47 protein-coding genes and 1 tRNA gene (1 of these 48 running past the window's edge) are annotated in these 57671 nt (G+C 67.2%); 28 read left to right on the top strand and 20 right to left on the bottom strand.

Features of this window, described 5'->3' with window-relative positions:
* From UU7_RS10185 to UU7_RS10175, 3 genes are all read left to right on the top strand, one after another.
* Positions 1–1246: the 3' portion of a DUF1631 domain-containing protein gene (locus UU7_RS10185; protein WP_040673255.1), read on the top strand. It extends 1052 nt beyond the left edge of the window; the window shows 1246 of its 2298 coding nt (coding positions 1053–2298); the start codon falls outside the window, past its left edge; the stop codon is at positions 1244–1246.
* Positions 1243–2100, top strand: a complete 858-nt coding sequence (gene nadC, locus UU7_RS10180) for a carboxylating nicotinate-nucleotide diphosphorylase (RefSeq protein WP_007807975.1) — start codon at positions 1243–1245, stop codon at positions 2098–2100. Before UU7_RS10185 ends, nadC begins: the two co-directional genes overlap by 4 nt.
* A 69-nt stretch (positions 2101–2169) precedes the next feature.
* Positions 2170–2556, top strand: a complete 387-nt coding sequence (locus UU7_RS10175) for a DUF3301 domain-containing protein (protein ID WP_007807973.1) — start codon at positions 2170–2172, stop codon at positions 2554–2556.
* A gap of 60 nt (positions 2557–2616) precedes the next feature.
* On the opposite strand, the gene UU7_RS10170 is transcribed toward UU7_RS10175, so the two are convergent.
* The 5 genes from UU7_RS10170 to petA form a co-directional block, all read right to left on the bottom strand.
* The gene (locus UU7_RS10170; protein WP_007807972.1) at positions 2617–3048 is read right to left on the bottom strand and encodes a ClpXP protease specificity-enhancing factor; all 432 of its coding nucleotides are present in this window, start codon (positions 3046–3048) and stop codon (positions 2617–2619) included.
* Between the two features lie 10 nt (positions 3049–3058).
* Positions 3059–3697: a glutathione S-transferase N-terminal domain-containing protein gene (locus UU7_RS10165; protein WP_007807971.1), complete on the bottom strand. Its 639-nt coding sequence runs from the start codon at positions 3695–3697 to the stop codon at positions 3059–3061.
* A 70-nt stretch (positions 3698–3767) separates the two neighbouring features.
* Positions 3768–4508, bottom strand: a complete 741-nt coding sequence (locus UU7_RS10160; RefSeq protein WP_007807970.1) for a cytochrome c1 — start codon at positions 4506–4508, stop codon at positions 3768–3770.
* A gap of 13 nt (positions 4509–4521) precedes the next feature.
* Positions 4522–5823: a cytochrome b gene (locus tag UU7_RS10155; protein WP_007807969.1), complete on the bottom strand. Its 1302-nt coding sequence runs from the start codon at positions 5821–5823 to the stop codon at positions 4522–4524.
* Positions 5823–6428 carry a ubiquinol-cytochrome c reductase iron-sulfur subunit gene (gene petA / locus UU7_RS10150; protein ID WP_007807968.1) on the bottom strand — a complete coding sequence of 202 codons (606 nt, stop codon included), beginning with the start codon at positions 6426–6428 and terminating at the stop codon, positions 5823–5825. The genes UU7_RS10155 and petA overlap by 1 nt, the downstream gene beginning before the upstream one ends.
* A 164-nt stretch (positions 6429–6592) precedes the next feature.
* On the opposite strand from petA, the gene UU7_RS10145 reads away from it, so the two are divergent.
* Positions 6593–7765 carry a S1C family serine protease gene (locus tag UU7_RS10145; RefSeq protein ID WP_007807967.1) on the top strand — a complete coding sequence of 391 codons (1173 nt, stop codon included), beginning with the start codon at positions 6593–6595 and terminating at the stop codon, positions 7763–7765.
* A 25-nt stretch (positions 7766–7790) separates the two neighbouring features.
* Here the strand turns inward: UU7_RS10145 and UU7_RS10140 are convergent, their stop codons facing one another.
* A complete protein-coding gene (locus tag UU7_RS10140; protein WP_007807966.1) occupies positions 7791–8948 on the bottom strand; it encodes a lytic transglycosylase domain-containing protein in 1158 nt (385 codons plus the stop codon).
* Positions 8949–9195: 247 nt separating this feature from the next.
* Here UU7_RS10140 and miaB point away from each other — a divergent pair, with 247 nt between their 5' ends.
* Positions 9196–10563, top strand: coding sequence for a tRNA (N6-isopentenyl adenosine(37)-C2)-methylthiotransferase MiaB (gene miaB / locus UU7_RS10135; RefSeq protein WP_007807965.1), 1368 nt, complete (start codon positions 9196–9198; stop codon positions 10561–10563).
* A complete protein-coding gene (locus tag UU7_RS10130; RefSeq protein ID WP_007807964.1) occupies positions 10560–11051 on the top strand; it encodes a GNAT family N-acetyltransferase in 492 nt (163 codons plus the stop codon). Before miaB ends, UU7_RS10130 begins: the two co-directional genes overlap by 4 nt.
* A gap of 19 nt (positions 11052–11070) precedes the next feature.
* Here the strand turns inward: UU7_RS10130 and UU7_RS10125 are convergent, their stop codons facing one another.
* From UU7_RS10125 to UU7_RS10110, 4 genes are read right to left on the bottom strand one after another with little or no spacing between them, the layout of a single operon-like run.
* Positions 11071–12180, bottom strand: a complete 1110-nt coding sequence (locus tag UU7_RS10125) for an ABC transporter permease (RefSeq protein ID WP_007807963.1) — start codon at positions 12178–12180, stop codon at positions 11071–11073.
* Positions 12177–13109, bottom strand: coding sequence for an ABC transporter ATP-binding protein (locus UU7_RS10120; RefSeq protein WP_040673264.1), 933 nt, complete (start codon positions 13107–13109; stop codon positions 12177–12179). The genes UU7_RS10125 and UU7_RS10120 overlap by 4 nt, the downstream gene beginning before the upstream one ends.
* A 23-nt stretch (positions 13110–13132) precedes the next feature.
* On the bottom strand, positions 13133–14101 hold the full coding sequence (locus UU7_RS10115) for an HlyD family secretion protein (protein ID WP_007807958.1): 969 nt from the start codon (positions 14099–14101) through the stop codon (positions 13133–13135).
* Positions 14098–14772: a TetR/AcrR family transcriptional regulator gene (locus UU7_RS10110; RefSeq protein WP_007807957.1), complete on the bottom strand. Its 675-nt coding sequence runs from the start codon at positions 14770–14772 to the stop codon at positions 14098–14100. The genes UU7_RS10115 and UU7_RS10110 overlap by 4 nt, the downstream gene beginning before the upstream one ends.
* Positions 14773–14872: 100 nt before the next feature.
* Between UU7_RS10110 and UU7_RS10105 the strand changes: the two genes are divergently transcribed.
* The 6 genes from UU7_RS10105 to UU7_RS10080 all read left to right on the top strand — a co-directional run bounded on the left by UU7_RS10105 (position 14873) and on the right by UU7_RS10080 (position 20379).
* On the top strand, positions 14873–15853 hold the full coding sequence (locus UU7_RS10105) for a PhoH family protein (RefSeq protein ID WP_007807956.1): 981 nt from the start codon (positions 14873–14875) through the stop codon (positions 15851–15853).
* Positions 15850–16311 carry an rRNA maturation RNase YbeY gene (gene ybeY, locus UU7_RS10100; RefSeq protein WP_007807955.1) on the top strand — a complete coding sequence of 154 codons (462 nt, stop codon included), beginning with the start codon at positions 15850–15852 and terminating at the stop codon, positions 16309–16311. The genes UU7_RS10105 and ybeY overlap by 4 nt, the downstream gene beginning before the upstream one ends.
* Before the next feature lie 224 nt (positions 16312–16535).
* On the top strand, positions 16536–17375 hold the full coding sequence (locus UU7_RS10095) for a CorC family transporter (protein ID WP_007807954.1): 840 nt from the start codon (positions 16536–16538) through the stop codon (positions 17373–17375).
* Positions 17376–17447: 72 nt separating this feature from the next.
* Complete coding sequence (locus tag UU7_RS10090; protein ID WP_007807953.1) at positions 17448–18650, top strand: lipoprotein N-acyltransferase Lnb domain-containing protein; 1203 nt, start codon at positions 17448–17450, stop codon at positions 18648–18650.
* A gap of 33 nt (positions 18651–18683) precedes the next feature.
* Entirely contained in the window at positions 18684–19712 is a 1029-nt protein-coding gene (locus tag UU7_RS10085; protein WP_083845972.1) for a magnesium and cobalt transport protein CorA, read from the top strand.
* A 52-nt stretch (positions 19713–19764) separates the two neighbouring features.
* On the top strand, positions 19765–20379 hold the full coding sequence (locus UU7_RS10080; protein WP_007807949.1) for an NUDIX hydrolase: 615 nt from the start codon (positions 19765–19767) through the stop codon (positions 20377–20379).
* A gap of 161 nt (positions 20380–20540) precedes the next feature.
* Here the strand turns inward: UU7_RS10080 and UU7_RS10075 are convergent, their stop codons facing one another.
* The 6 genes from UU7_RS10075 to rsmD all read right to left on the bottom strand — a co-directional run bounded on the left by UU7_RS10075 (position 20541) and on the right by rsmD (position 25471).
* On the bottom strand, positions 20541–21590 hold the full coding sequence (locus UU7_RS10075) for a TMEM43 family protein (RefSeq protein ID WP_007807947.1): 1050 nt from the start codon (positions 21588–21590) through the stop codon (positions 20541–20543).
* Positions 21591–21691: 101 nt separating this feature from the next.
* Positions 21692–23410, bottom strand: a complete 1719-nt coding sequence (ggt, locus tag UU7_RS10070) for a gamma-glutamyltransferase (RefSeq protein WP_007807944.1) — start codon at positions 23408–23410, stop codon at positions 21692–21694.
* The gene (locus UU7_RS10065) at positions 23407–23667 is read right to left on the bottom strand and encodes a YfhL family 4Fe-4S dicluster ferredoxin (RefSeq protein WP_007807941.1); all 261 of its coding nucleotides are present in this window, start codon (positions 23665–23667) and stop codon (positions 23407–23409) included. The genes ggt and UU7_RS10065 overlap by 4 nt, the downstream gene beginning before the upstream one ends.
* A gap of 145 nt (positions 23668–23812) precedes the next feature.
* Positions 23813–24316: a hypothetical protein gene (locus UU7_RS10060; RefSeq protein WP_007807939.1), complete on the bottom strand. Its 504-nt coding sequence runs from the start codon at positions 24314–24316 to the stop codon at positions 23813–23815.
* The gene (gene coaD / locus UU7_RS10055; protein ID WP_007807937.1) at positions 24309–24860 is read right to left on the bottom strand and encodes a pantetheine-phosphate adenylyltransferase; all 552 of its coding nucleotides are present in this window, start codon (positions 24858–24860) and stop codon (positions 24309–24311) included. The genes UU7_RS10060 and coaD overlap by 8 nt, the downstream gene beginning before the upstream one ends.
* A gap of 29 nt (positions 24861–24889) precedes the next feature.
* Positions 24890–25471 (bottom strand): 16S rRNA (guanine(966)-N(2))-methyltransferase RsmD, encoded by a 582-nt coding sequence (gene rsmD, locus UU7_RS10050; protein ID WP_007807935.1) that lies wholly within the window; start codon positions 25469–25471, stop codon positions 24890–24892.
* Positions 25472–25560: 89 nt separating this feature from the next.
* Between rsmD and ftsY the strand changes: the two genes are divergently transcribed.
* The 8 genes from ftsY (at position 25561) to UU7_RS10015 (ending at position 32140) form a co-directional block, all read left to right on the top strand.
* On the top strand, positions 25561–26700 hold the full coding sequence (gene ftsY / locus UU7_RS10045) for a signal recognition particle-docking protein FtsY (RefSeq protein ID WP_007807933.1): 1140 nt from the start codon (positions 25561–25563) through the stop codon (positions 26698–26700).
* A gap of 23 nt (positions 26701–26723) precedes the next feature.
* Positions 26724–27794 carry an AsmA family protein gene (locus tag UU7_RS10040; protein ID WP_007807931.1) on the top strand — a complete coding sequence of 357 codons (1071 nt, stop codon included), beginning with the start codon at positions 26724–26726 and terminating at the stop codon, positions 27792–27794.
* On the top strand, positions 27791–28882 hold the full coding sequence (gene mutY / locus UU7_RS10035) for an A/G-specific adenine glycosylase (RefSeq protein ID WP_007807929.1): 1092 nt from the start codon (positions 27791–27793) through the stop codon (positions 28880–28882). The genes UU7_RS10040 and mutY overlap by 4 nt, the downstream gene beginning before the upstream one ends.
* A gap of 37 nt (positions 28883–28919) precedes the next feature.
* Positions 28920–29198 (top strand): oxidative damage protection protein, encoded by a 279-nt coding sequence (locus UU7_RS10030; RefSeq protein WP_007807927.1) that lies wholly within the window; start codon positions 28920–28922, stop codon positions 29196–29198.
* An 82-nt stretch (positions 29199–29280) separates the two neighbouring features.
* A tRNA-Phe gene (locus tag UU7_RS10025) sits at positions 29281–29356 on the top strand.
* 344 nt (positions 29357–29700) lie between these two features.
* A complete protein-coding gene (locus tag UU7_RS18380) occupies positions 29701–29997 on the top strand; it encodes a hypothetical protein (RefSeq protein ID WP_157582139.1) in 297 nt (98 codons plus the stop codon).
* A gap of 118 nt (positions 29998–30115) precedes the next feature.
* Positions 30116–30409 carry a 2-hydroxyacyl-CoA dehydratase gene (locus tag UU7_RS10020; protein WP_007807925.1) on the top strand — a complete coding sequence of 98 codons (294 nt, stop codon included), beginning with the start codon at positions 30116–30118 and terminating at the stop codon, positions 30407–30409.
* Between the two features lie 78 nt (positions 30410–30487).
* Positions 30488–32140 (top strand): M28 family metallopeptidase, encoded by a 1653-nt coding sequence (locus UU7_RS10015; RefSeq protein WP_007807923.1) that lies wholly within the window; start codon positions 30488–30490, stop codon positions 32138–32140.
* A gap of 71 nt (positions 32141–32211) precedes the next feature.
* On the opposite strand, the gene UU7_RS10010 is transcribed toward UU7_RS10015, so the two are convergent.
* A complete protein-coding gene (locus UU7_RS10010; RefSeq protein ID WP_007807921.1) occupies positions 32212–33834 on the bottom strand; it encodes an alpha-glucosidase family protein in 1623 nt (540 codons plus the stop codon).
* Between the two features lie 427 nt (positions 33835–34261).
* Between UU7_RS10010 and UU7_RS10005 the strand changes: the two genes are divergently transcribed.
* The 4 genes from UU7_RS10005 (at position 34262) to UU7_RS09990 (ending at position 43034) form a co-directional block, all read left to right on the top strand.
* A complete protein-coding gene (locus tag UU7_RS10005) occupies positions 34262–37117 on the top strand; it encodes a TonB-dependent receptor (RefSeq protein ID WP_083845971.1) in 2856 nt (951 codons plus the stop codon).
* Between the two features lie 415 nt (positions 37118–37532).
* The gene (locus tag UU7_RS10000) at positions 37533–38951 is read left to right on the top strand and encodes an alpha-amylase family glycosyl hydrolase (RefSeq protein ID WP_007807919.1); all 1419 of its coding nucleotides are present in this window, start codon (positions 37533–37535) and stop codon (positions 38949–38951) included.
* A 41-nt stretch (positions 38952–38992) separates the two neighbouring features.
* Complete coding sequence (locus tag UU7_RS09995; protein WP_007807918.1) at positions 38993–41356, top strand: TIM-barrel domain-containing protein; 2364 nt, start codon at positions 38993–38995, stop codon at positions 41354–41356.
* 127 nt (positions 41357–41483) lie between these two features.
* Positions 41484–43034, top strand: a complete 1551-nt coding sequence (locus UU7_RS09990; RefSeq protein ID WP_007807917.1) for a GH39 family glycosyl hydrolase — start codon at positions 41484–41486, stop codon at positions 43032–43034.
* A 39-nt stretch (positions 43035–43073) separates the two neighbouring features.
* Here UU7_RS09990 and UU7_RS09985 read toward each other — a convergent pair whose 3' ends face one another.
* Positions 43074–44654 (bottom strand): tryptophan halogenase family protein, encoded by a 1581-nt coding sequence (locus UU7_RS09985; RefSeq protein WP_007807914.1) that lies wholly within the window; start codon positions 44652–44654, stop codon positions 43074–43076.
* 170 nt (positions 44655–44824) lie between these two features.
* Here UU7_RS09985 and UU7_RS09980 point away from each other — a divergent pair, with 170 nt between their 5' ends.
* Complete coding sequence (locus tag UU7_RS09980; RefSeq protein ID WP_040673248.1) at positions 44825–47233, top strand: TonB-dependent receptor; 2409 nt, start codon at positions 44825–44827, stop codon at positions 47231–47233.
* Positions 47234–47815: 582 nt separating this feature from the next.
* Here UU7_RS09980 and UU7_RS09975 read toward each other — a convergent pair.
* Both UU7_RS09975 and UU7_RS09970 read right to left on the bottom strand, forming a co-directional pair.
* Positions 47816–50299: a glycoside hydrolase family 3 protein gene (locus tag UU7_RS09975; RefSeq protein ID WP_193385065.1), complete on the bottom strand. Its 2484-nt coding sequence runs from the start codon at positions 50297–50299 to the stop codon at positions 47816–47818.
* A gap of 349 nt (positions 50300–50648) precedes the next feature.
* A complete protein-coding gene (locus tag UU7_RS09970; protein WP_007807909.1) occupies positions 50649–51659 on the bottom strand; it encodes a LacI family DNA-binding transcriptional regulator in 1011 nt (336 codons plus the stop codon).
* Positions 51660–51916: 257 nt separating this feature from the next.
* On the opposite strand from UU7_RS09970, the gene UU7_RS09965 reads away from it, so the two are divergent.
* From UU7_RS09965 to UU7_RS09955, 3 genes are read left to right on the top strand one after another with little or no spacing between them, the layout of a single operon-like run.
* Entirely contained in the window at positions 51917–54151 is a 2235-nt protein-coding gene (locus tag UU7_RS09965) for an alpha-L-rhamnosidase-related protein (protein WP_040673259.1), read from the top strand.
* A complete protein-coding gene (locus UU7_RS09960) occupies positions 54148–55626 on the top strand; it encodes an MFS transporter (protein ID WP_007807904.1) in 1479 nt (492 codons plus the stop codon). The genes UU7_RS09965 and UU7_RS09960 overlap by 4 nt, the downstream gene beginning before the upstream one ends.
* A 35-nt stretch (positions 55627–55661) precedes the next feature.
* Positions 55662–57344, top strand: coding sequence for an alpha-amylase family glycosyl hydrolase (locus UU7_RS09955; RefSeq protein ID WP_007807902.1), 1683 nt, complete (start codon positions 55662–55664; stop codon positions 57342–57344).
* The last annotated feature ends 327 nt before the right edge of the window (positions 57345–57671 follow it).

The following is a 57671-nucleotide window of genomic DNA, read 5'->3' as shown; positions in this document are numbered from 1 at the left end:
CGCCCTGCGTGGCGAGAAGCCCAGTCATGTCGCCACCATCGATGAGGACACCATCGACCTGGTCGGCATGCTGTTCGAATTCATCCTCGAAGACCGCAACCTGCCCGCCGCGATGCAGGTCATGCTGGCACGCCTGCAGATCCCCTATCTCAAGGCGGCGATCCTCGACCGCAAGCTGTTCGCCCATCGCCAGCACCCGGCGCGACGCCTGCTCGACTGCCTGGCCGAGCAGGCCAAGAGCTGGTCGCAGGAATCCGATCGCGACCAGCGCCTGCACGACAAGGTGAAATGGATCGTCGATCAGCTGTTGCACGATTTCGACGACGACATGGGCATCTTCGACCGCCTGCTGGTCGATCTGCAGCAGTTCCAGGATGCCAACAAGCGTCGCTCCGAACTGGCCGAGCAGCGCGTGGCCGAGTCGACCCGCGGTCGCGAGAAGCTCGAGCAGGCGCGCCGTCGTGCCGCCCGCGAGATCCTCGATCGCATCGGCGAGAACAAGTTGCCACCGCTGGTCCACGGCGTGCTGGCAAGGGCCTGGGCCAATCACCTGGTGCTCACCCTGTTGCGCGAGGGCGAGGATTCGCCTGCCTTCAAGAGCGCCCTGCGCTTCATCGACGAATTCATCGCCAGCACGCGCACGCCGCATGACGTCCAGAGCCAGCAGACGCTGCGCCAGATGCTTCCGGGCATCGAGCGGGCATTGCGGCAAGGCCTGGCCAACGTGGCGTTCCAGGAACAGGACGTGGAGCGCCTGCTGGCGCAGCTGCATACGTACTACCGTCAGCAACTTGGCGAGACGCTCGGTCCGGCCGAGGTCGTCACCGTCGAGGAAGACGCCGCGATGCTGGCGATTCCCGACAACATCCAGCCGATCATCGAAAGCCGGAACTCGCAGCAGGAAGAGCTCGAGGAAGAGGTCGCCGAAGTTCCGCTGGACAGCCCGGAATGGCATCAGGTGCTGGCGCTGCAACCCGGCACCTGGCTGGAATTCTGCCTGCCCGACGAGGCCATGACCCGCGCCAAGCTGTCCTGGATCAGCCCGATGAGCGGCCGCTACCTGTTCGTCAACCGGCGCGGCCTGAAGGTGGCCGATTACTCGCCGCAGGAACTGACCGGGCTGATGACCAATGGCCAGGCTCGCGTGCTCGCCGCGAACGCGCTGTTCGACCGGGCGATGAGCGCGATCGTGGGCAAGCTCAGCCAGCCGGACAACCCGGCCCCCGCAGACAACCCCGCCGAATGACCCAGCCTTCACCGCTCACGCCGCCTGCCGCCGATCAGATTGCCCTGGATGTCGAACGTGCCCTCGCCGAGGATCTCGGCGCAGGCGACGCGACGGCGGATCTCCTACCCGTCGATGCCCGGGCTCATGCGGTACTGACCTGCCGCGACGCTGCCGTGATCGCCGGTACGGCCTGGTTCGACGCCTGTTTCCGCCGCCTCGATCCCGCGGTGCGGATCGACTGGCAGGTCCGTGACGGCGAGCGCGTGGCGCCAGGCACGGTGATCTGCCGGCTGTCCGGCCATGCCCGCTCGCTGGTCACCGCCGAACGTTCGGCGCTGAACTTCCTGCAACTGCTTTCCGCCACTGCCACCCTCACCGCAAGCTACGTGGCGGCAGTGGCCGGCACCGGCACGCGGGTGCTCGATACCCGCAAGACCATCCCGGGCCTGCGGATCGCCCAGAAATACGCGGTGCGCTGCGGCGGGGGCCACAACCACCGCATCGGGCTGTACGACGCGATCCTGATCAAGGAAAACCACATCATCGCCGCCGGCAGCATTGCCGCCGCCGTCGCGGCGGCGCGCCGCTCGCACTCCAGCCTGCTGCTGGAGATCGAGGTGGAGAATCTCGATGAGCTGGAACAGGCCCTCGAGGCCGGCGTGGACCGCATCATGCTGGACAACTTCTCGCTGGCGGACATGCATGAAGCGGTGACCCGCACCGCCGGCCGGGTGGCGCTGGAAGTCTCCGGCAACGTCGACCTGGAGACGATCGGCGAATACGCCCGCACCGGCGTGGACTTCGTCTCGGTCGGCGCGCTGACCAAGCACGTGCACGCGGTCGACCTGTCGTTGCGGCTGCAGCTGGACTGACCGGAGCGACGGCCGGGCCATTGGCTCCGGCAGCTTGCACTGCATCGACGGCACCCACACACTGAAGGCATGAGCGACGTCTTCAACCTCCTGCTGCTGCTCGCCCTTGTCGCCATCGTGGCCGCGTGGCTGAAGCTCAGCGCCGCCCGCGACCGGGCGGTGCTGGAGGCCCGGCGCCAGTGCGAGCAACACGGCCTGCAACTGCTCGATGAAACGGTCGGGCTGCGCGCCCTGCGGCTGCGCCGGGTCGACGGCCTGCTGCGAGTCGAGCGCTGCTACGGTTTCGAAGTGAGCATCGACGGCCACGATCGCGAGCCGTGCCGGCTGTGGATGCTGGGCAACAGCCTCAGCGGCCTCAGCCTCCCGGTGATCGAACTGCAGCCCCACGAAACCCTGGCCAACCGGACCGACAACGTGGTGCCGCTGCGCCCGCGCCGGATTGATCGCCTGAACTGACCCGGCGGGCGCCACTTGCCCGCCCCTGGCCTCGGCGGCGCAGGGCCATGAATCTCCGCGCTACTTCACCACCCGCAGATGCGGCGCGCTGCGCTTCGGCCGGGAACCCGCATCCTCGGCGCCACCGTGGCCCGGCGTACTGTCGTCCGGCTCGGGAGCGGACGGTGGCGGGTCACCACCTTCCTCGTCGGCGGGGAACATCATGCCCTGGCCGTTCTCCTGGGCGTACAGCGCCAGCACGGCCAGCACCGGAATCTGGATCGACTGGCTGACGCCGGAGAAACGTGCCTGGAAGCTGATCCAGTCATTGCCCAGGTCGAGGTTCGCCACCGCCCGCATCGCCAGATTCAGCACGACTTGGCCATTCTTGATCACCTGCGGCGGCACCCGCACGCCGGCAAACGTCGCATCCACCAGGATGTAGGGGGTCAGTTCGTTGTCGCTGATCCAGTCGTAGATCGCCCGCAGCAGATACGGCCGATTGGACGTCATTGGAACTACTTCATTCTTGCTCATGATCCTGCCGCATTGCCTTTTCCTGATCGGTCATGCTGCGCGCAAAACCCTGACTGTGAAACAACCGCTCGCCGTAATCGATCAGCGGCTTGCCTTCCCTGCCCAGATCCACGCCCAGCCACGGCAGTCGCCAGATGACCGGCGCCACCAGGCAATCGGCCAGGCTCATTTCGGGATTGAGGAAGAACTTCGCCGCCTTGAACAGCGGCACGGAAGCCAGCAGGTGCTCGCGCAGGCGCTTGCGCGCCGCGTCCGCCGGCCGGCCACCGGCACGGATGATGTCGACTTCGACCAGCCAGTCCTTCTCGATGCGCACGGCCGCCACGCGCAGCCGCGCCCGCGACTGCGGATCGATCGGCATCAGCGGGGGATGCGGGTAGCGCTCGTCGAGGTACTCGCAGACCACCGAGGTATCGAACAGGGTCAGGTCGCGATCGACCAGGGTCGGCGTGCTGGCGTAGGGATTGAGGTCGATCAGGTCCTCGGGAGGACGTGCCGGATCAACCAGGACGCGTTCGTAGCTGACCCCCTTGGCGGCAAGAACCAGCCTGGCACGATGACATTGCACGTCATCGGCGGTGGTGTAGAGCGTCAATACGGTACGCGAGCGAGCGCTTGGGACCATGCGCATTTCCCCATCGGTGAGACGACTGCGGCGGCTCGTGGCCGCCGCAGTCGGTTGATGCCATCCGGCTTCAGTGAACGTCCTTCCAGTATTCCTTCTTCAGCATGGCTGCCAGCAAGGTGAAGAACGCCAGGAACAACAGTACCCAGATGCCGTAATGATGACGCTCCAGCGCCGCCGGTTCGGAGGCATATTCCAGGAACGTGGTCAGGTCGCGACTGGCCTGCTGGAACTGCGCCGGGGTCAGCTTGCCCGGTTGCGACAGCACCAGTTTCTCGACCTTCGCATCCTCGCCCGGCTTGGCCTCGGTCATCACGGCCGTCTGCAGGCCCTGCAATTCCCACAGCGGGAACGGCATCGACGCGTTCGGAAATACCGTGTTGTTCCAGCCGACCGGACGGCTCGGGTCCAGGTAGAACGAGTTGAGGTAGGCGTTGACCCAGTCCGCACCCTTGGCGCGCACTTCCAGCGAGAGATCCGGCGGTGCCTTGCCGAACCACTTGGCCGCCATCTCCGCCGGCATGTGGGAAACCACGGGCTCACCGAACTTGGCGCCGGTGAAATTGAGGTTTTCCATCACTTCGGCTTCGGTCAACCCCAGATCGCTGGCGATCCGCTCGTAACGCATGTACTTGAGCGAGTGGCAGCCGACGCAGTAGTTGAAGAACAGCTTGGCGCCGCGCTGCAGCGAAGCCTGGTCCTGCACGTTGGTGCCGGCGGGCGGCAGGCCGCCCTCTTCCGACGCCTGCACCGAGGCGCTGCCGACGATCAGACCGAACGCCAACGCCACCGGGAAGATGTACCGCTTCATTAGCAGCTGCCGCTTAGTCATGCGTCGTCACCCGTTCCGGAACCGGCTTGGTCTTTTCCCAGCCGAAGTGTGTATAGACCCAAAGGAATGCGAAGAAGCCGAAGTAGACCAGCGTCATCAGGCGGCCGAACAGGTTTTCCCAGAACGTCACGTCGACATCGCCGAACCAGACCGGGATCACCTCGGCAGTGATGCCCGCGCCGACCGCACCCAGCGCGATGAACGACACCACGAACAGCCCCAGTGCCACCTTGAAGCCGGTGCCGCGGTAACGGATCGACTTGACCTTGCCGCGGTCGAACCAGGGCAGCGCGAACAGCACCGCGATCGCGCCGAACATCGCCAGCACGCCCCACACGGCGGAGCCGAGGAAGGACGGGATCATGCGCACGATCGCGTAGAACGGGGTGAAGTACCACACCGGCTTGATGTGCGACGGGGTCGCCAGGTTGTTCGCCGGGATGAAGTTGTCGTGCTCGAGGAACCAGCCGCCGAAGGTCGGCGCGAAGAAGATGATGAAGGCGGCGATCAGCAGGAAGAAGCCCACGCCAACCAGGTCCTTCACCGTGTAGTACGGATGGAACGGAATGCCGTCGGCCGGCTTCAGCGCATCCCAGCGGTTGCCCTTGGGACCCTTCTTGATCTCCACGCCATCGGGGTTGTTCGAGCCCACTTCATGCAGGGCCGCGATGTGCAGCACCACCAGCAGCAGCAGCACGATCGGCAGCGCGATCACGTGCAGGGCGAAGAAGCGGTTCAAGGTGGCGTCGGCGGGCAGGAAGTCGCCCATGATCCATTCCACCAGCGTGTTGCCGATGTAGGGAATGGTACCGAACAGCGAGATGATCACCTTGGCGCCCCAGAACGACATGTTGCCCCACGGCAGCACGTAGCCCATGAAGGCTTCCGCCATCAGCACCAGGAAGATCAGCATGCCGAGCAGCCACACCAGCTCGCGCGGCTTCTTGTACGAGCCGTACATGATGCCGCGGAACATGTGCAGGAACACCACCACGAAGAACAGCGAGGCGCCGGTGGAGTGCATGTAGCGGATCAGCCAGCCCCACTCCACGTCACGCATGATGTACTCGACCGAGTTGAAGGCTCCCGCCGCACTCGGGTTGTAGTTCATGGTGAGGAAGATGCCGGTGACGATCTGGTTGATCAGCACCAGCAGGGCGAGCGAACCGAAGTAGTACCAGAGGTTGAAGTTCTTCGGCGCGTAGTACTCGGTCATGTGCGCGCGGTACATCGGCGCCATGCCGGGTGCGCGTTCGTTGACCCAGTCACCGACTCTCGTGAATACGTTGGCCATTAGCCAGCCTCCTTCGGATCCACGCCAATCTGGATGGTGCTGTCATCGATGAAGTGATACGGCGGCACCGGCAGGTTCTTCGGCGCCGGAACGCCCTGGAACACGCGACCGGCCAGGTCGTAACGCGACTTGTGGCAGGGGCAGTAGAAACCGCCCTTCCACTCCGGATCGAACGGCTCGGGCTTGATCTCCGGCACGAAGTCGGGGACGCAGCCCAGATGCGTGCAGATGCCGATCATGACCAGCCATTCGGGCTTGATCGAGCGCGCTTCGTTCTGCGCGTACTTCGGCTGCTGATCGGCGGAAGCGCCGTCGGACTTGGGGTCGACCAGGCGCGAGTCCACCATCGGCAGGGTCGCCAGCTGGGCTTTCGTGCGGTTCAGCACGAACACCGGCAGGCTGCGCCACGATACGGTCAGCAATTGCCCCGCCTCGATCTTGGCCAGCGATTGGGTAACCGGAGCGCCAGCGGCCTTGGCGCGCGCACTGGGTTCCCACGACTTGATGAAGGGCACAGCCGCCGACACGATTCCGATACCACCAACCACCGCAGTGGTTGCTGTCAGGAAACGGCGGCGGCCATGATCGACGACTTCGTTCGCCATCAGGCTCTCCGGATTACATTGCTTGCCATTGAGACACAGGCGTTTTGGTGCCTGCAAAAATCGCGTTAGTGTAGCGTCAGGCCCTGCCCCGTACAATAAACGGCATCACGGCGAAGTCCAGCCGCCACACCACTCGCCACGATCGCCGGGACCCATCCTCCGACATGAAACATGCCGCCGGCACGCTCCTGTTCATTGCCCGCTTCGCCATTCTCGGACTGGCCATGGCCTTCGTGGTCGGCCTGTTCTGGCCGGGCAGCGGCGAGCGGCTGCGGGCGCGCTTCGGGCTGACCGAGTCCGTGCACGCGCCGGCGGCCAGCCAGCCCCGCGTGGGCAACGGGCCCGTGTCCTACGCCGACGCGGTGGCCGCCGCAGCGCCCTCGGTGGTCAACATCTACGCCAACAAGATCGTCACCGAGCAGGCCGTGCGGATGTACGACAACCCGGTGCTGCAGCAGTTGTTCGGTGGCCAGCCGACGACCTACCAGCATCGGGAACAGACGCTGGGCTCGGGGGTGATCGTCAACGCCCAGGGTTACGTGCTGACCAACAATCACGTGATCGCCCATGCGGCCGACATCCAGGTGCTGCTGTATGACGGCCGCATCGCCCAGGCCCGCCTGGTCGGCGCCGACGAGGAATCCGATCTTGCCGTGCTGAAGATCGACGCCAGCAATCCGCCGGTGATCCCGATCGCCAGCGAAGACCCGCGGCCGGGCGACGTGGTGCTGGCGATCGGCAACCCGCTCGGGCTCAACCAGACCGTGACCATGGGCATCGTCAGCGCGATCGGCCGCCAGTTGAACAGCTCCAGCGCCGAGGATTTCATCCAGACCGACGCGGCCATCAACCTGGGCAATTCCGGCGGCGCCCTGGTCAACGCCGAGGGCCAGCTGGTCGGCATCAATACCTTGCTGATCGGCAAGGCCGCCGGCGCCGAAGGCATCGGCTTCGCGATACCGGTCACCACCGCGAAGAAAGTGCTGGACCAGATCATCGCCACCGGACATGTGGTGCGCGGCTGGCTCGGCGCCGACTACGCCTTCGTGCCGGTCGCGGCCAACAGCGGCTTGCCGGCGGCAGCCCGCGGCGCGCTGGTCACCAACGTCTATCCGGGCAGTCCGGCGGCCCTGGCCGGCATCAAGCCGCGCGACATCCTGCTGCGCATCGGCAGCGAGGACATCCTCGATCCGGCCAGCCTGCGCCGCTCCGAAGCGGCGCTCAAACCGGGCAGCAAGGTCGAGATCTCGGGCTTGCGCAACGGCAGCCCGTTCCACGCCGAGGCCACCGTGGCGCAACGACCCGCGATGGGCACGAACGCGCTGTCCGGCGACTGAGGGCAGCCGGCGAGAACGTGCCGGCTCAGGGCGCGGAGCCCGGCCCCCGCGCAGCCAGCGGCTGGTGGATCGCCGCGCCGTAGCGCTTGCGCAAGGTACCCACCCGCTCCACGTAGACCTGGGTCTCCGCATACGGCGGCACGCCCCTGTAGCGCTGCACGGCACCGGGGCCCGCGTTGTAGGCCGCGGCGGCCAGTCGCTCGTCGCCGTTGAAGTCATGCAGCAGCAGGCTGAGATAGCGTGCGCCGCCGCGGATGTTCTGGTCGCTGTCGAACGCGTCCAGCACGCCCATGTCGCCCGCCGTTCCGGGCATCAGCTGCATCAGTCCCTGCGCGCCCGCGATGGACAAGGCGCGTGGATTGAACGCGCTCTCGGCATGGATGATTGCCCGCAGGAACGCCTCGTCGACCCCATATTCCAGGCTGGCGGCGCGAATCGTGTCCGCATACGCGGTCAGGTTGAGCGCCACGCTGCCCCAGCGAACCGTCGAATGCAGGTTGCATGCGGCACAGGTGGCGATATAGGTGAACAGCATGGTGACGGCGCGGCCGCGCGTGCCACCGACCTGGGGCAGGTTGGTGTATTCCACGCTGCCATCCGCCCGCACGATGCGGTAGACCGCACCACGCAACACCTTGTCGGCCGCTGGCCCGGTCGCCGCCGACGCAGCAACGGGGGCCGGCGTCTCGCGGTAACTCCACTGGCCGGGCACGGCCGTGGCGGGGCCGCCGATCGCGCTCGCCCCAGTGGCCACCGAGCCCTGCACGGCGGCCAGGGAAACCTTGCCGGCCGGTGCAGGACCGATCGGTGTCGCGCTGGTTTCGACCGTTCCCCGCACGTTGGTCAGCGCCGCGGCTTCCACGCTGCCGTCCACCAGCTTGCGGGCCGAGGTCGTCACCGCGGAGGACACCCCGGTCAGCGACACCCGCGGACGCGGCGCCGGCTTGCGCCGGAATGCGGGCGCGGCGTAGCTGCTGATCGCGCGGCAACCGTGATAGCCGACCTTGCTGCTGCTGTACGCCGTCTCGCCATTGGCGCCGGTACACTGATACAGCACGCCGGCCCGGGCCGACGGCCACCACAGCAGGCCGCAGGCCAGCGCGACCCCGCAAAGGATCGTGCGTAATGGGAAGCCCCGGAACAGTCGACCGACGCTTCCCCCGTGACCTGCGACGTCGAACATGGGCGCAGTGTGCCGCCATGTGCCGCCAGCGCCAAGTCCGCAGCGGCGATTTCGTGCGCCATGCAGCGTTCCGGGCCGCAGGCCGGTGCACGGCCGGAACTGCGGCAGCGGCATCGGACCGCCGGTCGACGAGCCGCAAGTGCTTGATCCGGCATGGCGAATTACTGGCAGGCGGGCGCCCGCGCGGGTAAACTGCGCGGTTCACACGATGGCACCCCGTGCCTCACGAACCACGGTATCCCCAGTCATGAGCGGCAACCCGACGCCTCCGAAACTCTTCATCAAGACCCACGGCTGCCAGATGAACGAGTACGACTCGGCCAAGATGGCCGACGTGCTGAAGGCGTCGCACGGCATGGAGCTGACCCAGGACGAATCCGAGGCGGACGTGATCCTGATCAACACCTGCTCGATCCGCGAGAAGGCGCAGGAAAAAGTGTTCAGCCAGCTCGGCCGCTGGAAGCAGCACAAGAAGGACGGCAAGCCGGTGCTGATCGGCGTCGGTGGCTGCGTGGCGAGCCAGGAAGGCGACGCCATCGTCAAGCGCGCGCCGTACGTCGACCTGGTGTTCGGCCCGCAGACCCTGCACCGCCTGCCCCAGCTGATCGAGCAGCAGCGCGCCAGCGGCAAGCCGCAGGTCGACATCAGCTTCCCCGAGATCGAGAAGTTCGACCGCCTGCCCGAGCCACGCGCCGAAGGCCCCACCGCCTTCGTCTCGATCATGGAGGGCTGCTCGAAATACTGCAGCTACTGCGTGGTGCCGTACACCCGCGGCGAGGAACTCAGCCGTCCATTCGACGACGTGATCGTCGAGGTGGCCAAGCTCGCCGCCCAGGGCGTGCGCGAAGTGAACCTGCTGGGCCAGAACGTCAACGCGTATCGCGGCGCCACCTTCGACGGCGGCATCGCCGACCTCGCCGTGCTGATCCACGCGATCGCCCGGATCGACGGCATCGGCCGCATCCGCTTCACCACCTCGCATCCGCTGGAGTTCTCCGACTCGCTGATCGAGGCCTACGCCAACGTGCCGCAGCTGGCGAATTACCTGCACCTGCCGGTGCAGGCCGGCTCCGACCGCATCCTCTCCGCGATGAAGCGCGGCTACACCGCGCTGGAGTTCAAGCAGAAGATCCGCAAGCTGCGCGCGGTGCGGCCGGACATCTGCGTGTCATCCGATTTCATCGTGGGCTTCCCCGGCGAGACTGCCGAGGATTTCGACAAGACCATGAAGCTGATCGACGACATCGGCTTCGACCAGAGCTTCTCCTTCATCTTCTCCTCGCGTCCCGGCACGCCGGCGGCAAACCTCGCCGACGACACGCCGGCCAGTGAAAAGCATGAGCGCCTGTCCCGTCTGCAAACCGCGATCAACGCGAATGCGAAAGCGATCAGCCAGGCGATGGTCGGCACCGTGCAGCGCGTGCTGGTCGAAAAGCCCAGCACCCGCGACGCCAGCGAACTGACCGGCCGCACCGAGAACATGCGCTTCGTCAACTTCCCCGGTCATCCGCGCCTGATCGGCCAGTTCGTCGAGGTGGAGATCACCGAGGCGATGAGCAACTCGCTGCGCGGGCGGGTGAAGCTGGCAGACGAAGTCGCCGCACTCGCGTCATGAGCGGGCTGGTGATCCGGGAAATCGGCGCGGACGAGTTCGTGCGCGTGTGGCCGTTCTTCCAGATGATCGCCGCCGGCGGGGACACCTACACCTATCCGCGCGACATCACCCTCGAACAGGCCCGCTCCATGTGGACCACGCCGCCGGCACGCTGTTTCGTGGCCGAACGCGACGGCCAGGCGCTGGGCTGTTACCGGCTGGCGCCCAACCAGATGGGTCCCGGCGACCACGTGGCCAACGGCAGCTACATGGTGGCGCCGCAGGCACGCCGGCAGGGCATTGCGTCGACCTTGTGCGAACACTCGCTGGAACAGGCGCGCCAGGCCGGCTTCAGCGCGATGCAGTTCAATGCCGTGGTGGCCAGCAACACCAGCGCCGTGCGGCTGTGGCAGCGCCACGGTTTTCGCATCGTCGGCCAGGTGCCCGGCGCCTTCCGTCACGCGCTGCTCGGCCCCACCGATCTCTACGTGATGCATCGAGCCCTGTAGCCGGCGGCGACGGAGTGGCTCAATCCAGCCGCTTGCGGAAACGCAAGATCGCCAGCGCCATCATCGCCACGGTGAACACGGCCAGCGCGAGCACGTCGCCCCACATCTCCCACAGCCCCGCGCCTCGCAGCATCACGCCGCGGATCAGGCGCAGGAAATGGGTCAGCGGCAGCGCCTCGGCGATCCATTGCACTACCCGCGGCATGCCCGCGAACGGAAACATGAAACCGGACAGCAGGATCGACGGCAGGAACACGAAGATCATCATCTGCATCGCCTGGAACTGCGACTGCGCGCGGGTGGAGATCAGCAGGCCCAGGGTGAGGTTGGCAAGGATCAGCAGGCTCGACGCCAGGTACACGTCGAGCACGCTGCCGCGGATCGGCACCTCGAACAGCCATATGCCGAGCGCCAGGATCACGCTGGTCTGCACCAGCCCGATCGCGACATACGGCAGCACCTTGCCGACCATCAGTTCGGAACGGGTCAGCGGCGTGGCGATCAGCAACTCCATGTTGCCGCGCTCGCGTTCGCGCACGATCGCAATGGCGGTGAACAGCACCATCGTCATGGTCAGGATCACCCCGATCAGGCCGGGCACGATGTTGACTGCCGAGCTGCGCTGCGGGTTGTAGAACGCGACCACGCTGATCCGCCCGGACACCGGCGTGCTGGTCAGCGGCGCACGCGTATCGGGCCGGGCACTGTCGATCGGCACCTGCGCGAGCTGCGCGGCGGCGCCCTGCACCGTCGTGTCGCTGCCGTCGACCAGCACCTGCGCCACGGCGCGGCCGTCGATGCGGCGGCGCTCGAAATCCGGCGGCACCACGATGCCGATGCTGACTTTGCCGGCACGGATCATCGCCATCAGTTCCTGCGGCGTGTCCGCTTTCGCGACCGGCGCGACCACGCCGGTGGCCAGCATGTCCATCACCAGTGCCCGCGAGCCGGCGGTGTCGGCCTGGTCGGCGACACCGGTGGCCAGCCCGCGCAGGTTGGTGTTGATCGCATAGCCGAACAACACCAGCTGGATCACCGGAATGGCCATGATCATCGCCAGCGTGACGCGGTCGCGGCGCATCTGGCGCAGCTCCTTGATCACGATCGCCCACAGCCGGCGCCAGTTCATGCAGTGCGCTCCCCGTGCGCGTCGCCCTTGCGCGTGGCGGCGACGAACACGTCTTCAAGGCTGGGTGGCGCCGGCACCACGTCGGCTTTCGGCCCGGCGGTCGCCAGTGCCTGGTCCAGGCGTTGCGTCACGTCGCCGATGTCTTCCGCGACCAGCACGCGCAAGGTGTTGCCGACCTGGGCTACGCCGAGCACGCCCGGCAGTTCGACCAGCGCGCGCTGGGCCGCGCGCGGGTCGGCGGTGTCGACGATGAAGGTGCGTCCGTCCAGCTCGGCGGTGAGCTCGCGCGGCGTGCCGTCGGCGACCAGCGCGCCGCGATCGAGGATCGCCAGCCGGTGGCAGCGCTCGGCCTCGTCCATCAGGTGAGTGGACACCAGCAAGGTGGTGCCGTTGTCGGCCAGCTCGAACAACTTCTCCCAGAAGTCGCGGCGCGATTCCGGATCGACCGCGCTGGTCGGCTCGTCCAGGAACAGCAGCTCAGGCTCGTGGATCACCGCGCAGGCCAGCGCGAGGCGCTGCTTCTGGCCGCCGCTCATGCTGCCGGCGAGCTGCTGCTGTCGGTCGCCGAAGTGGTATTGCCCGATCAGTTCGTCGATGCGGCCCTTCGTCTTCGCCTTCGGCACGCCCTGGATCGCGGCCAGGAATTCCAGGTTCTCGCGCACGCTGAGGTCCTCGAACAGCGAGAACTTCTGGGTCATGTAGCCGATATGCGGACGCAACTCGTCGGCCTGCGCCGGAATCTTCAGGCCCAGCACCTCGATCTCGCCATCGGTCGGCGTCAACAGGCCGCACAGCATGCGGATCGTGGTCGACTTGCCGGAGCCGTTCGGGCCGAGGAAGCCATAGACACGTTTTGCCGGCACCTCGAGGTCGACGTGATCGACCGCGACCAGCTTGCCGAAGCGCCTGGTCAGTCCGCGGGCGCGGATCGCCACGCTGCCGGCATCGGTGGTCACCTTGCGGACCCGTGGAACTCGACTCGCACCGGCAGACCGGCGGGAAGGTCCGCCGCGTCCCCACCCAGCGTCACTTCGGCCAGATAGCTCAGCCGCGCCGCGTCGTCGCCGATCAGCGCGTAATAAGGGGTGAAATCGGGTTCGCTGCGGATCATCCGCACCGTGCCGGCATACGGCTGTTCGCGGCCGCTCACGAAGACCCGGATCGCATCGCCGACATGCATGCCCGCGCGCTGCTGCACCGGCACGTAGATGCGTGCATATGGCGCGTCGCCGGCCAGCAGGATCGCCACCGGCGCGCCCACCGGCGCCTGGTCGCCCAGCTTGTACGGCAGGCTGTCGATCCGCCCGGCGCGCGTCGCCACGATGGCCAGCTTGCCCAGCAGCACCCGCTGCGCATCGACCTCCGCTTGCGCCGCCGCGACTGCCGCCTGCGCCTGCGCGAGCTGTTCCGGACGGGTGCCGTGCAGCAGTTCGTCGAGGGCCGCGCCGGCAGCGGCCACCTGGCCGTCGGCGTTGCCGGCCGCGGCGCGGGCGCGATCCAGATCGGCCGCGGCCACGTAGTTCTGGCCCTTCAGCGGAAGCAGGCGGTGGTAGTACGCCCCGGCTTCACGCGCCTGCGCCTGCGCCGCCGCCAGATTCGCCCGCGCCTTGGCGATGTCCTCGCTGCGCGGGCCGGTTTCGAGCTCGGCCAATACTTCGCGCTGCTGTTGCAGCTGGGCTTCGGCGGCCGCGAGCTGGGCACCGGCATGGGCGGGGTCAAGTCGCAGCAGCGGCTGCCCCGCCTTGACCCGCTCGCCCTCGCGCACGTCGACCGCCACGATGCGTTCGGCGGCGGGCGCGGGCAGCGTGATGCGGTCGAATTCAAGCGTGCCCAGCGCCTGCGGCGGCTGTTTGCCGCAACCGGCGGTGATGGCGAGCAGCACGGCCGCCAGCGACCGGCAAATCACGGCTGCGATCTTCATGCGGTTTCTCCGGGTACTGCCGCGCCAATACCGTGTCCGAGCAAGGCCAGCGTGTGCCTGGGCATGACCTCGGCCCCCAGTTCTTCGGCGCCGAACGCGCGTCGCCAGATCGGTGCACCCGCGGCGGGAAACAGGGTCAATCCGACCAGCGAGACGACCAGCAGGCGCGGGTCCAGCGCCGCATTCAGCCGTCCATCCGCCTGCGCCGCCGCGAAGCGTTGCGCCAGCAGCTGCGGCACCCCCGGCACGCCCCGGGTGAACAGCACTTCGCGCAGCGCGCCGCCCTCGCACAGCACCTCGCGGACCCACAGCGGCGGCAGCCAGGGATGCTGCGCGACCAGCTCGCCGATGCCGCGCACGAAACCCTCGGCCAGGGTGGCCGGATCGTCCCCGGCATGTTCAAGTTGCGTGCGCAGCGGCGCCAGCGCCGGCAGCAGGCGCTCGTCGATCACCGCCTGCTGCAGTCGCGCCTTGTCGCCGAAGTAGTAATGCAGCATTGCCGGGGTGACGCCTGCCTCGGTGGCGATCGCCCGCAGCGAGGTGGCGGCGATCCCGGTGCGCGCGAACTGGGCGATCGCCGCATCCAGCAGGCGCCGCCGCAAGTCCTGGTCGTCGCCGCTGGGTCGCCCGGCACGGCGACCCGCCTCTGCGCGCTTGTTCGAGGTGGTCATGCGCGCAAATTAATTCATCAATTAATTATTTGCAAATTGCTGGTCATGCGGGCTTTCGGCAATGGCCCTTCCGGCAGCGGCGCGCTACTCTCGCGCCCCTATGAGCGAACTCAACCAGCGCGACTTCACCCTCGACCCCGAAGACAACGCCCGCCTCGCCAACCTGTGCGGGCCGTTCGACGAGCACCTGCGCCAGATCGAACTGCGCCTCGGCGTGGAGATCAACCACCGCGGCAGCATCTTTCAGGTGCTCGGCGCGGACGCCCCCGCCAAGGCCACCGAAAAAGTGCTGCGTGCGCTGTACGCCAGCACCGAAGACGAGGCGCTGACCGGCGCGAAGATCAACCTGCACCTGGCCGAATCCGGCGTCGACGCGATCGCCGAAGCGGACGCCGGGGAAGCGCAGGAAGTGGTGATCAAGGTCAAGCGCGGCGTGATCAAGGGCCGCGGACCGAACCAGGCGCGCTACCTGCACGCGATCGCCAGCCACGACATCAACTTCGGCGTGGGCCCGGCCGGCACCGGCAAGACTTATCTGGCCGTGGCCAGCGCGGTCGAAGCGCTGGAGGCGAACCGGGTGCAGCGGCTGATCCTGGTGCGCCCGGCGGTGGAGGCCGGCGAGAAGCTGGGCTTCCTGCCCGGCGATCTGTCGCAGAAGGTCGATCCCTACCTGCGCCCGCTGTACGACGCGCTGTACGAGATGCTCGGCTTCGAGAAGGTGGCCAAGCTGATCGAGCGCAACGTGATCGAGATCGCGCCGCTGGCCTACATGCGCGGGCGCACCTTGAACGATTCCTACGTGATCCTCGACGAAGCGCAGAACACCACGGTCGAGCAGATGAAGATGTTCCTGACGCGCATCGGCTTCGGCACGGTGGCGGTGATCACCGGCGACGTCACCCAGGTCGACCTGCCGCGCAGCACGCGCTCGGGCCTGCGCCAGGCCATCGAGGTCTTGCGGGGCGTGAACGGCATCAGCTTCACCTTCTTCACCTCGCGCGACGTGGTGCGCCATCCGCTGGTGGCTAAGATCGTGCGTGCGTACGAGGCGTTCGAGCAGAAGGACGAGGGCGGCGAATGAACGCGCCGGTGATCCTCGCCGTCGGCTACGCCGTGCCGCGCGCCGGCTTGCCCGCGTCGGCCAGTTTCCGCCGCTGGGTGGAGGCGGCGCTGCGCGGCGCCAGACGCCGGAAGAGCGTCGAGCTGGCGATCCGCATCGTCGACGCCGACGAGGGCCGCGCGCTCAATCGCGACTACCGCGGCAAGGATTACGCCACCAACGTGCTGTCGTTCCCCGCCGAGTTGCCGCCCGGCATGAACCTGCCGCTGATCGGCGACCTGGCGATCTGCGCGCCGGTGGTGATGCGCGAGGCCGCCGAACAGGGCAAGGCATCGCGCGACCACTGGGCCCATCTCACCGTCCACGGCGTGCTGCACCTGCTCGGCTACGACCATCTCGTGGACGCCGAAGCCGAGGCGATGGAAGCGCTGGAAACCCGCATCCTGGCCGGCCTCGGCATTGCCGACCCCTACGCCTGACGTGCTTGCTCCCTCACCTGCCAAGCAGGGGAGGGCCGGGGCGGGGTTCGCTGTTGATCTTCCCCGCCCCCCAGAGCAACCCCCTCACCTGAAGGACTCCTTCCGGTCGCCAACCTCCCCTGTGCGCAGGAGAAGGGGCAACGGCACGCTGGTGCCCTGAACCATCGCGACTTTTCCGCTAGAATCGGGCTTCCGCCCGTTTCCGGGCAGAATCCCAACGAGTGATGAGCGACGACCCCGGCAGTACCAGCGGCCCGGCCCACCGAACCTGGTGGGATCGACTGGGCCACATGTTTTCCGGCGAGCCACGCAACCGCGACGAACTGATCGAGGAATTGCGCTCCGCCCAGACCAACGGACTACTGTCCGTGAACACCCTCACCATGGTCGAGGGTGCGATCAAGGTCACCGAACTCAGCGTTGACGACGTGATGGTGCCGCGGGCGCAGATCGTGATGCTGGCGGCCGAGTCACCGCTGCCCGACATGCTCGCCGCCGTGGTCGAATCCGGCCACTCGCGTTTCCCGGTGCACGGCGAGGACAAGGACGAAATCCTCGGCATCCTGCTGGCCAAGGACCTGTTGAAGTATTTCGGCGCCGCCGAACACTTCGACATCCGCGCGATCCTGCGCCCGGCCGTGCTGATCCCCGAATCGATGCGGCTGAACGTGTTGCTGGAAGAATTCCGCCTTAGCCGCAACCACATGGCGCTGGTGGTCAACGAATACGGCGGCGTCGCCGGACTGGTCACCATCGAGGACGTGCTCGAGCAGATCGTTGGCGAGATCGACGACGAGCACGACGACGAGGAGGAACCCGAGCTGATGCACGTGCAGCCCGGCGGCGACTGGCTGGTCAGCGCGTTGACGCCGATCGAGGATTTCAACGAACAGACCGGCGCCGACTTCTCCGACGAGGAGTACGACACCGTGGGCGGCATGGTCACCTCCGAGTTCGGCCACCTGCCCGAGGTCGGCGAGGAAGTCAGCATCGGCGACTACCTGTTCCACGTTACCGAGGCCGACGATCGACGGGTGCAGGGCTTCCGCGTGGTGCGCCGGTAGACTCCCTCACGCCCGCTGCGCGGGGCCGGATCACCGGGCGCGTTCCCGCAGCACCACGACAAGGTTGAACCCATGCGACAAACCGGTCTCGCGTTCCTGCTCCTCGCCCTGTGGCTGGCCATCGCGCCGGCGCACGCCAGCGTGGCCAACGCGCCGGGAGCGAACCTAGAAGTGTCACTGGTCACCTACGGCCCGGGTGAAACCTACTGGGAGCGCTTCGGCCACGATGCCATCGAAGTGCGCGACACGGTCTCCGGCGAAGCGGTCAGCTTCAACTACGGCGTGTTCGACTTCAACGAAGCCAACTTTTTCCCCAACTTCGCCCGCGGCCGCATGCACTATCTGATGGATGCGGCGCCGACCAGCCTGGACGAAAGCTATTACGTCGAGGCCGGCCGCTCGATCACTCGCCAGCCGCTGGCGCTCGATGCGAACCAAGCCGCCGCGCTGCGCGACTTCCTGTTGTGGAACCTGCGCCCGGAGAACGCGGGCTACAACTACGACTACTACGCGGACAACTGCACTACCCGCGTCCGCGATGCTCTGAACCAGGCGCTCGGCGGCATCTTGGCCACGCAGATGAAAGCACGCGCCGGCGGCATGACTTACCGCCAGCAGACCGATCGCCTGATGAGCGGCCAGCCATGGCTGATGCTGGTGCTGGACCTCGGCCTCGGGCCGTATGCGGACCAGCCGCTCGATGCATGGCGGGAAAGCTTCCTGCCCGAAGTGCTGCAGTCGCAACTGCGCGAAGTGAAGGTGGACGACGGCCACGGCGGCCTGCGTCCGCTGGTGATCGGCGAGCAACTGGTTTCGGCAAACCGGCTCGACGTGCCACCGACCGTGCCGCCCGACCTGCGCCTGCCCCTGGCGCTGGCCGGGCTGTTGCTGGCGGCGCTGCTGGTGCTGGGCCGTCGCCACTGGCCCACCGGCTACGCCCTGCTCGGCACGATCTACCTCGTTGCCGCGGGCCTGGTCGGCATCGTGCTGCTGGCGCTGTGGACGCTGACCAGCCATCACTCGGCCTGGGCCAACGCCAACCTGCTGCTGTTCAATCCGCTGGCCTTCCTGTTGCTGCCGACGCTGTGGCGCGCGCGCCGCGGCCTGGCAGCCTCGCGCTTCATCGATGGCGTGATCGCGATCCAGTTGCTGGCCTGCATGGTCGCGGTGCTGCTGCACCTGCTGCCCGGTACCGTGCAGCAGAACCAGCCGTGGCTGCTGTTTGCGCTGCCGGTCTGGCTCGCCCTGGCCTGGAGCCTGCGCCACCGCCGCTGATCCGCGTTGCCCCGCCCGCGGACGGGGGGCATCATGCACGGCATGAATCCGATTTCGCCTCCAGCAGACTCCGTGGCGCGCACCGACCAGCCCATGGTGGTGAACTGCATCGCCTATCGCCAGGACGGCAGCCGCATCGGCGACGTCACGCTGGATGCGATCAGCGATGTACTGGCCGAACCGGACACCTTCGTCTGGGTCGGCCTGCACGAACCGGACGAAGCCCTGCTGCTGAAGATCCAGGACGAATTCGGCCTGCACGACCTGGCCATCGAGGACGCCCACGCCGCGCACCAGCGCACCAAGATCGAAGCCTATGGCGACTCGCTGTTCCTGGTGGTGCAGACCGCCCAGCTGATCGATGGCCAGCTGGCGTTCGGCGAAACGCACATCTTCTTCGGCCCGCGTTACCTGGTCACCGTGCGCCACGGCGCCTCGCTGTCGTACGCGCCGGCCCGGCGCACCTGTGAACACACCCCCGAGCTGCTGGCCAACGGCCCCAGCTACGGACTCTACGGCGTGCTCGACTTCATCGTCGACAACCTGCTGCCGATCGTGCGCGACTTCCGCGAAGAGGTGCAGCAGCTGGAGCACGACATCTTCGGCGAGACCTTCAAGAGCAGCACGATCCGCCGCCTGTACGACATGCAGCGCGACCTGATGACGCTGCGGCTGGCGGTGGCGCCGCTGCAGGACATCGTGCAGCAGCTGATCCGGCTGTACCCGAACCTGATCCCCGAGGAACTGCGCGCCTATTTCCGCGACGTCTACGACCATGCCTTTCGCGTCAACGAGGCGATCAGCGCGATGCGCGAAATGCTCACCGCGGCGATCAACGTCAACCTGTCGCTGGTCAGCCTGCGCCAGAACGAAGTGATGAAGAAGCTCGCCGGCTGGGCCGCGATGCTCGCCGCACCCACCCTGCTCACCAGCTGGTACGGCATGAACTTCACCCACATGCCCGAACTCAGCCGACCGTGGGCGTATCCGGCAATGATCGTGCTGATGGGCTGCATCGTGGGCGGCATCTACGTGGGGCTGAAGCGCGCACGCTGGCTGTAGCGGCCGGTCGCGAACCGGCAGGCGGTTGTCGATCCGGCGCCGAACCGCCAACATGGCGCAAGCTTCCAGCATGGCGCCGCGACTGATGACCCACCCTGCCGACCGCATCCCCGCCGACGCCAGCGCGCCGGTGGAAACCCTCTACGAAGGTCGCTGGCTGAGCCTGCGCAAGCGCGGCCGCTGGGAGTATGCCGAGCGCAACAACCCCGGCGGCGCGGTGATCATCCTGGCCGTGACGCCCGAGGACAAGGTGCTGTTCGTCGAGCAGTACCGCGTATCGATCCTGCAGAACACCATCGAGATGCCGGCGGGACTAGTCGGCGACCTGCCCGGCCAGGACGACGAGGACATCCTGCTGGCGGCGCAGCGCGAGCTGGAGGAAGAAACCGGCTATCGCTGCGAACGGGTGGAATTCATCCACCAGGGGCCTTCGTCCTCGGGCATGAGCACCGAGATGATCGCGTTCGCCCGCGCCTGGCACCTGCAGAAGGTCGGCCCCGGTGGCGGCGACGAGAGCGAGAACATCGTGGTGCACGAGGTGCCGCGCAGCGAAGCGGGCGCGTGGCTGTTTGCCCGCGCCGCGGAAGGCTATTCCATCGATCCCAAGCTGTTCGCGGGGCTGTGGTTCATCGAACACGGCGGGCGGCCCGCAGCTGCAGGAGGCTGAGAGGTTGGCGTTTTTCAACCTCTCAGGTCGGCCAAGGACGGCCGACCGCGGATCGGGCACGCCAGTGCCTGATCCGCGTGAGCGAGTCCGGGCGTGTACCGGACTCGCGATAGAAGAAAACCACGGGAGTGGTTTTCTTCACAGGCTCTGAGCGGCAACCTTCAGTCGCGCCCCGCCCCCAACAGCGGCCCGCGCAAACGCCAGACCGCGATGCCCAGGCCCACCAGCGACACCGCCAGCCAGCCACCCATGACCTGCGTGTCGCCCAGCCAGAGCACGGCGGCCACCACGCCGACCACCAGCACGCCCAGGCTCAGCGCCAGCAGCGGATCGCGCTGCTCGCGATGGGCCGACAACAGGGCGAACGCACCCAGCGACGCCAGCAGCACGGAAAGGATCCGCCAGGTCCAGACGAACTCCGGCGGCACCGGCAGGTCCGGAAAGATGTCCAGCACCGGCACGTCGCCCAGCTGCACCACGTAACCCTTGCCGTCGGCTGCGTCGGCAGCCGCCTCCAGCCGGTCGCCATCGATGCGCCCGACCACGGTCAGCTGCTGCAGCGGCACCTCGTTCCAGCTCACCCGCACATCGCCGAGCCGCGGATCGCCGGGGTGTGCACTGGTGACCAGGTAGTTCTGGTAACGCGAGAAGCTGGCCGCGAGATTCTCCGGCAGCCCGGCGGCATCGGGGGTCACCTGGACGGTTCCGGGCATCGCGTGCAGCAGCACCGGGTCCAGCTTGAATCCGCCCAGTTGCACCAGCCCGGCATCGAACTGCTTGCCCTCGATCGGAAAGCCGACCGGGTTCGCGTGTCCCTTCGGCTCGACGAAATGACCTGCATCGAGCAGGTGATCGACCCAGTCCAGCTCGTAGTGCACGCTGTCGCCCACCCGGATCTCGCGCCACTGGAACATCTCCACGTGACGCACCAGCACCGGCGTGCTCACCCGCAAGTTGAAGTCCGGGTCATGCGGCGCCTCGACCACCCGCGGCGTGCCGACCAGGCGGGCCATGGTGCCGTGCTGGCCCGCTTCCGGCCGCGCGTTCTCGCCCAGGTCGATCACCTCGCCGCCATGTGCGCTGGCGGCGGCCCGGTAATCCTGCAGGCCACGCGCGGTGGTCGCCATCAGTCCGATGCCCGCGAACACCAGCAGCGCGCCGACGACGTTCAACGCCAGCGCACGCAGCGAAATCCCCTTGCGCAAATCCATCAACCTGCTCCGATCGTGCCCGGCGGCAAAATGCCCGCCGCCATGACCGCATCATGCAGCATTCGGGGAAAGTAGCGAATCCGGCGGTCCTGCATGTCGTTTCACTGCACCTTGCCCAGTCCCGACGGCCGGCGCGGATCGCTGGCGGCGTCGAGCTGGTTGGCCTTGCGGTCCCAGGTCACCACGTTCATGAAACCCCAGGCTTCGCGGGGCTTCAGCGTGTAGCCCATCTTCGTCAGCGCATCGCTGGTCGCGGCATCGAACACGCCCGTCTCGACATTCACCACGTCCGGCAGGTACTGGTGATGGAAGCGCTTGTGCGCGGCGATCTGCTGCGCGCTCTCGCCATCGATGAAGTGCAGGATGCCTTCGAGCACCTGGGTGATGATGGTGGAGCCGCCCGGCGAGCCGATCACCGCGGTGCGGTCCGCGCCGATCACGAGGCTGGGCGACATCGACGACAGCATGCGCTTGCCGCCGACCGGCGCATTCGCCTTGCTGCCCAGCAGGCCATAGACGTTCGGCTTGTCCGGCACCAGCGCGAAGTCGTCCATCTCGTCGTTGAGCAGCACGCCGGTGCCTTCGGCGACAAAGCTCGAACCCATCGTGTAGTTCACCGTGGAGGTCACCGCCGCCATGTTGCCGTCGGCGTCGATGATCGAGAAATGGGTGGTGTGCATGCCCGGCTCGGCCGCCTCGGCGCGGGGCAGCATCGACGATGGCGTGGCCTTGTCCGGCAGGATGCTCTGGCGCAGGCCGTCGGCGTAGAACGGCGACAGCAGCATGTCCAGCGGCATCTTCACGAAATCCGGGTCGCCCAGGTAGTCGTTGTGGTCGCGGAAGGCACGGCGCATCGCCTCGATGACGTAGTGCGTGCGCGTGGCGGCGTCCATCTTCGTCAGGTCGTAACCGGACAGGATGTTGAGGATCTCGGCGATCGCCACGCCACCGGACGAGGGCGGCGGCGCGGTGACGATCCGGTAGCCGCGGTAGTCGACGGTGATCGGCGTGCGCTCCTTCGCCCGGTAGCTGGCCAAGTCCGCCAGCGTCCAGTTGCCGCCGGCCGCGCGCACCGCGGCGACCAGTTTCCGCGCCGTCTCGCCGTGATAGAAACCCTGGTCGCCGTGGCTGGCGATCAGCTCCAGCGTGCGCGCCTGGTCCGGGTCCTTCCAGATCACGCCCGCTGCCGGCGGCTTGCCGCCCGGCAGGTATTTTGCGGCCGACGCGGGCCAGCGCTGCAGGTCCTCCTGCATGCCGGCGATGGCTTCGCGCAGGCGCTCGTCCGGCTCGAAACCCTCGCGCGCGATGCGGATGGCCGGCGCCAGCGACTGCGCCAGCGGCAGCCTTCCGTAACGCTTCGCGATCAGCACCAGTCCGGCCGGCTCGCCCGGGATGCCGGCCGACAGCGGCCCCTTCAGCGCGGTGTCGCGATCGGGGCTGCCGTCGGGGTTGAGGTAGTCCTGCGCATCCACCGCCGCCGGCGCGGTTTCGCGCGCGTCGATGAAAACGTCGTGGCCATCGCTGGCCCGGTGCAGCACCGCCATGAAGCCGCCGCCGATGCCGGAGCTTTCCGGTTCCACGATCGACAGCGTGGCCGCCACCGCCACGGCGGCGTCGAACGCATTGCCGCCCCTGGCCAGCACTTCGAGGCCCGCCTCGGTGGCGTGGAAATTCGCGCTGGCGATCGCCGCGTGTCCCGGTATCCGGGTCGAGGCGTGGCCACTCGCGGCCTTTGCCGGTGCGCCGTCGGCAGCGAACGCGCCGCCAGCGACCAGCAGCAGGCACAGCGCCGCCGCCCGCCAGTTCATCGACAGGCTCATGCCGCGGACTCCCTGGCCATCAGGTGTCGGTATTTCAGTTCGAGTTGCTGCGGTGATTCGACGTGATCCGGGTCGCTGATGATGCATTCGACCGGGCACACCACCACGCACTGCGGTTCATCGTGATGGCCCACGCACTCGGTGCACAGCGCCGGATCGATCACGTAGAACTCTTCGCCCAGCGAGATCGCCTTGTTCGGGCAAGCCGGCTCGCAGACGTCGCAATTGACGCAGGTGTCGAGAATTTTCAGGGACATGGCTGGATATGACAGGCCGGGTTGCGACGCCATGGAGGGCGTCCGGGCCGCCGGTGCAATCACGGCGGGCAGTCACCCGGCGCCCGCGCAGGTCGCGGGGCGACGGTTCATCCCGCCGCGCCGGAAACCGGCGCGGCGGTCGTGCTTACATCGCGACGAAACGGACCGTGGCGCCGGTCGGCTTCAGCACGTCGTCGACGCGCTGCTGGTCGGCGGTGTCACCGATGAACAGCACGATCACGTCCTTGAACGAACCGGGCTTGGCATCCTTGAACGCCGCGATCACCAGGTCGGCGGTCTTGGCCGAATCCGGGCCGGCGAACACCAGCATGTTGCCCGGCAGCACGCCGCGAGCGACGGTGTCCTGCACGTTCGACAGCTGGCGGCCACGACCGGCCACGGCTTCCTCGGAATCGCCGGCCGGCACCAGATACGGGTACGGACGATCCGCCTTCATGCCCTGCATGTTGTTCTGCACGATCTGGCCGAGATAGGCATTCCACGCCTTGGTGTCGTTCGGATCGGTCGGCTTGGTCGCCTGCTGGCTGGTCTGCTGGTCGGCCTGCTGGGCTTCTTCGTGCTTGCCGCAGGCGCTCAGGGCCAGGCTGGCGGTCAGCGCGAGGGCAGCAATGAGAGCGAACTTACGCATGGTTATCACCTTCTGTTTCGGGTTGCTTGTTGGAGCCGGCGCGGCTCTTCTGCCAGCGCTGCCGCATGGCCTGTTGTACCGCCGGATGCACGAAACCGGAAATGTCCCCGCCGAGGCGGCCGATTTCGCGTACCAGCGAGGAGGAAATGAAACTGTATTGCTCGGCCGGCGTCAGGAACAACGTCTCGGCCTGGGGAATCAGGTGCCGGTTCATGCTGGCCAGCTGGAACTCGTATTCGAAATCCGACACCGCGCGCAGGCCGCGGATGATCACGCCGGCGCCAATCTGCTCCACGAAGGTGGCCAGCAGGCAATCGAAACCGCGCACTTCCACGTTGGGCAGGTCGGCCAGCGCCATCCGCGCCAGGGTGATCCGTTCGCCGATGCTGAAGGCCGGCCCCTTGCTGGAGCTGTCGGCCACCGCCACCACCACGCGATCGAACAGCGCCGCGGCACGGGCCACCAGATCGGTATGACCGTTGGTGATCGGATCGAAGGTGCCCGGATACACGGCCAGGCGGGGATTGCCGATGGATTTGCTCACGAGAGGGAAAGTGGCAGTGGTTGTGAGCCCTAGCTTAACGGAAGCGCACGCCGATAGAGCGCAAAACGCACCTCGCCGGCATGGCCTTCGCGGTGCAGTTGCCAGTTCGGCGGCAGGTCGGGCACCACGGCGCGGGGCGATTCCACGTAGATCCATGCGCGCGCGGCCAGCCAGCCGCCCCGTTCCAGTTGCCCGGCCAGACCCTCCCACAGGTCCAGCGCGAACGGCGGGTCGAGGAAAACCAGGTCGTGGGCCCGGCCGGCCTGCTGCAGGAAGCTGCCGGCGTCGGTGACGTTCACCCGAGCCTGGTCCGCCTTCAGCCGCACCAGGTTCGCCCGCAGCGCCTGTGCCGCGCGGGCATCGCGTTCGACGAACTGCACCGACGCGGCGCCCCGCGAAAGCGCCTCGATCCCCAGCGCGCCGGTGCCCGCGCACAAATCCAGGCAGTCCATGCCCTCGATGACCGGCGCCAGCCAGTTGAACAGGGTCTCGCGCACGCGCTCGGCGGTGGGCCGCAGCCCGGGCAGATCCGGCACCTCCAGCCGCGAATTGCGCAGGCTGCCGCCGATGATCCGCACCCGCCCCGGGCCGGCCTTGCGTGACCCGTTCATGCGCTTGCCACGATGGCGCGCCGTCCCTCAGCGGCCAGTACAGGTTGGAGTGTTAGCATGCCGCCCATTGTCTTTGAATCACGCCCGCAATGCTCAAGTTCTGGAAGAAAAAGCCCGCCGACAAGGACGCGGAAGCGCCGGCCACCACGCCGCCGGTCGACGCTGCCGTCGCGCAGACCAGCGACGCCCCCGTCCTGCGCGAGGCACTGGCCGAGACGCCCTCGCCCGCCGACCACGCCACCGACCACGAACGCTTCCAGGTCCCGGCACCCGCCGCCGATGAGCCGGCCGCCGCGCCGGCCAGACGCAGCTGGCGCGAACGCCTGGCCGGCAGCGTGTTCTCGCGCAGCCTGGGTTCGCTGTTCGTGCGCCATCCGAAGCTCGACGACGACCTGCTGGACGAGCTGGAAACCACCCTGATCACCGCCGACGTCGGCATCGAGGCCAGCACTGACCTGGTCGAGAACCTGCGCAAGCGCATGCACAAGCGCGAGTTCGCCGACTCCCCCGCGCTGCTGGCCGCCCTGCGCCAGTCGCTGGTCGCCCTGCTCAAGCCGGTAGCGCAGCCGCTGGACGTGGCGCATCGCAAACCGTTCGTGGTGCTGGTGGTGGGCATCAACGGTGCCGGCAAGACCACCACCATTGGCAAGCTGGCCCGCCGCTGGCGCGACGAGGGTCGCGCGGTGATGCTGGCCGCCGGCGACACCTTCCGCGCCGCCGCGGTCGAGCAGCTGAAGACCTGGGGCGAACGCAACCAGGTGCCGGTGATCTCGCAGGGCCAAGATGCCGATTCGGCCAGCGTGATCTTCGATGCCTTGCAGGCGGCGCGTTCGCGCGGCGCCGACGTGCTGGTCGCCGACACCGCCGGCCGCCTGCACACCCAGGGCGGCCTGATGGACGAACTGGGCAAGATCGCCCGCGTGCTGAAGAAGCTCGACGCCGATGCGCCGCACGAGGTGCTGATGGTGATCGACGGCACCACCGGCCAGAACGCGGTCAACCAGGTGCGCCAGTTCCGCCAGATCGTGGGCGTCACCGGCCTGGTCGTGACCAAGCTCGACGGCACCGCCAAGGGCGGCGTGGTGTTCGCCCTGGCGCGCGAGTTCGGCCTGCCGATCCGCTACGTGGGCCTGGGTGAAACCGCCACCGACCTGCGCAGTTTCGATGCGGAGGCTTTCGTCGATGGCCTGCTTCCGGCCAGCCTCGGCGAGGTGCCGACGCATGACTGAACCGCGACGACGGAGCTGAGCGGATGTCGCGCCGACTGCGATTGACCCTGCTGGTGCTTGGCGGCCTGGTGCTGGCGCTGGTGCTGGCCGCGGTGATCGCCGTCTACCTGTTGCTGCAGCCGGAACGCTTCACCCGGATGCTGCAGACCCAGGCGCGCGCGGCCGGACTGGAACTGAGCCTGGCCAGCCCCGCCAGCCCGACCCTGTTTCCACGCCCGGCCCTGCAGCTCGATGGCATCACCCTGAATGCGGCCGGCGCCACTGCGCCGATCCTGCTGGCCGCACACGGCCAACTGGCCCTGCCATGGCACACCCTGTTCGGCGGCCCCACGGTGATTTCGCAGCTGGAGATCGATTCGCCACGGGTCGATCTGGATGCGCTGCAGGACTGGCTGGCCGCGCTGCCCGCCAAACCCGAGGGCGCGCCCCCCAACATCCCGCGCATCGATACCGGCGTCAGCATCAGCCACGGCAGCGTGGTGCGGGGCAATGAAGTGCTGCTGGGCAGCGTCTCGCTGCAGGCCGGCAGCCTGGTGACCGGCCAGCCATTTCCGCTGGCGCTTTCGGCCGTCACGGCGGCGGGCACGCCGGTGCAACTGCGCCTGTCGGCGACCCCACGCATCGAAGGCAATGCGCTGCAACTGCAGGACATCACCTTGCACCTGACCCAGGGCAGCACGGTGAAACTCGCCCTCACCGGCAATGCGTACTGGCATGGCGCCGCCGATGCCGAGGCCAGCCTCAGCGGCAAGCTCGAGCAGGCCAACGCCGGCCAGTACGACATCTCGCTGCGACTGACGCCCGCCGACCAGAGCAACCCGCTGCTGCTGGCGCTGAAGCTGGACGGCCCTGCCAATCATGCGGATCTGAAACTGCCGCCACTGGCGCTGGCGCGCTGGTGGAACGGGCTTGGCGATCCGCGGGGGCCGCAATTGAGCGTGCCGCCGGGCAGCGGCCACGCCGAAATCGCCAGCCTGGAGATGGCCGGCATCAGCATCGAAGGCCTCACCGTCCAGGCCGGCATCGATGCGCCCGCAGCGGCCGGCACGGTGGCGGCACCCGCCTCGAAACCGGCGGCCGGCAAGAAGCCATGAGCGATTCATTCGCGAACCGGTTGCTGCGCTGGTTCGACCGGCACGGCCGCAAGGACCTGCCGTGGCAGCAGGCGCTCGACAACGGCCAGCGCGACGCCTACCGCGTGTGGTTGTCCGAAGTGATGCTGCAGCAGACCCAGGTCGCCACCGTGGTCGGTTACTTCGATCGTTTCGTCGGCGCGCTGCCCACGCTGGAAGCACTGGCTGCCGCCCACGAAGACACCGTGCTGGCGCTGTGGTCGGGGCTCGGCTACTACCGCCGGGCGCGCTTCCTGCACCGCGCCGCGCAGCTCTGCGTCGAGCGGCACGGCGGCGAACTGCCGCGCGACTTCGACGCATTGAACGCGCTGCCCGGCATCGGCCGCTCCACCGCCGGAGCGATCCTGGCGCAGGCGCACGGCCTGCGTTTTCCCATCCTCGACGGCAACGTCAAGCGCGTGCTGGCGCGCTACCACGGCATCCACGGCCACCCCGGCGAAAGCGCGGTGGAAAAGCAGCTGTGGCAACACGCCGAAGCACACACCCCGGGCACCCGCGTCGCCGACTACACCCAGGCGATCATGGATCTCGGCGCGACGGTCTGCACCCGTGCGCGCCCGCGCTGCGATGCCTGCCCGCTGGCCACGGATTGCATCGCGCACCGCGACGACCTCACCGCCGCCCTGCCCGGCCGCAAGCCGGCCCGATCGATCCCGACCCGCGCCACCGTGATGCTGATCCTGCGCGACGCAAGCCATCGCGTGTTGCTGGAACGGAGGGGCCCGCAAGGCGTGTGGTCGGGCCTGTGGAGCCTGCCCGAGGCGAGCGACCCGAACGAAGCCTGGCGAGTGGCGCGGCAATACGCGCACATCGATGACGCGCAGGCGCTGGCCCCGTTCACCCACGTCTTCAGCCACTATCGGCTGGCGATCGAACCGCTGCTGTTCGATCGCGCGACAGCCGCACGCGGCGTCGCCGATAATCCGCACTGGCGCTGGTGCGGCGTCGACGAACTCGATGCGCTTGGCCTGCCCGCGCCGGTACGCAGTCTCTTGCTGCAGATCAGCGACGCCGGCCGAACGCCTGCCGCAAGCTTGCGCACCAACTGATCCGCCAGCCCCCGAGGGCCGCAACAGGAATGACCCCATGAGCCGCACCATCCACTGCAGCAAACTCCACGTCGACGCCGAAGGCCTCGACTTCGCCCCCTGGCCCGGCCCGCTCGGCCAGCGCATCTACACCGAGATTTCCAAATCCGCCTGGCAACAGTGGCTGGCCCACCAGACCACCCTGATCAACGAGTACCGGCTCAATCCGCTCGATCCGAAATCGCGCAAGTACCTCGGCGAACAGATGGAGAAATTCCTGTTCGGCGGCGACGTCGACCAGGCCGCCGGCTTCAGCCCGCCGCCCACCGAGTCTTGACGAAACGCCGCGCTTTCGGTCTAATGCTCGGCTCCACGCATCAACAGCGACCTTGCCGGTTCTGCTTGATCGCCAGGTTCCCGGCCGGGTAGCTCAGTTGGTAGAGCAGGGGATTGAAAATCCCCGTGTCGGCGGTTCGATTCCGTCCCCGGCCACCATGTTTGTCAGCACTCGCAGAAGCCGCACTCGTTGCGGCTTTTGTTTGCCTGCCGGAAACGTGCGCTTCCGCTTGCCCACCGTGCGCGGCACTGACGGCGACGCTCAACCCTTTTGGGTCACTCCGTGACGTGTTGCGGATCTTCCGGGGACTGTCGTGGCGCCGTATCCGCTTGCGTGAAGCCTGGCCCGGGTGCATCGTGGCCACTCGATTTTCCTTGTGGATCAGGCGATCTAGCGCAAAAGCTTCGTCTAAAACCGTGAACTGCATCACAGATTCTCAAATTGGCACAGATGCTGCTTTGCCTGTGCGGCAATCCCCGTTGCCCGCTTTCGAGAAGTCGCCATGGATGAATGTAGCGAAGTCCCCACCCCGGGTCGTACCCAGCAGTTTCTGGCCGAACAGTTGCGGCGGCGCTATGCGAGCTGCCGCGAATCCCTGGCCGGTCGAGGCGATCAGTCGCCACAAGCGCCGACAGCCCCGCCTCATGCGGTGACGCAGGCAGTCGCGGAAATGCCGCCGGCCGCCACCGCGCAGCGCTTTTCCGCCCTGTTCTCCGAAGCTTACAGCGCCGCGCGGGATTCGCAGGACCACGCTCTCAACAGCATTCTGGACCGCCGCCGACGGCACGCCGCAGGCTGAGTCGTCAGGACGGCTTCGTCGCCATCCCGCTGGCCCGGACGCTGGCCGGCGGGTCGTGGGCGCCGTGGGAAGCGGACGTGCGAAAATCGCCCCACCCAATGACGACGTCTCCAAGTTCATGACTTCCCAGAAATACGACTTCCGCCAGTTCCAGGAAGAGCTCGCCAGGCTTGAACAGAAGGTGGAGAAGCAGCAGGCCGCCAAACCGCCCGGCGGGAAACCGCTCGGCAAGAAGGCGCTGGCCGCCCAGCGGATGGCGATGGCCCGCGAGGAGTTCCTGGCCTTGCGCAAACGGCACGAACTGACCGTGGCGGACGTCGTGGCGTTCTTTCCGGAGGAGGAAGGCATCGCCTACCTGCAGGATCTGATCGCCGCCGCCCAGGCGAAACCGCGGCGCAGCCGCAAGGCGTGAACCGGCGCCGCCGGCGTAGACCCGCAGGAACTTGCTGACTAGTATCGGAGCACTCTGCCCTTACGACAGGTGAAGCCCGTGAAGCGACTACTCCTCAGCGCCGTGATCATGGCTGCGTTCTCGACCGCCCAGGCCACCGACCAGCCCGGCTTCAGCACCGAGCGGCTTTCGGCCACGGTGAAGACGCTTTCCTCGGATGCCTTCGAAGGCCGCGGGCCGGCCACGCCGGCCGAGACGAAGACCATCGATTACGTGGTGGCGCAGATGAAAGCCGCCGGCCTGCAACCGGGCGGCGACCTCAAGGACGGCAACCGCGGCTGGACCCAGGCAGTGCCGTTGCGACGCAGCGCGATCGTCGGCACGCCGGTGTTGCGGCTGGCGCTTGGCGACCAGCATGAAAAGGTGACCCAGGGCGAGCAGATCGCGATCCGCGCCCCGATGAACGGCTCGACCGAGGTGGCAATCCGCAACGCGCCGCTGGTGTTCGTCGGCTACGGCGTGAAGGCGCCGGAGCGGAACTGGGATGATTTCAAGGGCGTCGACCTGCACGGCAAGATCGCCGTGGTGCTGATCAACGATCCGGATTTCGAGACCGGCCACGGCGACTTCGGCGGCAAGGCGATGACCTACTACGGCCGCTGGACCTACAAGTTCGAGGAAGCCGCGCGGCAGGGCGCGCTCGGCCTGCTGGTGATCCACGAAACCGCGCCTGCTTCGTACGGCTGGGCCACGGTGAAGAACTCCAACATCAACGCGATGTTCGACATCGTGCGCGACAAGCCCGCCGCCGTGCACCCGGAACTGGAAGGCTGGATTCAGCGCGATCTGGCCGTACAGATGTTCAGTCACGCCGGGCTGGATTTCGATGCGCTGAAGAGGCAGGCGCAGACGCGCGACTTCAAGCCGGTCACGCTGAAGGACGAAAGCCTCTCGGCCCACTTCAAGGTCGATTCGCAGGTGATCACCTCGCACAACATCGTCGGCCGCGTGGAAGGCAGCAAGCGCCCGGACCAGACGGTGATCTACAGCGCGCACTGGGATCATCTGGGCGTCGGCGCGCCGGACGCCAGCGGCGACCGCATCTACAACGGCGCCGTCGACAACGCCACCGGCACCGCGGCGCTGATCGAGATGGGACGCGCCTTCGCCCAGGGCCCCAGGCCCGAGCGCACGGTGGTGTTCCTCAACGTCACCGCCGAGGAAAAGGGCCTGCTCGGCTCCGAGTATTACGCGGCCAATCCGCTCTACCCGCTGGCCACCACGGTCGGTGTGCTCAACATGGACGCGCTCGATCCGCATGGCCCCGCGCGCAACTTCACCATCTCCGGCAGCGCGAAGCTGGGCCTGCTCGACGACCTGATCGCCGAGGCGAAGAAGCACGACATCAGCTACACCGCCGACCCGAAACCCGAGGCGGGCTACTTCTTCCGGTCCGATCACTTCTCGTTCGCCAAGCGCGGCGTGCCGGCGGTCTCGTTCGGCTCGGGCAATGACTGGATCGATGGCGGCCTGGCAGCCGGCAAGGCCGCCGAGGACGACTACACCGCCAAGCGCTACCACCAGCCCGCCGACCAATGGGAAGCGGACTGGTCGTTCACCGGCATGGCGCGCGACCTGCAGGTGCTCCACGACGTGGGCAGCGACCTGGCCAATTCCGACCAGTGGCCGGACTGGAGCAAGGACTCCGAATTCCGCAGCATCCGCGACGCCAGCAGCGCCGAACGGAAATAGCCGGACTGCTCCCTCCCCTGCTTGCAGGGGAGGGTCGGGGTGGGGTCAACGCAAAAACCGCGGCAACACCATCACGCCACGCCGGCAAACCACGCGCCGTAGCCGGGAAGCTGCAGGCGGCTTCCTTCGAGGCTGCCCGACAGCAGGCCGTGCCCGTCCAGCGGATGCAGCCGCGCAAGCTCGTCGGGAAGATCGATGCTGACCGGCGCGTCGCCCAGGTTGAACACCACCAGCACGGTTCGTTCGGCCAGGTGGCGGGTGAAGGCAAGCACCGGCTCGACGGTGTCGATGAAGGCAATGTCGCCCCAGCGCATCGCCGGTCGCGACTGGCGCCAGTGCATGAAGGTACGGAAACCGTTCAACACCGAATGTGGATCACCGTCCTGACGACTCACCGCCAGCTCGCGATGTTCGTCCGGCACCGGCAGCCACGGCGTGCCCTGGCTGAAGCCAGCGTGCGCCGCGTCATCGCTCCACGGCATCGGCGTGCGGCAACCGTCGCGACCCTTGAACTGTGGCCAGAACGCGATGCCGTAAGGGTCCTGCAGCGCCTCGAACGGCAGCTCCGCCTCGGTCAGGCCCAACTCCTCGCCCTGGTAGACGCAGACCGAGCCACGCAGCGAGCAGACCATCGCGGTGAGCAGGTTGGCCAGTGATGCGGATGACCGCCCCTTGCCCCAGCGCGTCAGCACGCGTTCGACATCGTGGTTGGAGATCGCCCAGCATGGCCAGCCTTCGGTCATCTGCGCCTCCAGCGTCTGCACCGTGCCGCGGATGTGCGCGGCGCTGAAGTCGTCGGTGAGCAGCTCGAAGCTGTAGCCCATGTGCAGGCGGCCGGGACGGGTGTATTCGGCCATCGTCGCCAGCGAATCCTCCGAGGAGATCTCGCCCAGCGTGGTCGCGCCCGGATAGCCGTCCATCAGCGCGCGCAGCTCGCCCAGGAAGGCCAGGTTTTCCGGCTGCGTGTTGTTGAAATAGTGGTACTGGAACGCGTACGGGTTGTCCGGGCTGAAGCCGCGGCCCACGCGCTTGTCCTTGGGCTTGGGCGGGTTGTCGCGCAGCTGGCGGTCGTGGAAGCAGAAGTTGATCGCATCCAGGCGGAAGCCGTCGACGCCCTTGTCCAGCCAGAAACGCACGCTGTCCAGGATCGCCGCGCGCACTTCCGCGTGGTGGAAATTCAGGTCCGGCTGCGAGGTCAGGAAGTTGTGCAGGTAATACTGGCCGCGGCGCGGCTCCCATTGCCACGCCGAACCGCCGAACAGCGACAGCCAGTTGTTCGGCGCACTGCCGTCGTCCTTCGCGTCGGCCCACACGTACCAGTCGGCCTTCGGGTTGTCGCGGCTTTGCCGGCTTTCGCGGAACCACGCGTGCTCGGCCGAGGTGTGGCTGAGCACCTGGTCGATCATCACCTTCAGGCCCAGCCCGTGCGCCTTTTCCAGCAGCGCATCGAAGTCGGCCAGCGTGCCGAACAGCGGATCGACGTCGCGATAGTCGGCGATGTCGTAGCCGAAATCGGCCATCGGCGACTTGAAGAACGGCGCCACCCAGATCGCGTCCACGCCAAGGCTGGCCACGTAGTCGAGACGCGCGATGATGCCCGGCAGATCGCCCACGCCGTCGCCATCGGTGTCCAGGAAACTGCGCGGGTAAATCTGATAGGTGACGGCGCCGCGCCACCAGGGTGCATCGGTCATTCGCTTGTCCCGTGTGTTTGCCGCTGTCGAAGCGCGCGCCTGCAGGCACGCAGTTGTGCAGCCCGTGGAAGAGCTTAGCGGCAGCGTGCAGACAGCACCGCGACAGTGCATACGTATTCATCGAATGCGCTTATCGCAGCGCAGCATGAGGCGCGACGATGCAGCGACGAACCCGCTTCCATCACTGCTGTCGAGTGCGCAAACAGCGCCGCATCGGCATCCGCGCCAGCCAACCACGCATCGATGCCCAATCGATCGACACATCCTCGGCGACTGCGTTGCAGCGTCGTCTTCGACGCACAGCAGCACAATGAATACGTATGCATGAACGGTCCGACCGGCGGACGCCGCCCTACCATGGCGTCACGTCGACGAACAGGTGCTGCGCAAGCGCGAGTCATCCGCCGCGACGCTGGGGCTGAAACCAATGACCAATAATGACGTGCAACCCTGGGAGGGGATAACGGTGATACTCAAACGCAAAGTGCTGGTTCTGGCGCTGGCATCGGTGGGCTTCTGCGCCACCTCGGTGACCTGGGCCGCGACACCTCCGGCCGGCAACGCCGACCAGTCCGGCCAGGACACCACCCAGGGAAGCACCGCTTCCAACACCCAGGAAGTCAGGGATGCCAAGGCTAAGAAAAAGCAGCAGGCCACCGAACTCGGTGTGGTGACGGTGAGCGGCTTCGCGCAGAGTATCCAGAGCGCGATCGCGACCAAACAATCGTCCAACGAGATCGTCGAGGCCATTTCTTCCGAAGACATCGGCAAGCTGCCTGACGTCAGCATCGCCGAATCGATTGCGCGCCTGCCGGGCGTGTCGGCCCAGCGTGTCGCCGGCCGCGCCCAGGTGATCAGCGTGCGCGGTCTCTCACCGGACTTCGCCACCACCCTGCTCAACGGTCGCGAGATGGTCAGCACCGGTGACAACCGCAGTGTGGAATTTGACCAGTATCCTTCCGAACTGGTCAGCGGGGTCACCGTGTACAAGACACCCAGGGCCAGCCTGATCGGCCAGGGACTTTCCGGCACGCTCGACATGCACACCGTGCGGCCCCTGGACTACCAGCAGCCCGTAGCTGTCGTCGGTGTGCGCGGCCAGCACAATTCGCTGGGCCGGGCAGCAGATTCGAGTGCGTTCGGCAATCGATTCAACGCCAGCTACATCGGCCAGTTCATGGATCACACGCTGGGCATCGCCGTTGGCTACGCGCACTCGCAGACGCCAACCCAGGAAAATCAGGTGGGTCTGTACGAACCCTGGCAGCAGGTGGGTGACAACTGGCGTCCGGGCGTGCCCGCCGGCACCTGGTTCTCGGATGGCATCAAGGCGTTGCGCCGTACCGGCTACACCAAGCGTGACGGCGTGATGGCCACGGTGGAATGGCGGCCGTCGGAAAGCTGGACCAGCACGCTCGACCTGTTCCATACCAAGGCCACGCAGAAGGACACCGCCAACCAGTTCGAAGTGAACCTCGGCGACTACAACGGCGGCTACGGCCGTCTCGCCGTCACCAACCCGACGATCAACAGCAACGGGACATTCACCAGCGGCACGGCCAACAACATCTATCCGCTGGTGCGCGGCATGTACAACAGCCGTCACGACACCATCAACGCGGCAGGCTGGAAGAACGAGTTCAATGCCGGCCAGGTCAGCATCGTGGCCGACCTCAGCTACTCCAAGGCCAAGCGTCGCGAGCTCAATCTCGAGAACAACACCCAGCTGGTGCCTGCACCGCAGCTCGACTCGCTGAACCTGAACTACTCGGGCAGCAACTTTTCCCAGCTGGCGCCCGGACTCGACTATTCCGATGCGAGCAAGCTGTTCCTGACCAACACCATTTACGGCTCAGGCTACGGCAAGGCGCCGAGGGTAAGCGATCAGCTGAAGAGCGCCAAGCTCGGCGCCACCATCCCGATGCCCGATTCGGTCAACCAGCTGATCACCGACGTGGAAGTGGGCATCAACTACGCCGACCGCGAAAAGATCAAGCACCAGCCCGAAGGCAACATCAACGTCGGTGCCCAGGGCGACACGGCCATCGCACCCGACCTGCAGTACGGCCTGGTGGACCTGGGTTTCGCCGGCGTCGGCAAGATCCCGTCGTGGTATGTGCCGGGTGCCGTCGCGCGCTACATGACTTTCGCGCCAAACGAAGACGCCTCGTATCTGGTGTCCAAGGCCTGGGACCTGTCGGAGAAAATCACCACCGCCTACGCGATGGCGAATATCGACACCGTATGGGGCATTCCCGTGCGCGGCAATGTAGGCGTCCAGGTGCAGCGCGCGGACCAGTCCTCATCGGCCAACGTCTTCAATGATTCGAAGCCGGTTGGCAGCCAGATCGAAAGGTTCACCGACGGCAAGACCTATACCGACGTACTGCCGAGCCTGAATCTGGCCTTCTCGCTTACCGAAACCCAGATGCTCCGCGTGGCACTGGCCAAGCAGGTGGCACGTCCGCGCATGGACGACATGCGCGCCTCGCTGGAGTTCGGTGTCGACAAGACCACCGGCAAGCCGGGTGCCAGCGGCGGCAATCCAAGGCTCGATCCGTGGCGCGCCAATGCCTTCGATCTGTCGTGGGAAAAATACTTCGGTGGCAATGGCTACGTCGCCGCGGCGTTCTTCTACAAGGACCTGACCAGCTACATCTACACGCAGACCCGCGACGGCTACGACTTCTCGTCCCTGGTAGCCAATTATGTGCCGGGCCCCAACGAGCCGCCGACCCTGACCAAGGGAACCTTCAGTGCGCCGTTCAACGGCAAGGGCGGCAGCCTGAAGGGTCTGGAATTGTCGGCATCGATACCGCTGAGCATGTTTACGCCGGCACTTGATGGCTTCGGCGTGCTGGGCAGCGCGAGCTTCAACGACAGCAGCGTCAAGATCAGATCTCCCGAGAACGCGACCAGCGTGGGCGATGGCCCGATCAGCCTGCCAGGCCTGTCCAAGCGCGTGTTCAACCTCACCGCCTACTATGAAAAGAACGGGTTCGATGCCCGCATCAGTGAGCGCAAGCGTTCGGACTTCATCGGCGAGATCGGCAACTTCAACGGTGCGCGCACGCTGCGCTATGTCGTAGGCGAAAAAATCTTCGACGCACAGATTGGCTACACCTTCGCCGAGGGCAGCAAGCTGCACGGACTCAGTGTGCAGCTGCAGGCCAGCAACCTGACGAACGCGCCGTATCGCACCTACGCCGGCACCAAGGATCGTCCGCTCGAGTACATCGAGTGGGGCCGCACCTACCTGCTTGGCGCCACGTACAAGTTCTAAGCCAACGCAGCTACTCCCTGTCCTGCCGGCGGCGACGCCGGCGGGTTTTTTTTTGCCGGCCATTTGCATCGCGCGAGTTGCGCACGCAGAACTGCCCTGGCCGCGCATGAATACGTATGCAGAACTGCGGCATCCGCCACCCGGCGGCCTACCATGAAGAGCACTCTCTAGATGGATGGTCGCCGTCCGGCGCAAGCCATTGGCTGCGCGAAAACGACACGATCAGCCGCAAGTTGCCGGAGCCCCGTTGATGCGCCCTGCTGCCCTTGTCTTGCTCATGTGCACGGCCCTGCTCGTCACCGGATGTGCGGCGCCATCCGTGCGAGCGTCTGCCGAACACCATGAGGCCGCGGTCAAGACGTTGTCGCCAGGCGCTGCCTCTACCGCCCGCGCGGACGTCTGGTACGAAATCTTCGTGCGCAGTTGGGTCGACAGCAACGGCGACGGCATCGGCGACCTCAACGGCGTCACCGCCAGGCTCGACTACCTCAAGTCGCTGGGCGTCAGCGGCATCTGGCTGATGCCGATCAATCCGTCCCCCAGCTATCACGGCTACGACGTCACCGACTACTACGGCATCAACCCGCAGTACGGCACTCCGGGCGACTTCCGCCGCCTGCTGGCCGAAGCGCACCAGCGCGGCATCAAGGTGATCATCGACCTGGTGATCAACCACACCAGCGACCAGCATCCCTGGTTCGTCGCCGCGCGCGATCCGGCCAATCCGTACCACGACTGGTACAGCTGGGCCGGCCCGCATAACGACCTGTCCGCGGCCAGTGCCGTCGGCGGCCAGGCCTGGCGCGCCGCCGGCAGCGCGCACTACCTGGGCGACTTCACCGGCGCCATGCCCGACCTCAACTACGACACGCCGGCCGTACGCCAGGCAATGCTCGACGTGGGCCGCTACTGGCTGAAGCAGGGCGTCGACGGCTTTCGGCTCGATGCCGCCCAGCACATTTACTACGACTTCAAGGCACAGGACGGCGACCCCCGGGTGCTCGCCAGAAACCTGGCCTGGTGGTCGCAATTTCGCCGCGCCATGCAGGCGCTGCATCCGGACGTCTATATCGTGGGCGAGGTCACCCAGGATTCACCCGACCGGCTCGCGCCGTGGTTCGGCCCGCTCAGTGCGGTGTTCGACTTTCCGCTGGCCAGCCAGTTGATCGACAGCGCCAGGAACGAGCGCGCCGGCGACCTGCCCGCGCTGCTGGCGCGCACCGACGCCGCCTATCGCAAGGCTACCGGCAAGGCGGGCGTGGACGCACCCTTCTTGTCCAATCACGATCAGGAACGCGTGATGAGCCAGCTAGGCGGCAACTTGCAGCACATGCGCATGGCCGCCGCGATGCTGTTGACCCTTCCCGGCCAGCCATTCGTCTATTACGGCGAGGAACTGGGCATGCGCGGGGTGAAGCCCGATCCGGACCTGCGCGAACCGATGCGCTGGGGGCGTTCCGGTGGCGAGACCACCTGGAAGGCTTCCACGGCGCACGACGGTGCCGGGGTGTCGGTGCAGGCCGAGCTGGCCGATCCCGCCTCGCTGCTCCAGCACTACCGCAGCCTGATCCGCTGGCGCAGCGAGATCGGCGCCCTGCGCGATGGCGTCCTGCACGCATGGCCCACCACCAACACCCGCATCGCCGCCTGGCAATTGCAGGACGCGAGCAGCCACGTGCTGGTGCTGCACAACCTGTCCGGCCAGGCGCAGGCCGTGATGTTGGGTCGCAGCGCCGCGACGTTTTCCACCATTGCGCGCCACACTGGATCGGGCGCCACGCTCGCTGACGGCCAGCTCCGGCTGCCGCCATATGCCTCGGTGATCCTGCGCTGAGCGCAGCAATCCCGATCTCCCGTTCATCGAGAGGTTTTTGCATGCCCCACTTCACGCCCCGCCGCCTGACGCTCGCGCTTGGCCTCGCCCTCGGCTTGGCCGCTGCACCCGCCTTTGCCGCGGAGGCCGACGTTGCGTTCACTGCACAGGCAGCGCACGGCGAGCTCAATCTCGTGCACGGCAGCGACCGCATCACGATCGGCTTCATCACGCCGAACACCGTGCGCGTGCATGCGCTGCCGCATGGCCAGAGCAGCCCTGCCTCGATCGTGATCGACCCCAGGGCGAGGCCCGACGCGCTGACCGAGGTGAAGGCCGATACGACGGGCGACGTCACCACGCTGTCCACCTCGGCGGCTGCGCTTCGCTGGGATGCGCGCAACGGCAGCCTGCAGTTTTCCGATGCGGCCGGCCATGTGCTGCTGACCCAGCACGGACTCGGCGCACTCGCCAACGGCACACTGAAACTGGACCACGGCAGGGGCGACCCGCTTTACGGCATCGGTGGCTACAACGCCACCGAAGACGCCAGCGCCGGCCTGCTGCGCAGCGGCACGCAGACCATCACCGCCGGCGAGCAGGGCCATGCCGGCGCTCCGCTGGTGTGGAGCACCGCAGGATATGGCGTGCTGGTCGATACCGTGGGCGGCAAGTTCACGCTCGACGACGGCCGCATCGCTGCCAGTGACACGTCGCGCGGGGACCTGGACTACTACCTGATCGCCGGCGCGCCGAAGCAGATCTTCGCCGAGGTGGCCAAGCTCAGTGGGCATACGCCACTGTTCCCGAAGTGGGCGATGGGCTTCACCAACAGCCAGTGGGGCATCGACGAGAAGGAGTTGCTGCAGATCGTCGACGCCTACCGCGCCAGGCACATCCCGATCGACAACTTCACGCTGGACTTCGACTGGAAGGACTGGGGCAACGACTGGGGCGAGTTCACCTGGAACACCACCAAGTTCCCCGACGGCCCCGGCGGCAAGCTCAAGCAGATGCTCGACGCGCGCGGCATCAAGCTCACCGGCATCATGAAACCGCGCGTGCACGTCGACACCATCGAGGGCCGCGAAGCCGCCGAGAAGGGCTACTTCCTCAAGGGCAACAAACCGGCGAAGGACTACTTCTCCGGCAAGCTGGTGCGCGAGATCGACTTCGCCAACCCGCAGGCGCGCACGTGGTTCTTCGATCACATGAAGACTGCGTTCCAGTCCGGCATGGTCGGCTGGTGGAACGACGAGGCCGACAACGTCGGCATCGACACCCAGCACCTGGACATGCAGCGCGCGATCTACGACGGCCAGCGCGCCATCTCCAACCAGCGCGTGTGGTCGATCAGCCGCAACTTCTACCTGGGCGCGCAGCGCTACGCCTACGGCATGTGGTCGGGCGACATCCACACCGGCTTCGCCAGCATGGCCGGCCAGCGCGCCCGCATGCTGAGCGCGATCGACGTGGGCGCGATGCAGTGGGGCATGGACACCGGCGGTTTCACCGCAGGCACGCCGACGCCGGAAAACTACGCGCGCTGGGTGCAGTTCGGCGCCTTCGTGCCGGTGTTCCGCGTGCATGGCGACTCCAGCCAGAAGCGCCAGCCGTGGGTGTACGGGCCCACCGCCGAGAAAGCCGCCGCCGATGCGATCCGCCTGCGCTACCGGCTGATTCCCTACATCTACAGCTACGAGGACCAGCGTCGCCACAGCGGCGTCGGCCTGGTGCGCCCGCTCACCTTCGACTGGCCGAACGACCCGAGGGTGCGCAACGACGTGGCCTGCTGGATGTTCGGCGACAGCCTGCTGGTGTCGCCGGTGGTCGAGCAGGGCCAGACGGCGAAGACCATCTATCTGCCCGCCGGCCAGTGGACCGACTGGTTCACCGGCAAGCGTTACGCCGGCGGCCAGGACGTGACGCTGCCGATCGATGCGAGGAGCTGGAGCGACATCCCGTTGTTCGTGCGCGCGGGCGCGATCATCCCGACCCAGCCGGTGATGGATCATGTCGGCCAGAAGCCGGTGACACAGCTGGAGGTCGAGGTGTTTCCCGCCGACACCCGCACCCAGTTCGATTACTACGACGATGACGGCAACAGTTACGACTACGAGCATGCGGCGTACTTCCGCCAGTCGCTGGCCGTGCAACGGCGCGATGACGGCGTCCGCTTCGAGACCGGCGCGGTCACCGGCAGCTTCAGGCCGGCGCTGCGTTTTTACCTGTTGAAGATCCACGGTAGCGCCGCGGGTGCGGTCGACGGCGACGGTCGGCCCATGAAATTCTTCGCCGACCCGGACTCGCTGCAGGACAGCCAGGGGGAAGGCTGGGCCAGCGGCCGCGATCGCTACGGCGAGGTCACCTGGGTACGCGTTGCCGCCGGCGCGACGCGGAGCGTGCGGGTCTCACCGAAACGCTGAGCATCGCGCGACTCGTGGCGGCAGTGGACGCCGCCGCCAATCCGTACGAAACTGCACACTTCGATGTAAACGTTTACATCCCTGTCCCGCAACGGCCCGCCCTGCCCGCATCCATCCGGACGACGCCATGAACCACATGTCTATTGCCCGCCACTTCCTGTTGTCCGTCTGCGCCGGCGCGCTGCTGGTCACCAGCTCGGTGCAGGCCGTTCCGGCAGCCGGTGAACGGATCCACATCGACGCCACTGCCAGCGGCACGCCGTTCCCCCATTTCTGGGAACAGATGCTGGGCTCCGGCCGCGCCGCGCTGGCGCTGCGCGATGACTACCGCAAGGACCTGGACGCCGTGCATCAGGCCACCGGCGTGAGCTACATCCGTTTCCACGGCATCCTCGACCACGACGTGGGCCTGATCCAGCGCGATGCGCAGGGAAAGATCTCCTACAACTTCTCCTACATCGACCAGATCTACGACGGCCTGCTCGAACACGGCTTCAAGCCGTTCGTGGAACTCGGCTTCATGCCGCCGGAACTGACCTCCGACCCGGCAGCGCTGCACCCGTTCTGGTATCACCCGAACATCGCGCCGCCGAAGGACTACGCCGAGTGGGACGCGATGATCGACGCGCTGGCCAAGCACCTGGTCGAGCGTTACGGCATCGATGAAGTGGCCAGCTGGTACTTCGAGGTATGGAACGAGCCGAACATCGGCTTCTGGGTCGGCAAGCCGGCACAGTCCAGCTACTTCACCCTGTACGACCACACCGCGCGCGCGCTCAAGGCGGTCAGCCCGCGCTTCCGCGTGGGCGGCCCGGCCACGGCCCAGGCGGCGTGGGCCGCCGACTTCCTTGCCCACACGCACGAGAACAAGGTGCCGGTCGATTTCGTCAGCACGCACGTCTACGGCGACGACACCGCCGACAACGTGTTCCACACCGGCGAGAAGATCCAGCGCCGTGACATGGTCTGCCGCTCGGTCGACAAGGTGCACCGGGAAATCGCCGCCTCGCCCTACCCGCACATGCCGCTGATCTTCAGCGAGTACAACGCCAGCTACGCGAACCTGCCCAACGTCACCGACACCGTGTTCATGGGCCCGTGGCTGGCCAACACCATCCGCGAGTGCGCGGGCAAGGTCGAGGCGATGAGCTACTGGTCGTTCTCCGACGTGTTCGAGGAACAGGGCATCGTGCGCAACCCGTTCTACGGCGGTTTCGGCCTGATCGCCGCCAGCCGCATTCCCAAGCCGGCGTTCAACGCGTTCGCGATCCTGCACAAGCTGGGCGGACAGCGGCTGGCCGTCGCCTCCGACTCCGCCCTGGTCACCCGGCGCGATGACGGCACGCTGGTGATTGCCCTGTGGAATTACGCCCCGCCGGTGGGCGACACCGCCAGCTACACGCCGGGCAAGCCCGCCGGCAGCACGAAGCACTTCAGCCTCGACGTGCAGCACCTGCCGGCCGCCGCCCACGCCACCGTCTGGCGCGTCGATGAAACCCATGGCAACGCGGTCGCCGCGTTCGACCGCATGGGCCGCCCCGACTCGCCCAGCCGCGCGCAGATCGTGCAATTGCGCGAAGCGGGCAAGCTGGCCGCGCCGGAGTCGATGAAGCCGCGCGACGGCAAGCTCGCGGTCGACGTGCCGGTGCAGGGCCTGGCGGTGATCGAGCTGCGCTGAAGCGGCCCCGACAGCGCAGCAAGGCGGACACGCTCCGCCCTACGCGGCAGAGCCCTCGCGCTGCGCCGTCCGCTGCACATGCTCGCGGCACAACTGCTCGACCAGGGTGCGATGGTCGGGCAGATCGACAAGTGCATGGCCGGCCATCTCGCGGATCATCGCGAACTCGCGCCGCGCCGCGGCCATCTGCGGATACGCGCTGCGCATCGGCTCCAGGTCGGTCCTGAATTCCATGCCGTACAGCACGTACTGCCAGCTGCACGGCAGGAACATCTCCAGGTCGGTGACGAAGTCCAGCCGGTGCGGCGGGCGATGCCGCCACAGCGCGAGGCGGTCCTGCAGCGTCTGCGGGATGCTGGCCGGATCGGCGTTGTCGATCCAGAACGCGTGGTCGCGCCGCTGCGACAGGCAGTAGTGCATCTTGATGAAGTCGATGATGCGCTCGTAGCGCGCCACCATCATCTGGTTGTAGTGGCGCGCGCTGCGTTCCATGTCGTCGAGGTCGCCGGGCAGCAGATGCGCGATCAGGTAGGCGCCCAGTTCGACCAGGGCGATGCCGGTGGATTCCAGCGGCTCGACGAAGCCGCCGGCCAGGCCCACCGCCACGCAGTTGCGACGCCAGTGCTCGGGCCGGTAGCCGGTCTCGAACTTGATGTGCAGCGCTTCGAGTCCTGCCGCCTGCTCGCCCACGTAGCGGCGGATCACTTCCTCCGCACGCGTCGCATCGGTGTGTCGCGACGAGTAGACGTAGCCGATGCCGCGGCGTTTCTGCAGGCCGATGTCCCAGATCCAGCCGGCCTCCTGCGCGGTGGCGCGGGTGAACGGCAGGATCGGCGCATCCGGCCGCGCATACGGCACCTGCAGCGCCACCGCGCGATCGCCGAACAGCACGTCGCGCCGGCTGTGGAATGGCGACTGCATCGTGCCGCCGATCAGCGCGCCGCGCAGGCCGGTGCAATCCACGTACAGGTCGGCGCGGAGCTCGCCGGTCTCGCGGGTGACGATGCGCGCGATCGCGCCGGATTCGTCCAGCTCCGCCCGCTCCACCGTGGCCAGATGACGGGTGACGCCAAGCTCCTGGCCATGCTCGGCCAGCACCCTGGCGAAGCAGGCCGCATCGAAGTGATAGGCGTGGTTCATCGGCCCCTGGTAGTCGGCATCGACGAGTCGCTTCGGCGCGCGACCCTGTTCGATCAGGCGCTGCTGCATGCTCACCGCCTCGGCGAACGACATGCCTTCGGGCGCACCGCCCAGCAACCAGTACGGCAACAGCTCCGGGCTGCCGGGGCGCTGACTGGGCTGGCTGAAAGGATGGAAGAAGCGGTCCGCGCCTGCCGCACCCGGCGGGCGCACCCAGTTCACGTACTGGATGCCCTGCTTGTAGGTCGCGGTGGCGCCCACCAGGAACCGTCGCTCGTCCAGGCCGATCGCGGCCAGGGTGCCGCGGATCGAGGGAAACGTGGCCTCGCCCACGCCGAGCAGGCCGATGTTCGGCGACTCCAACAGCTCGACCCGGATGCTGCCGGGCGCGGCACCGTTGAGCGTCCTGGCGAGGTAACAGGCAGTGAGCCAGCCGGCCGTGCCGCCGCCCACCACCAGGATCTTCTGAATGCGTGACATCTCGCCCCCTTCGCGGCTTGTTGCGGAGCAACAAGCCAAGCATGGAATTTCGCAGTAGGATCGGCCCCGATGACAGCGCTGTCATACATTTTGACAGCGCTGTCATTCCGCACAATAGCGCATGTCCGCGACCACTGCATGTCCACGACAATCTTTGGGGAGAGGGTGAAATGAAATTACGCTACTCGGCTTTGTACCTCGCGATGACCGCGATACTCGCCTCGGGCACCGTCCATGCAGCCGGTCAGGACACGACTGCTGCACCCGACGCCGCCACACGCACCAAGGTCAAGGACCTGGACAGCGTCCAGGTCACCGCGACCAAACGCGAAACGCCGCTGCAGAAAACCCCGGTCGCGATCAGCGTGATCAGCGCCGATTCGCTCGACAAGGAGCGGGTGATGACGGTGCAGGACATCACCAAGCTGGTGCCCGGTTTCCAGGCCACCTCGCAGGGTGACCACGGCGTGGTCACGCTGACCATGCGCGGCATCGGCAACGACAGCGCCAAGACCGAATACGCCGATCCGGAAGTGGCGATGTTCATCGACGGCGTCTACTCGCCGCGACCCGAAGCCGCCGCCGGCCTGCTGCTGGACATCGACAGCGTGGAAGTGCTGCGCGGTCCGCAGGGCACGCTGTGGGGTCGCAACTCCACCGCCGGCGTGGTGAACTTCCAGACCGGCAAGCCCGACCTCAGCGGCTTCTACGGCAACGCGCAATTCGAGGCTGGCAACTACAGCCACATCGGCACGCGCGCCACGGTGAACCTGCCGATCAGCAGCACCTTCGGCATCCGCGTGGCGATGGCGCAGGAACAGCACGACGGCTACGTCGACTACCAGAACCCGTCGCAGCAGTTGCCCAGCGTGGCCGACCAGCAGGCGGCGTACCTGGCCAGCGGCGGCTCGCTGGCCAGCTTCCAGCCGATCAACGCCGCCAACTACGTGACCGCCGGCGACAAGTACAACGCGCAGGACCAGTCCGCCGCGCGCGTCAGCGCGCTGTGGCAGCCCAGCGACAAGTTCACCTGGAACCTGTCGTGGGAATACTTCCGCGACCGCGGCACGCCGGGCATGAGCCTGATGCAGCATCCCCGCGCCGGGCAGGACTTCTGGTCCGCGCTGATCGACACCGCGCCGTACCTCAAGCGCGACTCCAACACGGTGCGCAGCCGGATGGACTTCAAGATCGGCGACTCGATGCTGCTGAGCTACGTGGCGGGCTTCAACCGCTTCTCCGGCAAGAGCAACTTCGACCAGGACAACGGTGCCCAGGTGCCGACCAGCTTCAACACCGGCGCTTCGTACCAGGCCGACCGCACCAACTACAGCAACTACAGCAACTACAGCCACGAGCTGGACCTGAAGTCCACCGGCGACAACGCGGTCGACTGGATCCTGGGCGCGTACTACGCGGCCGAAGACAACAACATCCGCTTCGACATCCCGATCCTCAACGGCACCGCCCAGGGCACGGTGAGCTGGCAGGGTTCGTTCATCCAGCCCAAGGAAACGGTGAAGTCCACCGCGTTCTTCGGCCAGGCGACCTGGCACATCAGTGACGGCCTGCGCCTGACCGGCGGCGCGCGCTGGTCCAAGGACAAGAAGGAAAACGTGGGCGGCCGCGGCTGGGGCTGGGGGTATGACCCGAACGTGCCGCAGGTGCCGATCGCGCCGGACGTCGACCCGGGCAACGTGGGCTTCAACGTCTCCACCGTCAACGATGCGAAGTACGACAAGAGCAAGGTGACCTGGCTGGGCCGGCTCGATGCCGACGTGGGCCAGCACGGCCTGCTGTACGCCAGCGTGTCCACCGGCTACAAGTCCGGCGGCACCCAGGATGCCGGCACCCTGTACGAGCCGGAGACGCTGACCAACTACGAAGTCGGCTCGAAGTTCAGCTTCCTCGACGGCCACCTGACCTGGAACAGCGCGATCTACTACGAGCAGTTCAAGAACTTCCAGCTGGCCGCGCCGATCACCTACCCCGACGGCAACCGCGGGCTGGGCTTCTCCAACGTCAAGGGCACCACCAAGGTGATGGGCTTCGAGTCCGAACTGGCCTACTCCAGCCAGGATGACCGCCTCAACCTGGTGTTCTCGGCGATCCCCAAGAAGGAGCTGGGCACGCTGAAGTACGCCGGCAGCAACGACTACCAGGGCCTGCCCGCCTGCGATCCGGCCTCGGGCATCAGCGCCTGCGTCGACGTCAGCGGCAACGACCTGCCGCACGCGCCGAACACCTCGCTCACCGCGATCTACGAGCACGACTTCCACCTGACCAACGGCGGCCGCGTCACCCCGCGCCTGTCCGCGCAGTACCAGAGCACGCAGTGGCTGAGCACGTTCAACCTCGGCGAAGGCGATCAGCAGAAGGCCTACACACGCGGTGATCTTTCGGTGCGCTACACCGAACCGCAGGATCGCTGGTGGGTCTCGGCCTATGTGCAGAACGTCACCGATGGCAAGGTGCGCACCAGCGCCGGTCGCTTCGCCCTGCCCGACGGCAGCTTCATCTACACCTCGCAGTACCTGCCGCCACGCACCTACGGCGTGACCGTCGGGGTCTGGTTCTAGGAGCGTGGGCGGTAGAAACTTTCGAGGCGAAAAAGTGGCGGCGCGAGGACAGATTTTTGACGATTCGCCGACCCATGGTGGTTCCATGGGTCAAGAATCGGCGGAAATATGGACCGCGCAGGCGCTTTTGCAGCCCGGAAGATTTCTGCCGCCTACGCTCCCAGGCTGACACCGTTCTCCTGGCGACGGATTCCTCCCCTCCCATCGCCACTGGATGCCCCCGCAACGGGGCATCCTTTTTTTTGCGCTCGCCCGCGCCAGTGTGATCGTCCGCATACTCCGCGCGATCACTCGGGGCCGTCGCCGCAATCTGCGCAGCCGGACACGGACACGTGTCGCACCTGGCGCTTGAATGGGAACCGCAGCCTCACCGAACCGACGATCAGGACACTCTCCCCGCGACCGCACTCCGGGTCGCCCATTGGATGCACCGGCAACGGGGCATCCATTTTTTTGGCCGTCCATATGGGTGGGCCGGCGTAGCGCCGGCAGGCGAGGCCCACGAAAAAGCGGCCCGCAGGCCGCTTGTTTTCATTCCGCGCCTTGCCGAAACCTGTCCCGGCTCCGACCTTGCCCGCCGCCTCAGTGCGCGGGGCAGTCGAGCGTGTGGTCGGCCACGGTGCCCAGCGACACTTCGGCCACGGCGATGCGTTCGCCGGTGCTGCTGGTCCACTCGAACGGCCGGTCCAGCTTGCTCATGTCGGCGCCAGCGTCACGGAAGCATTTCAGCGGGATGCCGACGCTCATCCATTGTCCGCGCGGCAGGGCGGTGAGCTGCGTGCCGATAGGCAATTGCGCACCGCAGCCGCTGCCGCAGCTGACGCCGATGCTGGCGCCCTGCGCCGACAGCGCATCGACGCGCAGCGTGGTCACCAGCATCACGTCGCCATTGGTTTCGCGCTCCACGTCCAGCGGCGCCGGCGCGACCAGCGCGGCCTGCGCCTTGCCGCCGCCGGACCAGGCCAGGCTGCGGGCGTCTTCCTGCGCCTTGTAGTCGAGCGCGCCGACGCGCAGCGTGCCGTCCGCCGTGACCGATGGCGTCGCCGTGACCTTGCTGTCCGCGCCGTTGGCGCCGGTGAGCTGCAGCACGAAACCCTGCGCCGGCTTGCCGTGGGTGAAGTAGACGCCGGCACGGGCGCTGCTCAGCGTGATGCCCGGATCTTCGGACAGCTTGCCGCCCTTGCCGGGCTCGGCGTAACTGAGCCCGAAGCCGTAGCGGAATTGCGGGTCGTAGTGCGCCTTGCCGCCGGCCAGCGGAATTTGCACCGCGGTGCGCGGCCACGAGTAGGCCAGCTTGCCGTGGAAGTCGTGGGCGATGTGGCCGTCGCGTGTGCGCAGCAGCACGTCGGCAATGCCCTCGCCTTCGCTGCCCGGCAACCACGCCACCACGAACGCGTCGGCGGCATTGATCTCGCGGTTCATCCACAGCGGCCGTCCGGTCAGGAACACCGCCACCATCGGCACGCCCTGCTGGCGCAGGCGACGCAGCAGGTCGAGGTCGTGATCGTTGCCCGGCCGGTAGGCGAGGTTCGGCAGGTCGCCCTGGAACTCGGCGTACGGGTCTTCGCCGAACACCACGATGGCGACATCGGGCTTGCGTTTGTAATGGCCTTCCACCGACAGCTCGGCGCTGCCGCCGGCGGCCTGCACCTGGTCGCGGATGCCGGCCCAGATCGAGGTGGCGCCGGGGAAGTTCGCATTGGTGAGGCCGGTGCCCTGCCAGGTCAGCGTCCAGCCGCCGTTCTGCTTGGAGATGTTGTCCGCGCCATCGCCGGCGACCAGCACGTGCTTGCGCGGATCGATCGGCAGCACGCCGTCGTTCTTCAGCAGCACCAGCGATTCGCGCACGGCGCGGCGGGCCAGCGCGCGGTGTTCGGCGCTGCCGATCACCTTCACCGAATCACGCACCAGTGGATTGGCCGAAGGCAGCCCCGCCTCGAACATGCCCAGGCGCAGCTTCACCCGCAGGATGCGGCTCACCGCGTCGTCGACGCGGCTCATCGGGATCACCCCGGACTTCACCTCGGCCAGGGTATTCCTGTACAGGCCCTTCCACGAATCGGGCGCCTCCAGCATGTCCAGCCCGGCGTTGTACGCCACCGGGCAATCCTCGTTGGTGCAGCCGGGCACCTGGCCGTGGGCATTCCAGTCGCCCAGCACGATGCCGCCGAAGCCCATGCGCTGCTTCAGCACGTCGGTGATCAGGCCCTTGTTGCCGGCCATCTTCACCCCGTTCCAGCTGGAGAACGAGACCATCACCACCTGCACCCCGGCGCGGATCGCCGGCGGATAGCCGACCGCGTGCACGTCGCGCAACACCGCCTCGCTGACCTCGGCATCGCCCTGGTCCTTGCCGTCCCTGGTGCCGCCGTCGCCCAGGAAGTGCTTGGCGGTGGCGATCACGTGGTCGGCGTCGAGGAACTGCGGCGTGCCGACCTTGCCTTCCAGCCCCTCGATCACCGCGCCGGCGTATTGCGCCACCAGCGCGGGGTTTTCCGAATAGCCTTCGTAGGCACGGCCCCAGCGGCCGTCCTGGGGCACCGTCAGCGTGGGCGCGAAGGTCCAGTTGATGCCGCTGGCGCGCAGCTCGCGGGCGGTGACTGCGCCGATCGCATGGATCAGCTGCGGATCACGCGCGTTGCCCAGCGCGGAGTTCTGCGGGAACAGCGTGCTGCCGACCAGGTTGTTGTGGCCATGCACCGCGTCGATGCCGAACAACACCGGGATCGCCAGCCGGCCGCCCGAGGTATCCATCGAGGCGCGGTAGAACGCGTCGGACAGCTTCTGCCACTGCGCCGCGGTGCCGTACTGGCCGCCGTCCGGCCCGGAATTGCCGCCGGCCAGGATCGAGCCCAGCCGATACTCGCGCACGTCCTCCGGCGTCACCGACTTGATGTCGGCCTGGATCATCTGGCCCACCTTGTCCTCCACCGACATCTTCGCCAGCAGCGCCCCCACCCGCGCCTCCAGCGCCGGATCGGGCGGCAACGGCGAGCGCACGCGGGGCCAGGCATCGGGATGGACGGTGGCGGCGGTGTCCCCGGCGAGCACGAAATGGATGGGCATGATCAACGCGCCGGCGAGGGTGGCGAAGAGGGCAAGACGACCCGGCAACGAGTTCGGTGGGGGCGGAAATCGCACGGCAAGGCTCCTGGCTGGCGCGCCGACGGCACGCGGTCTGAACCGCATAGTGACACGGATGACAGCGCTGTCAATTCGCTGCGCAACATGGCTGGATTCGGCGGGTCTGGTCAGGCACGCCGTGGCGGTGTGACGCATCGGCCGACGCATCAGCCAAGGGAAGTGGCGGCTTGCGACGGCGTGTGGCGGGCGGTGCCCGCCCTGCGGAGGGAGGCTGAGAGGCAGGCGTAGGGCGGACACCGTCCGCCGGCTCTTCGCGACCGGGCGGCGAACTTCAGGAAACGCGCGCGGTGGAGCCGCGGATCTGCAGGGAGAACGGCATCTGCACCAGCTCGCCGGTGCCGCGGCCGCGCAGCAGGTTCAACAGCTGCTGGGCGGCGATCCGGCCCATCTCGCGGCTGGGCTGCTGCACCGTGGTCAGCGCCGGCCACAGCTGGCGCGCCAGCGGGGTGTCGTCGAAGCCGCACACGGACAGGTCCTGCGGCACCTTCAATCCGTACTCGCCGGCGGCCCACATCACTCCGGTGGCCATGTCGTCGTTGGCGGCAAACACCGCCGTCGGCCGCTGCTTCAGGGCGAACAGTTCGCGTGCCGCGGTGACGCCGGAGCCGAACGTGAAGGCGCCCTGCACCACCAGCGCGGGATCTTCGGGCACGCCGGCCGCGGCCATCGCCTCGCGGTAACCGGCCAGCCGCCAGCGGCTGGCGCCGTGGTCGGCGATGCCCAGCACGTGGGCGATGCGCCGGTGGCCCAGGCCCAGCAGATGCTCGACGATGGCCCGCGCGGCGGCCTGCTCGTCCATTCGCACGCCGATGCTGGTGTCGCTCTGCGGCGACACGCTGGCATACGGCACGTTGCGCTCGCGCAGGCGCTTGAGCAGCGGCGCGTAGTCGGTGATCGGCGGCGTCAGCACCACGCCGTCGGGGTGATGGTCGGAGATCAGAGCGTCGAGCCGGCGGATGAAGTCGTCGCCACGCATCCGCAGCGGTCGCACCATCATGCTGTAGCGATGGGCGTCGCAGGCTTCCAGCACGCCGTCCTGGATCTCGGCCAGGTAGGTCGAGGCCGGGTTGTCGTTGTTGTCGTACAGCATCGCCACCACGAACGAGCGATTGCCGGCGAGACTGCGCGCCGAGGGATGCGGGCGATAGTCCAGCTCTTCCATCGCGGCGCGCACGCGCTTGCGCGTCTCCTCGCTCACGTTGGCCTCGTCGTTGAGCACGCGGGACACCGTCTTGGGCGATACGCTCGCTGCGCGCGCCACTTCTTCGAGGCGTACCCGCATGGAATCTCCCGTGTGATCGTGGCCGTCGAACGACTATGCCGTCATCGCCCGCCGCTTTACAAGGCGCCGCGCGAATGGCGCGCCGGGCGAAAACGGACGCGCGGCATGAATACGTATGCAACCACTGGTTGCTGCAGTGCGACGCTGCCTACCATGCGGGAAGCATCGTCCCTGCGGACGTCGCGCCAGCCCGCAGCCACCGGAGCGTTGTCACCGATGACCACCACGATTCGCCTTCCGCCACCGCGTCCCCGCCCGTGCTGAGCCTGTTGCTGGGAGCCGCGCTGGCCGCCAGTGCCGCGACGCCTGCGTGGCAGGAAGGCCTGGCGCAGGACGGCCTGGACTGGCACGGCGTGCACGTCGGCATTGAGCACGACGCGCAGCACCGCTACACGCTGGCGTGGCCATACGGCCAGCGGGTGATCGCCCCGCAGCCGCTGCGCAGCGACACCGCCAGCCCGCTGTTCGACGGCCTGTTCGCGATGGCGCAGGACGACCTCGCGCTCGACTCGGTGGAGGCGATCCGCGACGGCGCGTTCGACCACGGCCAGCCGATTCCCTGCCGCTGCTTCGTCACCGGGCTGAAGTGGCCTTACGTGTGGACGCGCGACCTGTCCTACGCGATCGACCTCGGCCTGTGGCGCTTCGACCCCGCCCGTTCGCGCAACGGGCTGAAGTTCAAGCTGTCCGGCGTGCGCGTAACCGGCGCAGCGCAAGGCACGGATTCAAAACCGTACTATCCGATGCAGGACACCGGCTCCGGCGGCAGCTGGCCGATCAGCACCGATCGCGTGGTGTGGTTCCTCGGTGCGCGCCATCTGCTCGACGACGCCGCGTTCGCCGGCGACGTCTACCAGGCACTCGGCGCCACCCTGGCGCAGGATCGGCAATACGCGTTCGACCAGCGTCTCGGCCTGTACCGGGGCGAGACCTCCTTCCTCGACTGGCGTGAACAGAGTTACCCGGCGTGGACCGCGGACGAGGTGGGCTTCATCGCGCAATCGTTCGCGCTGTCCACCAACGTGCTGCACTACCAGGCGCTGCAACTGGCCGCCACGCTGGCCGACCAACACCACGAGGCGAAGGCCGCCACCGGCTACCGCAATGACGCGGCGGCGCTGAAGGCGGCGATCAACGTCCGCTTCTGGCGCGCCGATCGCGGCATGTACATGAGCTACCTCGGTGGTGACGGCACGCCGTACGACACTTACGACCTGCTCGGCATCGCGCTGGCGGTCGACAGCGGCGTGGCCGACGGCGAACGCGCCCGCCGGACGCTGGCGAACTACCCCACGTGGCCGGCCGGCAGCCCGGTGATCTGGCCCGAGCGCGCCGACCAGCCGGTCTACCACAACCGGGCGATCTGGCCGTTCGTCAGCATGTATGCGCTGCGCGCCGCACGCGAAACGCAGCAGCCCGCCCGCATCGCCCACGAGATCGCCTCGATCATGCGCGGCGCCGCGCTGTACGGCTCCAACATGGAGAACTACGAACTGCTGACCCAGGGCCAGCACGTCGACGAAGGCAAGCTGAGCGGCCCGGTGGTTAATTCGCCGCGCCAGTTGTGGTCGGTGGCGGCCTACCTGGCGATGGTCAGCGAAGGCGTGTTCGGCCTGGAAGAGAATGGCCTGAAGGGGAACGAGCGGGTCGCACCGAAGCTGCCCACCGCGCTGGTGCCGATGCTGTTCGGTACGCGACATGCGATCACCCTCGAACTGCCCGGACGCCGGATCACCCTGCAGCTTCCCGCCGCGCTCGACGGCAACCTGCTCGTCGCCGACCAGCAGCGCACGCAGGGCAACACCACCACCGTCACGCTGAAAGCGGTGCAAGTCGCCGACCTGCCGCTGCGCACCGACGCACCGCTGTACGCGCCGCTCGCCCCCGCCGCGCCACACGTGCAGGCCGTCGGCACGCATTGGCAGATCCGCGTCGAGGGCAGGCAGCGGCTCTACCTCAACGGCATGGCGCACGGCGACATCGACGCCAGCAGCACGCTCGCACGACAGCCGGGCCTGGCCTGCTTCAGCGCCACGCGCATCGACGCGCAGGGGCTGGAATCGCTGCACAGCCCCACCGTCTGCGTCGGTGACACGAACCGGATCGGCGGCGACTGGCCGCGCCAATGGACGGCACCGGCCAGCGGCGACTGGCGCGTCGCGCTGGACTACGCCAACGACCACGGCCCGATCAACACCGGCATCACCGCGGCGGTGAAGATGCTGGTGATCCGCTGCGACGGCAGCGCCGAGCAACGCCTGCCGATCGTGATGCCGCACAGCGTGCGCACCCAGTCATCCAGCTGGGGCCGCTTCGGCACGAGGGCGGGCGCGACCTGCCGGTTCACGCTCGACGACGGCTTCAACATGAGCTACCTGGCCCACTTCGCCCACTACACCGGCGGACAGGGCGGCAGCGATGGCCCATTGAACCGGGCGGTGGTGCATGATCTGCTGATCGCTCCGCTCGCCCCCGGCCACGGCTCACCATGAACGACGGTACTTCCGCGAACTCCAAACCGGCGCTGTCGTTCTGGCAGATCTGGAACATGTGCTTCGGCTTCCTCGGCCTGCAGTTCGGCTTCGCGCTGCAGAACGCGAACATCAGCCGGATCTTCCAGACCCTGGGCGCCGACCTCAACGACATCCCCGCGCTGTGGATCGCCGCGCCGCTGACCGGGCTGATCGTGCAGCCGATCATCGGCCACTTCTCCGACCGCACCTGGAACCGGCTGGGGCGGCGCCGCCCCTACTTCCTGGCCGGCGCGGTGTTCGCCTCGGTGGCCCTCTTGTGGATGCCGAACGCGCCGGTGCTGTGGATGGCCGCCGGCCTGCTGTGGATTCTGGACGCCTCGATCAACGTGTCGATGGAGCCGTTCCGTGCCTTCGTGGGCGACCAGCTGCCGACCCGCCAGCGGCCTTCCGGCTACGCGATGCAGAGCTTCTTCATCGGCGTGGGCGCGGTGGTGGCCTCGGCGCTGCCGTGGATACTGGCGCAATTCGGCGTGGCCAACGTGGCGCCGGACGGCGGCATTCCCGACACGGTGAAATATGCCTTCTACGCCGGCGGCGCGGTGCTGCTGGGCGCAGTGCTGTGGACCATCTTCAGCACCCGCGAATACCCGCCGGACCGGCTGCAGTCGTTCAGCGACGGCGTGGCCGAACAGCCGCCGGTGGACGTGTCGCAGGCCTGGCGCTGGGGCGTGCTACTGCTGCTGGTCGGCGTCGCGGTGCTGTTCGCGATCCAGCATTTCGCGCTGGAGAAAGAGGTCTACGTGCTGGGTGGCGGGCTGCTCGTGTTCGGCCTGCTGTTCGTCTGGCTCAGCTTCAGCCGCGGCCGCGGCATGCTGCGCGAAGTGATGGGCGACCTCTACGGCATGCCCGTCTCGATGCGGCAACTGGCGTGGGTGCAACTGTTCTCGTGGTTCGCGCTGTTCGCCATGTGGATCTACACCACCGCGGGCGTGACCGAGACCATCTACGGCACCACCGACGTGCACTCGGCGCTGTACAACGAGGGCGCCAACTGGGTCGGCGTGCTGTTCGCCGCCTACAACGGCTTCGCCGCCGTTGCCGCGGTGGTGATTCCGCTGATGGTGCGGCGCTGGGGCCTGCGCATCAGCCACCTGATCAACCTGTGCCTGGGCGGCGCCGGCCTGCTGTCGTTCCTGCTGATCCGCGACCCGCAATGGCTGCTCGCCTCGATGGTCGGCGTGGGTTTCGCCTGGGCCTCGATCCTGTCGCTGCCCTACGCGCTGCTGTCGGACAACCTGCCGGCGGCGAAGATGGGCGTCTACATGGGCATCTTCAATTTCTTCATCGTGATCCCGCAACTGCTCGCCGCCAGCGTGCTCGGCCTGCTGCTGCGATTGTGCTTCCACAACCAACCGATCTGGGCGCTGGCACTGGGCGGCGCCTGCCTGCTGGTCGCCGGCCTGTTCACCCTGCGCGTGCGCGAGCCCGGCTAGCCCAGCCTCGCCAACGCCATCACCGGAACGACGAGATGATCCGCACCACCGTACTGGCGCTTGCCACGCTCACCCTGTTCTGCGGCGGCGCGCACGCCGCGGATACCACGCCCGAATTCGTCGGCACCGACGCGCCGATGGCGTCCAACGCGATCTACTTCGTGATGACCGACCGCTTCGTCAACGGCGATCCGTCCAACGACCAGCGCCACCAGGGCGGCGCCCACCCCACCTTCGACATCCCGGTGGCCGGCGCGCCGAAGGGCGAGAGCGCCAACATCGGCTACCTCGGCGGCGACTTCCGGGGCGTGCTGGACAACGCCGCCTACATCCGCGGCATGGGCTTCGGCGCGGTGTGGATCACCCCGATCGTGGACAACCCCGACGAAGCCTTCACCGGCGGCGATCCGGTGAGCTGGGGTTCCAAGTTCACCGACCGCGGCAAGACCGGCTTCCACGGCTACTGGGGCGTCAACTTCTACCAGCTCGACGAGCACCTGCCCAGCAAGAACCTCGACTTCCGCCAGTTCACCACGGCGATGCGGGCGCAGGGCCTGAAGACCGTGCTCGACATCGTGGCCAACCACGGCTCGCCCGCCTTCAGCATGCCGCAGGCGCAACCGATGTTCGGCCAGATCTACGACAGGGAAGGCAAGCTCGTCGCCGACCAGCAGAACCTGCCGCCGTACAAGCTCGATCCCGTGCGCAACCCGCTGCACCGCTTCTACCACGCCTACGACGACCTGGTTCAGCTGTCCAACAACGACGACCGGAACCCGGCCGTGCTCGACTACTTCGCGGGCGCGTACAACCAGTGGGCCGACCAGGGCGCCGACGCGTTCCGCATCGACACCATCAGCCACATGTCCACCACCTTCTGGAAACAGTTCGCCGCGCGCATCCGGGCGAAGCATCCCGGCTTCTTCATGTTCGGCGAAGCGTTCGACTACAGCCCCGACAACATCGGCCAGTACACCTGGCCCGAAAACGGCGGCATCAGCGTGCTCGACTTCCCGCTGCGCGGGCGCATCGCCGACGTGTTCGAGCATCCCGGCAGCGACTACGCCCAACTGCTCGACCGCCTCTACCTCACCAATGGCCCGTACCAGAACCCGTACGAACTGGTCACCTTCTACGACAACCACGACATGGCGCGCCTGGCCGCCAGCGACAACGGCTTCATCGACGCCAACAACTGGCTGTTCACCGCCCGCGGCATCCCGGCGATCTACTACGGCTCCGAAACCGGCTTCGAGCGCGGCAAGGCCGAACACCAGGGCAACCGCAACTACTACGGCCAGCAACGCATCGACGCCGCAGCGAAAAGTCCGATCTATCGCCAGCTCAAGCGCATCGCCCAGTTGCGCGAAAAGACCCCGGCACTGCAACGCGGCCTGATGCTGCCACTGCACTTCGCCGGCAACCAGGCCGCGTTCTACCGCGTGTACCAGAAAGGCGACGCACACCAGATCGCACTGGTGCTGCTCAACAAGGGCGACGCTGCCGCATCGTTTGACGTTGGCGATTATCTGCAAGCTGGCCGCTGGACATCCGCGTTCGGCGACAAGGCAGTCGACGTCGGCACCGGCGGAAAACTGCACGCGACGGTGGCGGCACACGACGTGCAGGTCTATCTGCTCGATGCCCCCGCCACCCGCGCCGACCTGATTGCCGAACTGACCCGACTCACCCGCGAGCGCGGACATCCGCCCCATTGAACCATCCGGGTCGAGCCGGGCAGACCAACACGATGGTCGCACCCCGCCACGCATCAGCTTGCAGCACACCCTCGAGCAGCCCGCGGCTATCGTTTCGCGGCCGATCCAGCCACTGCGCCATTCCCGCCGCCGTTACACCCTCACTTCCGCCCCGGTAACTCATACACCCTCAAAAGTCGCTGATAACAACGGCAGTCGATCCCGCCCCAAGACCGACGTCGTCGCGCAAACTCATGATGTGGCGAAGGAATTCGCCGCTTGAACGATCAATGGCCAAATCGCATACTCGGCGCAACACCCCACTTTTGGGGTCTACTTAGCGTTGAA

It is taken from the genome of Rhodanobacter spathiphylli B39 (assembly GCF_000264295.1).
GTDB lineage: Bacteria > Pseudomonadota > Gammaproteobacteria > Xanthomonadales > Rhodanobacteraceae > Rhodanobacter > Rhodanobacter spathiphylli.
The sequence above is the reverse complement of the archived record's forward strand: the minus strand, read 5'-3'. Positions and strand labels throughout refer to the sequence as shown.

Coding starts and splice junctions, on each gene's coding strand:
- UU7_RS10080 (WP_007807949.1), top strand. CDS start 19,765: ATGGCGCAAGCTTCCAGCATGGCGCCGCGACTGATGACCCACCCTGCC.
- ybeY (WP_007807955.1), top strand. CDS start 15,850: ATGAACGCGCCGGTGATCCTCGCCGTCGGCTACGCCGTGCCGCGCGCC.
- UU7_RS10130 (WP_007807964.1), top strand. CDS start 10,560: ATGAGCGGGCTGGTGATCCGGGAAATCGGCGCGGACGAGTTCGTGCGC.
- UU7_RS18380 (WP_157582139.1), top strand. CDS start 29,701: ATGGATGAATGTAGCGAAGTCCCCACCCCGGGTCGTACCCAGCAGTTT.
- UU7_RS10160 (WP_007807970.1), bottom strand. CDS start 4,508: ATGAAGCGGTACATCTTCCCGGTGGCGTTGGCGTTCGGTCTGATCGTC.
- UU7_RS09960 (WP_007807904.1), top strand. CDS start 54,148: ATGAACGACGGTACTTCCGCGAACTCCAAACCGGCGCTGTCGTTCTGG.
- UU7_RS09985 (WP_007807914.1), bottom strand. CDS start 44,654: ATGTCACGCATTCAGAAGATCCTGGTGGTGGGCGGCGGCACGGCCGGC.
- UU7_RS10110 (WP_007807957.1), bottom strand. CDS start 14,772: ATGACCACCTCGAACAAGCGCGCAGAGGCGGGTCGCCGTGCCGGGCGA.
- UU7_RS09975 (WP_193385065.1), bottom strand. CDS start 50,299: ATGCCCATCCATTTCGTGCTCGCCGGGGACACCGCCGCCACCGTCCAT.
- UU7_RS10175 (WP_007807973.1), top strand. CDS start 2,170: ATGAGCGACGTCTTCAACCTCCTGCTGCTGCTCGCCCTTGTCGCCATC.
- UU7_RS10060 (WP_007807939.1), bottom strand. CDS start 24,316: ATGCGTAAGTTCGCTCTCATTGCTGCCCTCGCGCTGACCGCCAGCCTG.
- UU7_RS10020 (WP_007807925.1), top strand. CDS start 30,116: ATGACTTCCCAGAAATACGACTTCCGCCAGTTCCAGGAAGAGCTCGCC.
- UU7_RS10115 (WP_007807958.1), bottom strand. CDS start 14,101: ATGAAGATCGCAGCCGTGATTTGCCGGTCGCTGGCGGCCGTGCTGCTC.
- petA (WP_007807968.1), bottom strand. CDS start 6,428: ATGGCGAACGAAGTCGTCGATCATGGCCGCCGCCGTTTCCTGACAGCA.
- UU7_RS09980 (WP_040673248.1), top strand. CDS start 44,825: ATGAAATTACGCTACTCGGCTTTGTACCTCGCGATGACCGCGATACTC.
- UU7_RS10170 (WP_007807972.1), bottom strand. CDS start 3,048: ATGACGTCCAATCGGCCGTATCTGCTGCGGGCGATCTACGACTGGATC.
- UU7_RS10085 (WP_083845972.1), top strand. CDS start 18,684: ATGCACGGCATGAATCCGATTTCGCCTCCAGCAGACTCCGTGGCGCGC.
- UU7_RS10165 (WP_007807971.1), bottom strand. CDS start 3,697: ATGGTCCCAAGCGCTCGCTCGCGTACCGTATTGACGCTCTACACCACC.
- UU7_RS10145 (WP_007807967.1), top strand. CDS start 6,593: ATGAAACATGCCGCCGGCACGCTCCTGTTCATTGCCCGCTTCGCCATT.
- UU7_RS10065 (WP_007807941.1), bottom strand. CDS start 23,667: ATGTCCCTGAAAATTCTCGACACCTGCGTCAATTGCGACGTCTGCGAG.
- rsmD (WP_007807935.1), bottom strand. CDS start 25,471: ATGAACGGGTCACGCAAGGCCGGCCCGGGGCGGGTGCGGATCATCGGC.
- UU7_RS10030 (WP_007807927.1), top strand. CDS start 28,920: ATGAGCCGCACCATCCACTGCAGCAAACTCCACGTCGACGCCGAAGGC.
- UU7_RS09955 (WP_007807902.1), top strand. CDS start 55,662: ATGATCCGCACCACCGTACTGGCGCTTGCCACGCTCACCCTGTTCTGC.
- UU7_RS10075 (WP_007807947.1), bottom strand. CDS start 21,590: ATGGATTTGCGCAAGGGGATTTCGCTGCGTGCGCTGGCGTTGAACGTC.
- UU7_RS09990 (WP_007807917.1), top strand. CDS start 41,484: ATGAACCACATGTCTATTGCCCGCCACTTCCTGTTGTCCGTCTGCGCC.
- UU7_RS10040 (WP_007807931.1), top strand. CDS start 26,724: ATGTCGCGCCGACTGCGATTGACCCTGCTGGTGCTTGGCGGCCTGGTG.
- UU7_RS09970 (WP_007807909.1), bottom strand. CDS start 51,659: ATGCGGGTACGCCTCGAAGAAGTGGCGCGCGCAGCGAGCGTATCGCCC.
- UU7_RS10140 (WP_007807966.1), bottom strand. CDS start 8,948: ATGTTCGACGTCGCAGGTCACGGGGGAAGCGTCGGTCGACTGTTCCGG.
- UU7_RS10090 (WP_007807953.1), top strand. CDS start 17,448: ATGCGACAAACCGGTCTCGCGTTCCTGCTCCTCGCCCTGTGGCTGGCC.
- miaB (WP_007807965.1), top strand. CDS start 9,196: ATGAGCGGCAACCCGACGCCTCCGAAACTCTTCATCAAGACCCACGGC.
- nadC (WP_007807975.1), top strand. CDS start 1,243: ATGACCCAGCCTTCACCGCTCACGCCGCCTGCCGCCGATCAGATTGCC.
- UU7_RS10010 (WP_007807921.1), bottom strand. CDS start 33,834: ATGACCGATGCACCCTGGTGGCGCGGCGCCGTCACCTATCAGATTTAC.
- UU7_RS10005 (WP_083845971.1), top strand. CDS start 34,262: ATGACCAATAATGACGTGCAACCCTGGGAGGGGATAACGGTGATACTC.
- ftsY (WP_007807933.1), top strand. CDS start 25,561: ATGCTCAAGTTCTGGAAGAAAAAGCCCGCCGACAAGGACGCGGAAGCG.
- UU7_RS10105 (WP_007807956.1), top strand. CDS start 14,873: ATGAGCGAACTCAACCAGCGCGACTTCACCCTCGACCCCGAAGACAAC.
- mutY (WP_007807929.1), top strand. CDS start 27,791: ATGAGCGATTCATTCGCGAACCGGTTGCTGCGCTGGTTCGACCGGCAC.
- ggt (WP_007807944.1), bottom strand. CDS start 23,410: ATGAGCCTGTCGATGAACTGGCGGGCGGCGGCGCTGTGCCTGCTGCTG.
- UU7_RS10095 (WP_007807954.1), top strand. CDS start 16,536: ATGAGCGACGACCCCGGCAGTACCAGCGGCCCGGCCCACCGAACCTGG.
- UU7_RS10125 (WP_007807963.1), bottom strand. CDS start 12,180: ATGAACTGGCGCCGGCTGTGGGCGATCGTGATCAAGGAGCTGCGCCAG.
- UU7_RS09995 (WP_007807918.1), top strand. CDS start 38,993: ATGCCCCACTTCACGCCCCGCCGCCTGACGCTCGCGCTTGGCCTCGCC.
- UU7_RS10155 (WP_007807969.1), bottom strand. CDS start 5,823: ATGGCCAACGTATTCACGAGAGTCGGTGACTGGGTCAACGAACGCGCA.